The organism is Pseudomonas sp. LBUM1669 (genome assembly GCF_059695705.1).
This window is the reverse complement of sequence record NZ_CP166784.1, coordinates 3,343,302-3,399,939: the sequence shown is the minus strand read 5'-3', so window position 1 is coordinate 3,399,939 and position 56,638 is coordinate 3,343,302. Positions and strand designations below refer to the sequence as shown.

49 protein-coding genes and 4 pseudogenes (2 of these 53 only partly in view) are annotated in these 56,638 nt (G+C 57.6%); 20 read left to right on the top strand and 33 right to left on the bottom strand.

What is annotated here, in order from left to right:
- Together arnC and arnB are read right to left on the bottom strand one after the other, a co-directional pair.
- Positions 1 to 693 carry the 5' portion of an undecaprenyl-phosphate 4-deoxy-4-formamido-L-arabinose transferase gene (gene arnC / locus ACA051_RS15840; RefSeq protein WP_497302985.1) on the bottom strand. Its footprint begins 327 nt before the window's first position, so only the first 693 of its 1,020 coding nucleotides appear in the window; it begins with the start codon at positions 691 to 693; its stop codon lies off the left edge, out of view.
- On the bottom strand, positions 690 to 1,838 hold the full coding sequence (gene arnB, locus ACA051_RS15835; RefSeq protein WP_497370775.1) for a UDP-4-amino-4-deoxy-L-arabinose aminotransferase: 1,149 nt from the start codon (positions 1,836 to 1,838) through the stop codon (positions 690 to 692). Before arnB ends, arnC begins: the two co-directional genes overlap by 4 nt.
- A 403-nt stretch (positions 1,839 to 2,241) precedes the next feature.
- On the opposite strand from arnB, the gene ACA051_RS15830 reads away from it, so the two are divergent.
- The gene (locus ACA051_RS15830; RefSeq protein ID WP_497375577.1) at positions 2,242 to 3,132 is read left to right on the top strand and encodes a site-specific integrase; all 891 of its coding nucleotides are present in this window, start codon (positions 2,242 to 2,244) and stop codon (positions 3,130 to 3,132) included.
- A 10-nt stretch (positions 3,133 to 3,142) separates the two neighbouring features.
- On the opposite strand, the gene ACA051_RS15825 is transcribed toward ACA051_RS15830, so the two are convergent.
- The 10 genes from ACA051_RS15825 to ACA051_RS15780 form a co-directional block, all read right to left on the bottom strand.
- Positions 3,143 to 4,213, bottom strand: coding sequence for an ABC transporter ATP-binding protein (locus ACA051_RS15825; protein WP_497370773.1), 1,071 nt, complete (start codon positions 4,211 to 4,213; stop codon positions 3,143 to 3,145).
- Positions 4,210 to 5,808, bottom strand: coding sequence for an ABC transporter permease (locus ACA051_RS15820; RefSeq protein ID WP_497370771.1), 1,599 nt, complete (start codon positions 5,806 to 5,808; stop codon positions 4,210 to 4,212). Before ACA051_RS15820 ends, ACA051_RS15825 begins: the two co-directional genes overlap by 4 nt.
- Positions 5,809 to 5,811: 3 nt before the next feature.
- Complete coding sequence (locus tag ACA051_RS15815; RefSeq protein WP_497370769.1) at positions 5,812 to 6,825, bottom strand: iron ABC transporter substrate-binding protein; 1,014 nt, start codon at positions 6,823 to 6,825, stop codon at positions 5,812 to 5,814.
- Positions 6,826 to 7,032: 207 nt separating this feature from the next.
- Positions 7,033 to 7,593, bottom strand: coding sequence for a PqiC family protein (locus tag ACA051_RS15810; RefSeq protein ID WP_497302977.1), 561 nt, complete (start codon positions 7,591 to 7,593; stop codon positions 7,033 to 7,035).
- Positions 7,594 to 7,609: 16 nt separating this feature from the next.
- Positions 7,610 to 9,265 carry a PqiB family protein gene (locus ACA051_RS15805; protein ID WP_497302975.1) on the bottom strand — a complete coding sequence of 552 codons (1,656 nt, stop codon included), beginning with the start codon at positions 9,263 to 9,265 and terminating at the stop codon, positions 7,610 to 7,612.
- A complete protein-coding gene (locus ACA051_RS15800; RefSeq protein WP_497302973.1) occupies positions 9,246 to 9,905 on the bottom strand; it encodes a paraquat-inducible protein A in 660 nt (219 codons plus the stop codon). The genes ACA051_RS15805 and ACA051_RS15800 overlap by 20 nt, the downstream gene beginning before the upstream one ends.
- Positions 9,902 to 10,498 (bottom strand): paraquat-inducible protein A, encoded by a 597-nt coding sequence (locus ACA051_RS15795; RefSeq protein WP_497302972.1) that lies wholly within the window; start codon positions 10,496 to 10,498, stop codon positions 9,902 to 9,904. The genes ACA051_RS15800 and ACA051_RS15795 overlap by 4 nt, the downstream gene beginning before the upstream one ends.
- A gap of 226 nt (positions 10,499 to 10,724) precedes the next feature.
- The gene (locus ACA051_RS15790; protein WP_497370767.1) at positions 10,725 to 12,017 is read right to left on the bottom strand and encodes an NAD(P)/FAD-dependent oxidoreductase; all 1,293 of its coding nucleotides are present in this window, start codon (positions 12,015 to 12,017) and stop codon (positions 10,725 to 10,727) included.
- Positions 12,014 to 13,102: a polyamine ABC transporter substrate-binding protein gene (locus ACA051_RS15785; RefSeq protein WP_497370765.1), complete on the bottom strand. Its 1,089-nt coding sequence runs from the start codon at positions 13,100 to 13,102 to the stop codon at positions 12,014 to 12,016. Before ACA051_RS15785 ends, ACA051_RS15790 begins: the two co-directional genes overlap by 4 nt.
- A gap of 144 nt (positions 13,103 to 13,246) precedes the next feature.
- The gene (locus ACA051_RS15780) at positions 13,247 to 14,605 is read right to left on the bottom strand and encodes a glutamine synthetase family protein (protein ID WP_219097407.1); all 1,359 of its coding nucleotides are present in this window, start codon (positions 14,603 to 14,605) and stop codon (positions 13,247 to 13,249) included.
- A gap of 161 nt (positions 14,606 to 14,766) precedes the next feature.
- Here ACA051_RS15780 and ACA051_RS15775 point away from each other — a divergent pair, with 161 nt between their 5' ends.
- A complete protein-coding gene (locus ACA051_RS15775; protein WP_497302966.1) occupies positions 14,767 to 15,681 on the top strand; it encodes a helix-turn-helix domain-containing protein in 915 nt (304 codons plus the stop codon).
- Positions 15,682 to 15,745: 64 nt separating this feature from the next.
- On the opposite strand, the gene ACA051_RS15770 is transcribed toward ACA051_RS15775, so the two are convergent.
- Positions 15,746 to 18,133 carry a DUF3772 domain-containing protein gene (locus ACA051_RS15770; RefSeq protein WP_497302964.1) on the bottom strand — a complete coding sequence of 796 codons (2,388 nt, stop codon included), beginning with the start codon at positions 18,131 to 18,133 and terminating at the stop codon, positions 15,746 to 15,748.
- Between the two features lie 169 nt (positions 18,134 to 18,302).
- Between ACA051_RS15770 and ACA051_RS15765 the strand changes: the two genes are divergently transcribed.
- Both ACA051_RS15765 and ACA051_RS15760 read left to right on the top strand, forming a co-directional pair.
- Positions 18,303 to 18,599, top strand: a complete 297-nt coding sequence (locus ACA051_RS15765) for a hypothetical protein (RefSeq protein WP_497302963.1) — start codon at positions 18,303 to 18,305, stop codon at positions 18,597 to 18,599.
- A gap of 159 nt (positions 18,600 to 18,758) precedes the next feature.
- Positions 18,759 to 19,214 (top strand): hypothetical protein, encoded by a 456-nt coding sequence (locus ACA051_RS15760; protein ID WP_497302961.1) that lies wholly within the window; start codon positions 18,759 to 18,761, stop codon positions 19,212 to 19,214.
- On the opposite strand, the gene ACA051_RS15755 is transcribed toward ACA051_RS15760, so the two are convergent.
- Genes ACA051_RS15755 through ACA051_RS15745 form a run of 3 tightly spaced genes read right to left on the bottom strand, consistent with a single transcriptional unit; the run spans position 19,199 to position 22,887 of the window.
- On the bottom strand, positions 19,199 to 20,224 hold the full coding sequence (locus tag ACA051_RS15755; RefSeq protein WP_497302959.1) for a DUF2955 domain-containing protein: 1,026 nt from the start codon (positions 20,222 to 20,224) through the stop codon (positions 19,199 to 19,201). The genes ACA051_RS15760 and ACA051_RS15755 overlap by 16 nt on opposite strands.
- On the bottom strand, positions 20,214 to 21,353 hold the full coding sequence (locus ACA051_RS15750) for an HlyD family secretion protein (protein ID WP_497302958.1): 1,140 nt from the start codon (positions 21,351 to 21,353) through the stop codon (positions 20,214 to 20,216). Before ACA051_RS15750 ends, ACA051_RS15755 begins: the two co-directional genes overlap by 11 nt.
- Entirely contained in the window at positions 21,346 to 22,887 is a 1,542-nt protein-coding gene (locus tag ACA051_RS15745; RefSeq protein ID WP_497302956.1) for an efflux transporter outer membrane subunit, read from the bottom strand. The genes ACA051_RS15750 and ACA051_RS15745 overlap by 8 nt, the downstream gene beginning before the upstream one ends.
- Before the next feature lie 117 nt (positions 22,888 to 23,004).
- Here ACA051_RS15745 and ACA051_RS15740 point away from each other — a divergent pair, with 117 nt between their 5' ends.
- Positions 23,005 to 23,529, top strand: a complete 525-nt coding sequence (locus ACA051_RS15740; RefSeq protein WP_497370763.1) for a transporter suffix domain-containing protein — start codon at positions 23,005 to 23,007, stop codon at positions 23,527 to 23,529.
- A gap of 10 nt (positions 23,530 to 23,539) precedes the next feature.
- Here the strand turns inward: ACA051_RS15740 and ACA051_RS15735 are convergent, their stop codons facing one another.
- Both ACA051_RS15735 and ACA051_RS15730 read right to left on the bottom strand, forming a co-directional pair.
- The gene (locus ACA051_RS15735; protein WP_497302954.1) at positions 23,540 to 24,172 is read right to left on the bottom strand and encodes a response regulator; all 633 of its coding nucleotides are present in this window, start codon (positions 24,170 to 24,172) and stop codon (positions 23,540 to 23,542) included.
- Positions 24,173 to 24,205: 33 nt separating this feature from the next.
- Positions 24,206 to 25,573 (bottom strand): cache domain-containing protein, encoded by a 1,368-nt coding sequence (locus tag ACA051_RS15730; protein ID WP_497370761.1) that lies wholly within the window; start codon positions 25,571 to 25,573, stop codon positions 24,206 to 24,208.
- Positions 25,574 to 25,969: 396 nt separating this feature from the next.
- Here ACA051_RS15730 and ACA051_RS15725 point away from each other — a divergent pair, with 396 nt between their 5' ends.
- The 6 genes and pseudogenes from ACA051_RS15725 to ACA051_RS15700 form a co-directional block, all read left to right on the top strand.
- The gene (locus tag ACA051_RS15725; RefSeq protein ID WP_497302951.1) at positions 25,970 to 28,027 is read left to right on the top strand and encodes a carbon starvation CstA family protein; all 2,058 of its coding nucleotides are present in this window, start codon (positions 25,970 to 25,972) and stop codon (positions 28,025 to 28,027) included.
- 16 nt (positions 28,028 to 28,043) lie between these two features.
- Positions 28,044 to 28,241, top strand: a complete 198-nt coding sequence (locus ACA051_RS15720) for a YbdD/YjiX family protein (RefSeq protein WP_010460111.1) — start codon at positions 28,044 to 28,046, stop codon at positions 28,239 to 28,241.
- Positions 28,242 to 28,483: 242 nt separating this feature from the next.
- On the top strand, positions 28,484 to 30,265 hold the full coding sequence (locus ACA051_RS15715; RefSeq protein ID WP_497302949.1) for a SulP family inorganic anion transporter: 1,782 nt from the start codon (positions 28,484 to 28,486) through the stop codon (positions 30,263 to 30,265).
- 82 nt (positions 30,266 to 30,347) lie between these two features.
- Positions 30,348 to 31,163, top strand: coding sequence for a polyphosphate kinase 2 (gene ppk2, locus ACA051_RS15710; RefSeq protein ID WP_497302948.1), 816 nt, complete (start codon positions 30,348 to 30,350; stop codon positions 31,161 to 31,163).
- Positions 31,164 to 31,304: 141 nt separating this feature from the next.
- A complete protein-coding gene (locus tag ACA051_RS15705) occupies positions 31,305 to 33,914 on the top strand; it encodes a sensor domain-containing phosphodiesterase (RefSeq protein WP_497370759.1) in 2,610 nt (869 codons plus the stop codon).
- A 28-nt stretch (positions 33,915 to 33,942) separates the two neighbouring features.
- Positions 33,943 to 34,447 (top strand): annotated as a pseudogene (locus ACA051_RS15700) (type 1 glutamine amidotransferase family protein); the annotation flags it as partial.
- A gap of 395 nt (positions 34,448 to 34,842) precedes the next feature.
- On the opposite strand, the gene ACA051_RS15695 reads toward ACA051_RS15700, so the two are convergent.
- Positions 34,843 to 35,625: a CHAD domain-containing protein gene (locus ACA051_RS15695; protein WP_497370757.1), complete on the bottom strand. Its 783-nt coding sequence runs from the start codon at positions 35,623 to 35,625 to the stop codon at positions 34,843 to 34,845.
- Between the two features lie 158 nt (positions 35,626 to 35,783).
- On the opposite strand from ACA051_RS15695, the pseudogene ACA051_RS15690 reads away from it, so the two are divergent.
- Positions 35,784 to 36,565 (top strand): annotated as a pseudogene (locus ACA051_RS15690) (ParA family protein).
- Positions 36,566 to 36,689: 124 nt separating this feature from the next.
- Positions 36,690 to 37,103: an arsenate reductase ArsC gene (locus ACA051_RS15685; RefSeq protein WP_497370755.1), complete on the top strand. Its 414-nt coding sequence runs from the start codon at positions 36,690 to 36,692 to the stop codon at positions 37,101 to 37,103.
- Positions 37,104 to 37,114: 11 nt separating this feature from the next.
- Here the strand turns inward: ACA051_RS15685 and ACA051_RS15680 are convergent, their stop codons facing one another.
- The 6 genes from ACA051_RS15680 to pstS all read right to left on the bottom strand — a co-directional run bounded on the left by ACA051_RS15680 (position 37,115) and on the right by pstS (position 42,345).
- On the bottom strand, positions 37,115 to 37,750 hold the full coding sequence (locus ACA051_RS15680) for a hypothetical protein (RefSeq protein WP_407011561.1): 636 nt from the start codon (positions 37,748 to 37,750) through the stop codon (positions 37,115 to 37,117).
- On the bottom strand, positions 37,750 to 38,448 hold the full coding sequence (locus ACA051_RS15675) for a hypothetical protein (RefSeq protein ID WP_497302942.1): 699 nt from the start codon (positions 38,446 to 38,448) through the stop codon (positions 37,750 to 37,752). The genes ACA051_RS15680 and ACA051_RS15675 overlap by 1 nt, the downstream gene beginning before the upstream one ends.
- A gap of 98 nt (positions 38,449 to 38,546) precedes the next feature.
- Positions 38,547 to 39,308 carry a phosphate ABC transporter ATP-binding protein PstB gene (pstB, locus tag ACA051_RS15670; protein WP_218232072.1) on the bottom strand — a complete coding sequence of 254 codons (762 nt, stop codon included), beginning with the start codon at positions 39,306 to 39,308 and terminating at the stop codon, positions 38,547 to 38,549.
- A gap of 74 nt (positions 39,309 to 39,382) precedes the next feature.
- Positions 39,383 to 40,276 (bottom strand): phosphate ABC transporter permease PstA, encoded by an 894-nt coding sequence (gene pstA / locus ACA051_RS15665; RefSeq protein ID WP_497302940.1) that lies wholly within the window; start codon positions 40,274 to 40,276, stop codon positions 39,383 to 39,385.
- Complete coding sequence (pstC, locus tag ACA051_RS15660) at positions 40,276 to 41,241, bottom strand: phosphate ABC transporter permease subunit PstC (protein WP_497302938.1); 966 nt, start codon at positions 41,239 to 41,241, stop codon at positions 40,276 to 40,278. The genes pstA and pstC overlap by 1 nt, the downstream gene beginning before the upstream one ends.
- Before the next feature lie 72 nt (positions 41,242 to 41,313).
- Positions 41,314 to 42,345, bottom strand: coding sequence for a phosphate ABC transporter substrate-binding protein PstS (gene pstS, locus ACA051_RS15655; protein ID WP_497302937.1), 1,032 nt, complete (start codon positions 42,343 to 42,345; stop codon positions 41,314 to 41,316).
- A 234-nt stretch (positions 42,346 to 42,579) separates the two neighbouring features.
- Here pstS and ppk2 (ACA051_RS15650) point away from each other — a divergent pair, with 234 nt between their 5' ends.
- Together ppk2 (ACA051_RS15650) and ACA051_RS15645 are read left to right on the top strand one after the other, a co-directional pair.
- On the top strand, positions 42,580 to 43,497 hold the full coding sequence (gene ppk2 / locus ACA051_RS15650) for a polyphosphate kinase 2 (RefSeq protein WP_497302935.1): 918 nt from the start codon (positions 42,580 to 42,582) through the stop codon (positions 43,495 to 43,497).
- 2,944 nt (positions 43,498 to 46,441) lie between these two features.
- The gene (locus tag ACA051_RS15645) at positions 46,442 to 46,606 is read left to right on the top strand and encodes an antitoxin Xre/MbcA/ParS toxin-binding domain-containing protein (protein WP_497302929.1); all 165 of its coding nucleotides are present in this window, start codon (positions 46,442 to 46,444) and stop codon (positions 46,604 to 46,606) included.
- A gap of 365 nt (positions 46,607 to 46,971) precedes the next feature.
- Here the strand turns inward: ACA051_RS15645 and ACA051_RS15640 are convergent, their stop codons facing one another.
- Entirely contained in the window at positions 46,972 to 47,187 is a 216-nt protein-coding gene (locus tag ACA051_RS15640) for a hypothetical protein (protein WP_497302927.1), read from the bottom strand.
- A gap of 391 nt (positions 47,188 to 47,578) precedes the next feature.
- Between ACA051_RS15640 and ACA051_RS15635 the strand changes: the two genes are divergently transcribed.
- Both ACA051_RS15635 and ACA051_RS15630 read left to right on the top strand, forming a co-directional pair.
- Positions 47,579 to 47,860, top strand: a complete 282-nt coding sequence (locus ACA051_RS15635; protein ID WP_497302925.1) for a hypothetical protein — start codon at positions 47,579 to 47,581, stop codon at positions 47,858 to 47,860.
- A gap of 63 nt (positions 47,861 to 47,923) precedes the next feature.
- Positions 47,924 to 48,064 (top strand): annotated as a pseudogene (locus ACA051_RS15630) (AbrB/MazE/SpoVT family DNA-binding domain-containing protein); the annotation flags it as partial.
- A gap of 45 nt (positions 48,065 to 48,109) precedes the next feature.
- Here ACA051_RS15630 and tnpC read toward each other — a convergent pair.
- Together tnpC and tnpB are read right to left on the bottom strand one after the other, a co-directional pair.
- Complete coding sequence (gene tnpC / locus ACA051_RS15625; RefSeq protein ID WP_497370753.1) at positions 48,110 to 49,642, bottom strand: IS66 family transposase; 1,533 nt, start codon at positions 49,640 to 49,642, stop codon at positions 48,110 to 48,112.
- Positions 49,643 to 49,660: 18 nt separating this feature from the next.
- Positions 49,661 to 50,020, bottom strand: a complete 360-nt coding sequence (gene tnpB / locus ACA051_RS15620; RefSeq protein WP_024647222.1) for an IS66 family insertion sequence element accessory protein TnpB — start codon at positions 50,018 to 50,020, stop codon at positions 49,661 to 49,663.
- 75 nt (positions 50,021 to 50,095) lie between these two features.
- On the opposite strand from tnpB, the pseudogene ACA051_RS15615 reads away from it, so the two are divergent.
- Positions 50,096 to 50,215: pseudogene (locus ACA051_RS15615) on the top strand (AbrB/MazE/SpoVT family DNA-binding domain-containing protein); the annotation flags it as partial.
- Between the two features lie 250 nt (positions 50,216 to 50,465).
- Here the strand turns inward: ACA051_RS15615 and ACA051_RS15610 are convergent.
- Positions 50,466 to 51,785, bottom strand: coding sequence for an ABC1 kinase family protein (locus ACA051_RS15610; RefSeq protein ID WP_497302921.1), 1,320 nt, complete (start codon positions 51,783 to 51,785; stop codon positions 50,466 to 50,468).
- Positions 51,782 to 52,246, bottom strand: coding sequence for a DUF3429 domain-containing protein (locus ACA051_RS15605; RefSeq protein WP_497302919.1), 465 nt, complete (start codon positions 52,244 to 52,246; stop codon positions 51,782 to 51,784). Before ACA051_RS15605 ends, ACA051_RS15610 begins: the two co-directional genes overlap by 4 nt.
- 318 nt (positions 52,247 to 52,564) lie before the next feature.
- Between ACA051_RS15605 and ACA051_RS15600 the strand changes: the two genes are divergently transcribed.
- Complete coding sequence (locus ACA051_RS15600) at positions 52,565 to 53,344, top strand: SDR family NAD(P)-dependent oxidoreductase (RefSeq protein WP_497370751.1); 780 nt, start codon at positions 52,565 to 52,567, stop codon at positions 53,342 to 53,344.
- Positions 53,345 to 53,529: 185 nt separating this feature from the next.
- On the opposite strand, the gene ACA051_RS15595 is transcribed toward ACA051_RS15600, so the two are convergent.
- Positions 53,530 to 53,988, bottom strand: a complete 459-nt coding sequence (locus ACA051_RS15595; RefSeq protein WP_497302915.1) for a winged helix-turn-helix transcriptional regulator — start codon at positions 53,986 to 53,988, stop codon at positions 53,530 to 53,532.
- A 96-nt stretch (positions 53,989 to 54,084) separates the two neighbouring features.
- Here ACA051_RS15595 and ACA051_RS15590 point away from each other — a divergent pair, with 96 nt between their 5' ends.
- Entirely contained in the window at positions 54,085 to 55,026 is a 942-nt protein-coding gene (locus ACA051_RS15590) for an aromatic alcohol reductase (protein WP_497370749.1), read from the top strand.
- A gap of 398 nt (positions 55,027 to 55,424) precedes the next feature.
- On the opposite strand, the gene ACA051_RS15585 is transcribed toward ACA051_RS15590, so the two are convergent.
- Positions 55,425 to 56,186, bottom strand: coding sequence for a carboxymuconolactone decarboxylase family protein (locus ACA051_RS15585; RefSeq protein ID WP_497370747.1), 762 nt, complete (start codon positions 56,184 to 56,186; stop codon positions 55,425 to 55,427).
- Positions 56,164 to 56,638, bottom strand: partial view of a (R)-mandelonitrile lyase gene (locus ACA051_RS15580; protein WP_497302911.1) — the 3' portion only. 23 nt of this gene lie beyond the right edge of the window; 475 of the gene's 498 nt are visible here — the last part of the coding sequence; the start codon falls outside the window, past its right edge — the gene reads right to left on this strand; its stop codon occupies positions 56,164 to 56,166. The genes ACA051_RS15585 and ACA051_RS15580 overlap by 23 nt, the downstream gene beginning before the upstream one ends.

The following is a 56,638-nucleotide window of genomic DNA, read 5'->3' as shown; positions in this document are numbered from 1 at the left end:
CGGCGTGGTGGTCATGCAGGTGATCAGGTCGAACATCAGGTTGACCAGGCGCATGGGGCTGTATTTCGATTCGCCGTGCTCACGCTCGGCATGCATCACCAGGATTTCCGTGGTGTGCCGGGCAAAGCTGTTGGCCAGGATCGGAATGAAGGTGCTGCGTTCGCGGCAGGCGAGCATCGCGTCGACAATGCTGCGGCGATAGGCGCGGAGCATGCAGCCGTAATCGCTCATGGCCACGCCGGTTGAGCGCTGCACGGCAAGGTTGATCAGCTTCGACGGCCAGCGGCGCAGCGCCGAGTCCTGACGGTTGTTGCGTACCGTGGCGACCACGTCATAGCCCAGCTCGGCCTGCGCCACCAGCCGGGGGATTTCTTCCGGCGGGTTTTGCAGGTCGGCGTCGAGGGTGATCACCACATCGCCTTTGCACTGCTCGAAACCGGCCATGATTGCTGCGTGCTGGCCGTAGTTGCGGTTGAGAATGACCGCCACTACCGGGCTGCACTCGCGATGGGCGGCGTCCTCGAGGATTCGCGCGGAGTTGTCGCGGCTACCGTCATCGACCAGCACGATTTCATAGTCATGGTGCAACTGCTGGCATGCCGCTTCGGTGCGCCGCAGTAATTCGGACAGGCTGTCTTGCTCGTTATAGACCGGGATGACGATCGACACGCAACGGATCGGATAGGGTTTCACAGGCGTCTGTCCAGGGTGTGTTCGATGGCGTCGACCACACGATTGACGTCATCGGTGGTCATGTCGGGGAACAGCGGAATCGAGCACAGCCGCGCCGAGTTCCATTCGGTGTTGGGCAGGTAAATATTGGGGAAACGCTGGCGGTAATACGTGTGCAGGTGCGTGGCGATGAAATGAATGCCAGTGCCGATGTTCTGTTCCTGCAAAGCCTTCATGAACGCTTCGCGATCCAGTCCGCAGCACTCGGCGTCGATGCGCAGGATGAACAGGTGCCAGGCGTGCTGTTGCGGATACGTCGGGATGGTCAGCGGTTGCACCGGTAAACCTTCGAGGCGTTGCAGGTAGGTGCGCGCCAGCTCGGTGCGCTTGGCGTTGATGTCGTCCAGGCGCTCAAGTTGCACCAGGGCGATGGCAGCATTGATGTCGGCCAGGTTGTATTTGAAACCCGGCTCGATCACTTGGGCCTGGGGTTTGCGGCCGTGGGTCAGGCGATCGTAGGCATCAACGCCCAGACCATGAAACTTGAGCATGCGCACCCGGTTGGCCAGCGCGGTGTCGTCGCTGACGAACATTGCGCCCTCGGCGCAGGTCATGTTCTTGATCGCGTGAAACGAGAAGATCGCCGTGCCTTTCGCGCCGACATGCCGACCTTTATAGAAGGTGCCTGCCGCATGGGCGGCGTCTTCGATGATGGGGATGCCGTGTTGGTCGGCCAATGCGTAAAGCGGATCGAGGTCGAAGGCGGCACCGGCGTAATGCATCGGAATGATTGCCCGGGTGCGCGGCGTGATCGCCGCCTCAATGCTGGCCAGGTCACACATGAGCGTGTCACGGTCAACGTCGACGAAGACCGGTTTGGCACCCAGCAGGCAAATCATGTTGGCGGTGGACACCCACGTCTGGGACGGCGTAATGACTTCATCCCCCGGACCGATTCCCAAGGCCAGTAACGTGATGTGCATACCGCCGGTGGCCGAAGAAAGTGCAATGGCATGACGGCAGCCGACATAGTGGGCGAATTGCTCTTCCAGTTGCTGGGTTTTCGGCCCAGTAGTAATCCAGCCGGAGCGCAGTACTTGCTCTACGGCCTCGATTTCTTCATCGCCGATAGTGGGGCGAGAGAAGGGGAGAAACGCCTCATTCATAAGAATCTCCGGGCGAACGGCTTCCTTCAGCGAAATCGCCGAAAGAAGCGTGTTTTCAAGGGGTTGACTGCCGGAGCAGGAAGCCATCAATTGACTTTCCTGGCCGCGACCGGCAGCGTGACGACCCACAAGGGCTCGTCGGGTTGATTGAAGGTTATGCCCGATTTTGTGAAAGGAACATGAAAAACCGGTCTTCGAATCGTTTATCTGAAAGTCATACAGCCACTGTTCAGACTTCTGCCGTTCATCACGATTTTTGGAAGAAAAGTCCTGCCGAAGTGTTCCGCTTTATATGAACGATGTTTCAATCCTTAGTTGTTTTTTACTGAATTGTTTCCACTCAAGGCCGTTTCGTTTGATTGACTTAGCTAATACCGATCCTGTTGCTTCGAAGACCAACCCGATGACCGTCTACCTGGCCCGACTGGCGCCCTCCAGTCAGTTGACCATGCGTTACGTTTTGCAGGATGCGGCCGACCGTTTGGGTTTCGAAGACATGAGCGTCGAGGAGATTCCCTGGCATCAGCTTCAACCCGACAATGTGATTGCGCTGGTCGCGGCCCTGCGCGAAGACGGGTACGCACCGAATACCTCGTCGCTGTACGTCAATGCGGTGCGCGGGGTGATGAATGAAGCGTGGCGCATGAGTCTGATCAGCCAGGAACATTTACTGAAAATGCGCTCGGTGAAGGGCATTGCCGGCACGCGATTGTCCCAGGGCCGCAATCTCAGGCGCTCGTTGATTCAGGAGATGATGGCGGTGTGTGCCGCCGACCCGCGTCCTCAAGGGTTAAGAGACGCAGCAATCATCGGGATTTTGTACGGTTCGGGTATGCGCAAATCCGAGTCGGTGAACCTGGACCTGTCACAGGTGGATTTCAGCGAGCGCAGCTTGCGGGTCACCGCCAAGGGCAACAAACAGTTGATCAAATACGCACCGGCCTGGGCCTTTGAAAAACTGCAGGCCTGGCTCGAACTGCGCCGTTCGCACCTCAAGGAAGGCGAGGTGGACGACCCGTTCCTGTTCAACCGCATCCGTCGCGGCAGCCACATCACCCGCGAGCGCATCACCAAACACGCGATCTATTACATCGCCCGGCAGCGCGGCGCGCAGGTCGGGGTGAAGATCATGCCGCATGATTTTCGGCGCTCGTTCATTACCCGGGTGATCGAAGAGCACGACCTGTCGATCGCGCAAAAACTCGCTCATCACAGCAACATCCAGACGACGGCCAACTACGATGTGCGCGATGACAACGAGCGGCGTCGGGCGGTGGACCGCTTCGATCTCTGATGGACTTGATTCACGGTTCACTCAACACATGGGCATGGCCGATGGTCGATACGTGAACGGCGCTGCCAGCGGGCGGCGCGTACATGCCAGAGCTGCGCACCATCAATGATCGACCGTGAGGATCGCCGGCGACGGTAGGTTGCAACTCCACGGTCAAGGTGCAGGTGTTGCCGCTGAAATCCCGCTCGGTCACCACGGCGCGGCATCCGGCAACTTCGGTCGGACTGGGCTGGATGCTGACCAGTTGCAATTGCTCGGGGCGCAGCATGATCTGCGCCGATTTGTTGTTACGGTGATTGTTCACCGGAATACGGCCCAGGTCGCAATGGGCCCAACCGGCCTCGATCCGGGCGGGCATGACCACGGCATCCCCGAGAAACAGCGCGGTTTGTTCATCATCGGGATAACGGTAAAGGTCCAGCGGATGGCCCGACTGCACCAGCCGACCGTCGCGCATGACCGCCAGCTGATCGGCAAACGACAATGCTTCACTCTGGTCATGGGTGACCAGGATGGTGGTGACGCCGGCATCGCTCAGCAGTCGAGCGACCATTTTGCGCATGGCGCCCCGAAGGCCGGTATCGAGGGCCGAAAGCGGCTCGTCCAGCAACATCAAACGCGGTTGCTGTGCCAACGCTCGAGCCAGTGCCACTCGCTGTTGCTGGCCGCCGGAAAGCTCATGGGGCCAACGTTGGGCCATGCTCGAATCGAGGGCTACGCTGTCCATCAACTCGGCGATTCGCTGTTGCTTCGCGTCGCCTTTGGTTGAAAGCCCGAAACCGATATTGGCGGCCACGGTCATGTGCGGAAACAGGGCGCCGTCCTGGGGAACATAGCCAATCAGGCGCTGATGCGCCGGGACCTCGTGGGTGTCGTCGACGAGTGTCTGACCCTCGAGCGAAAGGCTGCCCGTGTCCGGAAATTCGAAACCGGCGATCATTCGCAGCAACGTGGTTTTGCCTGAGCCTGAGGGGCCGACGATGACTGTTCGGCTACCTTTCGGCACCGACAGGCTGACGCTCTCCAGCGCTCGCTGGGAACCGTAATATTTGCAGATCGAGTGGAGTTCCAGAGCGTTCATCGTCCAGCCGTTCGTTTGGATTGGTGATAAAGAATTCCGGTCAACGGAAGTGACAGCACAATCATCAGCAAGGCGTAGGGGGCCGCGGCGGCATAGTCGATTTCGCTGGTCAGTGCCCAGAAACCGGTGGCCAGGGTGCGTGTGCCGTTGGGGGCGAGTAGCAGGGTCGCGGTCAGCTCGTTGGTGATCGCCAGAAAGACCAATGCGGCGCCTGCGGCCGCACCCGGCGCGGCCAGGCGCAGGGTGATTAGCCACAAGGCCCGGGCGGGCGAGCGGCCGAGGCTGCGCGCCATGTTTTCCAGTTCGACCGGTGCCTGCGCGATGCCTGCACGCAAACTCACCAGGGCCCGGGGCAAAAACATCAGCAGATACGCCAGCAATACCGTGATCGTTGTCTGGTAGATCGGCCGGGCGAAATGGATGGTGATGGTCACCAACGCCAGGGCCACGACGATCCCGGGCAACGAGCTGGTGATGTAGTTGCAGCTTTCCAGCAATCGCTGCAGCCGCCCCGGTGAGCGGATCGACAGCCAGGCAATCGGGATGGCGGCGCAGGTGGTGAGGACTGCGCCGCAAATCCCGAACAGCAGGGTTTGTTCCAGCGCCGGCACAAGCTCCGCCCAGTCCCAGACTTGCGTGCCGCCCGCGATCAGCCATCGGCCCAAAGTGATCAGTGGCACACCCAGTGCCAGCGCACAGGTGGTGATTTGCAGCATCAAGCCAAGCACGGTGGCTTGCGCGTCCAGGCGCACCACCCTTTGCTCACGCGCGCTGCCGGAGCCGACCCGGGCGTAACGCGCCGTACCGCGAGCGGCCGATTCGGCGGTCAACATCACCAGGCAACACAGGGCCAGCACGCTGGCCAGCATGTGGGCGGCAGGGCCATTGAAGGTGGATTTGAACTGATCGAAGATCGCCGTGGTGAAGGTGTCGAAGCGAATCATCGCGTACAGGCCATATTCGGCCAGCAGGTGCAGCCCCACCAATAGAGCTCCGCCGCAGATGGCCAGGCGCAATTGCGGCAACACCACGCGGAAAAAGATTGCCCGGGGCTTGAGTCCCAAGGATTCGGCCACGTCTTCGATCGCCGGATCGAGCCGGCGCAACGTCGCTGCAATCGGCAAGTACAGGAACGGGAAGTAGGCGATGACTGAGACCAGCACCCCGGCAAACAGGCCGTGAATTGGTGGGGCCAGGCTGACCCACGCATAGCTGTGCACGAAGGCCGGCACTGCCAGCGGCGCGATCGCCAACAACGACCAGCCGCGTCGCCCCGGCAGGTTGGTGCGTTCCGTCAACCAGGCCAGGGCCAGACCCAGCACAACGCACAGGGGAATCGTGATCACCACCAGCAACACGGTGTTGGTCAGTAACTCGCCGACCCGTGGCCGGAAAACCAGGGGCACCAATGTTGCCCAACCGGTTTGTATCGACACGCCGATGACGAAGGCTATCGGCATCAGCGCGAGTAACGAAACCAGCACCGACAAACCGATCACCCACGCGCCACCGCTACCGGCGAAAACGCCACGGGCGCGGCGTCGCAGGTTGTCGGGTATCGCGGCGGGGATACCCGTTGGCAGGGTTTCAGGCATCAATTAAAGCAGTCCCGCCTGAGTCATCAGTTCCACGGCTTTTTTGCTGTCGAGTTTCGAAGCATCGACCACAGGGGCGTCGAGCTGCTGCAAAGGCACCAGTTTTGGATTGGATTGGGCGTTTTTGCCCACGGCGTATTCAAACGATTTGCCGGTCTTGAGAATCTCCTGGCCGTCCTTGCCGGTGATCCATTTCAGCAGCGCCTGGGCTTGCTCCTTGTGTTTGCTGGACGCGAGAACCCCGCCTCCCGAGACGCTGACAAAAGCGCCGGGGTCCTTGTGCTTGAAGTAGTGCAGGGCGGTGTTCTTGCTGTTTTCGCCGGTCTTGGCCTGGTCGCCGAAGCTGTAATAGTGATAAATCACGCCGCTGTCGATCTGTCCTGCATTGACCGCCTTGAGCACCGAGCTGTTGCCGCGATAGGCGGTGAAATTGGTTTTCATCCCTTTGAGCCACTCCAGCGTGGCCGCTTCGCCCTTGAGTTCCAGCACTGCGGCGACGATCGCCTGGAAATCGGCACCGGCCGGCGATGCACCCCAGCGACCTTTCCAGTCAGGACCGGCGAGGTCCATCAGCGACTTTGGCAAATCGGCTTCGGGCAGTTTGCTCGGGTTATAGACAAACACCGTGGAGCGCGCGGCGATCCCGACCCATTTGCCGTGGGCCGGACGATAAGCCGCATCGACTTGCTCCAGAGTGGTCGGCGCAACCGGTGCAAACAGCCCCGCGTTGTCCACCAGCACCATCGCCGGGGAGTTTTCAGTCAGGAATACGTCGGCGGGAGAGGCGGCGCCTTCCTGCACGATCTGGTTGCCCATCTCGGTATCGTCGCCGTTGCGCACAGTGACCTTGATGCCGGTTTCCTTGGTGAAGCCCTCGACCCAGGCTTTGGTCAGGCTTTCGTGCTGTGCGTTGTAGACCACGATGCCGTCGGTGTCCGCTGCAAACACCTGTCCGACACTGAGCAGAGCGGTGGCCAGCAAGGCTGTTTTGAGGAAGGAAGGAATAGGGGTGATCATTCTGTCGGCAGCTCCTGTTCTTTTTAGAAGTCATGCACGTCGATTCGCTGGCAAATCGATGCGAACCGTCTGCAGGGTGTGAGTCGCAGGGAATGTAGAGCGCAAAATGAGAAATCAACGTCAAAGAGACCGTTAATACATGTCATTTTCATTCAGATTAGCAGCACCTCGGCCCCTTGCCCGATGGATCTGAATCAAACGATGTCGTCACTGGGTCGAAGGGCAGCCTTTCGATGTTCCGCCGGCGGCCTGACTGATCGCTGCGGCCAGACGCTTGACGTTGTTCTGATGGGCCACCACCAATTCATCAATGCTGGGGCCTGAAGGGGTCTGCAACGTGCTGCGGCAGGTCACCAGCGTGGTATCGCTCTCGCCGAAGTTACGCAGGCGCCATTTGACGTCGATCAATGCGTATTGCCCTGGAACCGAGTCGAAGCGCTGCACATCCAGGCGCACGGACAGTTTGCGCTGAGGATTGTTGTTGAGCAGTTGATCGACCAAGGCGCTGCGCAATTCATCCACCAGGCTCGCGGCCCACCATTCGGTTTCGAGTATCGCCAGGCCGCTGTTGCCCTGGCGGATAACGATCTGCGGACGATCGACCTGGGGCGGCACGCTGAGGCTTTCAATCTGGATCTCCGCAACACCGCCTCTGGATTGATTACCCAACTGCGCCGGAATCAGGGTGTGAAACTGAATCGGATCACTGCGGCAAGCGGTGAGCAGTAACAGCGCGGTGACCACGGTGATCTTTAGCGGAAAAGCCATGGTGTTACTCCTGTGGTCAGTTGCGCGGTGGCGCCTGCAGATCCATCGGTGCGGCGTTGTTGGGGCGGCCGCGAATCAGCGATTCAGGATGCCGTCCCAGGTAGTCCGAGAGTTCACGCAAGGAGCGCGACATGCGTCCGAGTTCGTCCAGGGTCTGGGTCAGTTGTTCGCGCTGCGGCGAGTCTTCGGCCAGCGTCGAACTGGCTGATTGCAGCGTCTTGCTGACGTCGGCCAGGGTGGTTTGCACGCCCGGCAGGGTCTTGGCGTTGAACTGGGCGAGGCCTTTGCGCAGTTCGACGAGGTTACTGTCCAGATTGCCGGCAATCCGCTCGATCGGCAGTTTGTTGATCTTGTTGACCATGCCTTCGAGTTTTTCCTGCAACTGTTCGAGGCTGCCCGGAATAGTCGGAATACTGACCGGACGGGCGCTCGGATCGAACGCGACTTTCTCGGCATTGGGGTAGAAATCCAGCGCTATGTACAGCTGCCCAGTCAACAGATTGCCGCTGCGGGCCTGGGCGCGCAGACCGTTCTCGATAAAAGAGCCGATCAGGCGCACGCCTGCGGCTTCATCATTGGGATCATGATTCAGCACCTTGAGCATTTTGGTGTGGGCCAGACCCAGGCGCTGCGGGTAGATCACGACGCCGACGTTGACCGGGAAGCTGCGCTTTTTCGCATCGAAATCCAGATTGATCGACACCACTTTGCCGAACTCCACGCCGAGGAATTCCACCGGTGCATCGACTTTGAGGCCGCGCAGGGCCTGGTCGAAACGCAGGCTCAAGTATTGGCCCTTGCCACTGGGCGGGGCGAGGGCGGTTTGCTGGTCGGGGAACAGTTCATAGGCATACTCTTCTGCCGCCGGTTTATCGTTGGGGCTGTACTCCGGCGCGCGGAAGGCGATGCCGCCCACCAACAGCGATGACAACGACTCGGTCTTCACCGCAAACCCATTGGCGCCGACGCTGACATCAATACCGCTGGCATTCCAGAACCGGGTGTTTTCGGTGACATAGGCGTCATTGGGCGAGTGAATGAACAGGTCGATATTCACGCCTTTGCCGTCAGGGTCCAGCGCATAGCCCACCACTTGGCCGACCGGGATTTTTCGGTAATAGACCGGCGAGCCGATGTCCAGCGAACCGAGGTCCTGAGTGTGTAAGGTAAAGCGCTTGCCCGGCTCGCCATAGGTAATCGGTGGCGGGTTTTCCAGGCCTTTGAAGTTTTTCGCGCGATTGTTGGCCTGGCCGATGTCGGCGCCGATGTAGTCGCCGGAGAGCAGGGTGTCGATGCCCGAGACGCCACCGGCTCCGATACGCGGACGCACCACCCAGAACTGCGAGTCTGCGCGAGTGAAGCTTTCCGCCTGTTTGGCCAGTTTGATCGTGGCGTTGACACTCTTCTGGTCGCTGCTCAGTTCCACGTCCGAGACCTGCCCGATCACCACATTGCGGTATTTGACCTCGGTTTTGTTGGCAGTTAGGCCGCTGCCGGTATTGAACGTGACGGTGATGGTCGGGCCTTCCTGCATCATGCTGTGGACCACCAGGGAAATGCCCACCAGTACCGCGATGATTGGCACGATCCAGACCAGCGAAACGCTGAAACGACGAGTCTTGATTGGGGCCTGGCCAGGGGTGTGCGGCCCGTCAGTGGCTTGCGACTTCATCCATGTCCTCCTCGGTGTGTGAGTTTTTATCCTGCTCGTTATCCCAGATCAGGCGCGGGTCGAAACTCATCGCTGCCAGCATGGTGAACACGACCACCAGACCAAAAAACAGAATGCCCGGGCGCGGCTGGATATCGGCCAGGGCTTGAAACTTCACCAGTGAGGCCACCAGGGCTACCACGATTACATCGAGCATGGACCAGTAACCGATGACCTCGACAAATCGGTACAGCTTCGATCGCTCCTTGCGCGCCCACAGGCTGTCGCGATGCACCGTGATCAGCAACAGCATCAGGGCGACGAACTTGATGCCCGGCACCGCGATGCTGGCGATAAAGATGATCAGGGCGATGTCCCAGGCGCCGTGCTGCCAGAACTCCAGCACGCCACTCATGATCGTGCTGTCGGCGCCGTTGCCGACCATTTTGGTGTTCATCACCGGCAGCAGATTGGCCGGGACGTAAAACACCAGGGAGGTCAGCAGGTAGGCCCAGGTGCGGGTCAGCGAGTTGCTTTTGCGGTGATGCAACGGCGCGCCGCAGCGCTCGCATTCGTCGGGATTGAGGGTCATGTCACAGGCCAGTCCGCAGCTGTGGCACAGGCACAGGTTGAGTTCGCTGGCGACCGGAGGCCTTGTCATAAGGTATCCCACAGGTCGCGGACATCACGCCCGGCGATGCGGATCATCATCAGGCTGAGCACGGCCAGGGCAAACAGACCGATGCCGGGCAGCACATCCAGCAATCCGGCGAGTTTGATCACCGCGACCATCGCTCCCAGCAGACAGACTTCGAGCATGCTCCAGGGCCGCAAGGTTTCCAGCCAGCGCATGCAGAACTTGAAACCGGGCGAGCGCCGGGAGGCGAGGGCATAGCTCAGCACCCAAATCAGCAACAACAGCTGGAAAATCGGTGCGATGATCATCGCGATCGCCGCCACCATGGCAATGAACGTGATCGGCCCCAGGCTCAGGGCCAGCACCGAATCCCATAGGGTTGCGCTGTTTTTAAGGCCTTTTAGGCTGATGCTCATGACCGGGTAGAAATTGGCGAAAATCCACAGCATCAACGCGGTATAGGTCAACGCCAGACGTTGCTCCACCGTCAGGCTGTTATAGCGCTGGAGCACGCCGCCGCAGCGTGTGCACAGGGTTTTTTGATGTTTGGCGAGCGTGACTTTTTCATACACGCAGTCGCAGTGCTCGCAGATGATCAGTTGGTCAGTCGTTGCCATAAGCCGCACTCGCCAGGACGCAGGAAAGTCAGAGCACCCCCTCAATATAGAAGTGCCTTGCGATTGAGCAAATCGAAAGGCTTAAACAACTGATTTACCGCGTTATCGTTCATCGCGAGCAGGCTCGTTCCCACAGGGATCGTCGTCGTTCACAAATATTGTGTTCGCTGAAGATCCTGTGGGAGCGAGCCTGCTCGCGATAGCGGTGGGTCAGCCAAGTTGATTTCTAGCCGAGCATCTCGCGTAGGCGATACCAGAACATGCCTAAGGCCAGCAACGGCGAACGCAGCATCGGCCCGCCGGGAAAGGTCATGTGCGGCACGGCGCTGAACACGTCGAGCCCTCGACTGTGCCCGGCATGAATCGCTTCGCCCAACAGCTTTGCGCACCAATGCGTGACGTTCAGTCCATGCCCGGAATACCCCTGCGCGTAGAACACGTTCGGGTGCTGACTCAAGCGCCCGACCTGCGGAAAACGATTGGCCGAGATGCCAATCCGCCCACCCCATTGATAGTCGATGCGCACATCGCGCAGTTGCGGGAAGACTTTGAGCATCTGCGGGCGCATATAAGCCGTGATGTCAGCCGGATCACGCCCGGAATAATGACAGGCCCCGCCGAACAGCAAGCGCCGGTCTGCCGAGAGCCGGTAGTAATCCAGGCCGACTTTCTGGTCGCACAACGCCAGATTCTGCGGGATCAATTGCGCGGCAACCTCAGCTGCCAAAGGCTCGGTAGCGATGATGTAGCTGCCGGCCGGGAGCACCTTGCCGCTGAGTTTCGGTTCGAGTTCTTCCAGATGCGCGTTGCAGGCCAGCACCAGGCTACCGGCGCGTACCGTGCCCCCGGCACACCGAACCTGCACCGTGCTGCCATGGATCAATTCGAGTACCGGGCTATGCTCGAAGATCTGCACGCCAAGGGAGTGCGCCAGCTTTGCTTCGCCCAGCACCAGATTGAGCGGATGCAAATGACCCGAACCCATGTCGACCAGGCCACCGGCGTAGACGCCTGAATCCACTACTTGCTGACGGATCTGCTCCGGCCCTACCAGACGGGTTTCATGGGCGTAACCTGATTCGGCCAGACTTTGCTGCTCCGCCTTAAACGCAGCGAACTGCGCCTTGGTGTTGGCCAGTTCGCAGAACCCCCAGTGCAGGTCGCACTCAATCCCGTGTTCACGGATGCGATTGCCCACCAGTTCCACCGACTCGATCCCCGCACGCTCCAGATAGCGCACGCCGTCCTCACCGACGTAACGGGTGAAACCGCTGACGTCATGGCCGATGCCGCGGATCAGTTGCCCGCCATTGCGCCCGCTGGCGCCCCAGCCGATCCGCCGTCCCTCCAGCAGAATCACCGAGAGGCCACGCTGAGCCAGTTCGATGGCGGTGTTGACCCCGGTGAAACCGCCGCCAATCACGCAGACGTCGGCCACAAGGTCCGAGGTCAGCGAGGGGTAGGGCGTCAGGCCATTGGCCGTGGCCGCGTAATAGGAATGTGCGTGTTCGTTATTCATTTGTTGGACTTCACTTTGCTCCAGGAACGGGTCATCAAACGCATGATCGCCTGGGGCTGGGTGGTCGAAACGTAGAGTTTGTCGAGGACTGCCTGCGGCGGATAAACCTCAGGGTTGTTCACCAGCTCCGCGTCCATGTAGGCCTTGGCGGCCGGGTTCGGGTTGGCGTAGCCGACCGAGACGCTGACCTTGGCAATCACTTGCGGGTCCAGCAGGTAGTTGATGAAGGCATGGGCTTCTTTCGGGTTGCCGGCATCAGCAGGAATCGCCAGCAGGTCAAACCACAAGTTACTGCCTTCCTTCGGAATGGCGTAGGCGATGTTCACGCCGTTTTTGGCTTCCTTGGCCCGGTTTGCGGCCTGGAACACGTCACCCGAATAGCCGAAGGCCACGCAGATGTCGCCGTTGGCCAGGTCCGACACGTATTTGGAGGAGTGGAAATAGGTGATGTAAGGCCGGATGCTCAATAGCTTGGCTTCGGCCTTTTTAAAGTCCTCGGGGTTCTCGCTGCGCGGGTCCATGCCCATGTAGTTGAGGATCGCCGGGAACACTTCATCGGCCGAGTCCATCATCGACACGCCGCACTGGCTGAGTTTCTTGATGTTTTCCGGTTCGAACAGCACTTCCCAGGAATCGATGCGGTCGATGCCGAGCACTTGCTTGACCTTGTCGACGTTGTAGCCGATGCCGTTGGTGCCCCACAGGTACGGCACGGAATGCTCGTTACCCGGATCGTTTTTCTCCAGCAGCGCCAACAGCTTCGGGTCCAGGTTCTTGAAGTTGGGCAACTGCGCACGGTCCAGCTTGAGGAAAGCGCCGGCCTTCACCTGACGGGCGAGGAAGTGGTTGGACGGCACGACCACGTCATACCCGGAGCGGCCGGCGAGCAATTTGCCCTCCAGGGTTTCATTGGAATCGAAGACGTCGTAGATCACCTTGATCCCGGAGGTGGCCTGGAAGTCGGCGAGGGTGGTTTCGCCGATGTAATCGGTCCAGTTGTAGACGCTGACGGTGGGCTGAGCCTGGGCAACGGCACTGAACAGCACGGCCAGCGCGGCCGGAGCGATGGATTTCAATAGACGCATTCGACACCTCTTTAGTTATTAGACTGTGTAGGAGCGAGGCTTGCCCGCGAAGGCGGACTGACTGTCAACGATGATGTTGAATGGACCGGCCTCTTCGCGGGCAAGCCTCGCTCCTACAGGGGAACGCGTGATCTCGCGTGGTTTTCAGACACTGAGCATCAAGAACTCACGCTCCCAGGAGCTGATCACGCGCTTGAAGTTCTCGTGTTCGGCACGCTTGACCGCGACGTACCCGCGCACGAATTTGTCGCCCAGATACCGCCCGATGGTTTCGCATTCTTCCATCTGCGTCAGCGCATCTTCGATGGTGATCGGCAGGCGCAGGTTGCGGCGCTCGTAGGCTCGACCTTGCACCGCTGCACTCGGCTCGATGCGTTCAACCATGCCCAGGTAACCGCACAACAAACTGGCCGCAATCGCCAGGTACGGGTTGGCGTCGGCCCCCGGCAAGCGGTTCTCCACGCGCATCGAATCCGGCGTCGAGGTCGGCACCCGCAGGCCGACGGTGCGGTTTTCTTCGCCCCATTCGACGTTGACCGGGGCCGAGGTGTCCGGCAAGAAGCGACGGAACGAGTTGACGTTGGGCGCGAACATCGGCAGCACTTTGGGGATGTACTTTTGCAGGCCGCCGATGTGGTGCAGGAACAGTTCGCTCATCGTGCCGTCGGCATTGGCGAAGATCGGCTGACCGGTGGCAATGTCGACGACGCTCTGGTGGATGTGCATGGCGCTGCCGGGCTCGTCGCCAATCGGCTTGGCCATGAAGGTCGCGGCAACGTTGTGCTTGAGTGCCGCCTCACGCATGGTGCGCTTGAACACGGTGATCTGGTCGGCCAGGTCCAGCGCGTCGCCATGACGGAAGTTGATCTCCATCTGCGCCGGGCCGTCTTCGTGGATCAGTGTGTCGAGGTCCAGGCCTTGCAGTTCGCACCAGTCGTAGACGTCTTCGAACAGCGGGTCGAATTCGTTAGCGGCATCGATGGAAAACGACTGACGACCACTTTCCGCACGGCCCGAACGACCCAGCGGCGCCTTGAGCGGCAAGTCCGGGTCTTCGCAACGTTGGGTCAGGTAGAACTCCATTTCCGGCGCGACAATCGGCCGCCAGCCTTTGTCGGTATACAGCTGCAGCACTTTCTTCAGCACGTTGCGCGGTGACAGTTCGATCGGGTTGCCGAACTTGTCGAAGGTGTCGTGGATCACGATGGCGGTCGGCTCGATCGCCCATGGAATCACATACACCGCGTCGGCGACGGGCTTGCAGACCATGTCGATGTCGGCCGGGTCGAGCAGGTCGTAGTAGATGTCGTCATCGACAAAGTCCCCGGTTACCGTTTGCAAAAGCACACTTTCCGGCAGGCGCATGCCTCGCTCATGCAGGAACTTGTTGGTAGGTGCAATTTTGCCGCGTGCAATGCCGGTCAAGTCACTGACCACACACTCGACTTCGGTAATCTTGTGATCTTTCAGCCACGTGAGGAGCTGATCGAAAGGGGCATTCATAAAGACCTCGTTATTGGTTTTTTTAACGCCGGGGAGGATGGTTTCATCCACCACACACTTCCCCTGAGACGCGTTGACGACTATCTTGGGCGAGCCTTGCGGTTCCATCTATCCACTTTCAGCAGCACCAAAACGCACCAAACGAGTGCGTAAGGTCATTCATGTCAGCGTCCAGTCCAATACAGGTTCAAGCGTTCAACACCGACGATGTCGCCGCGCAGATCCGCGCCACGCCGGGTTGGGTCCAGCATTATCAGCAGATGTCGCCGGGGCATTTCGCCGGGCGCGTGCGCTACCTGGACCTGCAAGGCGTGGAGATTTACGAAGAGCAGATGAACACCCGGGTCGAACAGAATTTCAGCGCGCCCGAGGGTTCGCTGGCGTTCTGTTTCGACCGCAGCGACAACGCGCTGTACGTGTTGAATGGTGAAAGCCGCAACATCTGGATCACCCCGGAGAACTACCAGGAAGTCGCCGTGGTGTTCGGTCCTGAGTTCGTGCAACGTCACGGTTTGAATGTCGCGCGGCTGGAAGGCTTGTTCATGTCTCCGCTGAATTCGGGGCAGAACGCATTGTTCAGCCGCTGGTTGAGCGGCACCTTGACCCGGCTCGCCGAAACGCTCGACCCACCCAGCAAAGAAGCGCTGACCCAGCAACTGCTCGAAGACTGCCTGTACATCCTCGACAACGCCTGCGTGTGCCTCGATCGCGGCGGTCTGCAACGCCGCACCGAAGAACGTGCGGTGATGAAGCGCATTGGTGAATGGGCCGCCGATTCACCGGAAGAAACCCTCAACCTGCTGGAGCTTTCCCAAGTGGCCGGGGTTTCACTGCGTCAGTTGCAGCACGCGTTCAAGGCCTTCACCGGGATGACGCCGACCCATTGGCTGCGCCTGCGCCGCCTCAACAGCGCACACCGCGAATTGCTCGCGCGAACACCGAATGACACGACTGTTGCCGAAGTGGCGATGAATTGGTCGTTCTGGCATTTGGGACGGTTTTCCAGCAGTTATCGGGCGTTGTTCAAGGAGCTGCCGAGTGAAACGCTAAAACGCCATCACCCGTGCAGGAAGTGATTCGCGAGTTCCTCCTCGCCGACAGGGCGCAACACCTTCCTGAAAGCCCGGCTGCTCTCGTTGTTCAAGCCGTGGGCGCGGGTTTCGCCAGTTCAATACCCGCCGCACCCAATCGTTTGAGGATTTCAAACAACAGATCGCTTTTGGTCGTGCCGACGATTCTCGGGCTGCTGACGTAACCGGTGACCGTCAACGTGATGCCTTCGGGGCTCAGTTTGCTGAATCGAACGAAGGGCGCCGGTTTATCGAGGATGGTTTCGTGCTCCTGGTAAGTGTCGAACAGCAGGTTTTGCACTTGCTCGGGGTCGATGTCCAGCGGGAACATCAGCTCCAGTGTCGCCACCCCTTGGGCGCTGCCGCCGAGGGTGACGTTGCGCAGGTTCTGCGAAATCAGTTGTGAGTTGGGCACGATGACGATCGAGCGGTCACTGAGTTGTATTTCGGTGGCCCTGACGTTGATACGGCGGATGTCGCCTTCGACGCCGCTGATGCTGATCAGGTCGCCGACCTTGACCGGGCGTTCGGTCAGGAGAATCAGGCCGGAGACGAAATTCTTGACGATTTCCTGCAAACCGAAACCGATCCCCACCGACAGGGCACTGACAATCCACGCCAGGTTGGTCCACTGGATGCCAAGGGAAGACAACGTCAGCAGAATGACCAGGGCGTAGCCGATGTTGGCGAACAGTGTGCTGAGCGAGGCACACATGCCGGGGTCCATGTCGGTCTTGGGCAGGAACTCGTTATCCAGCCATCGGCGCAGTGAGCGAATCAGGTAGATGCCGATGAACAGGGCCAGCAACGCATTGAGCAAGTGGCCCGGAATGATGTTCAGTTTGCGCAGGCCGTCGCCCCCGAGAATGGCGAACGTCTGGGTGAACAATTGCCCGAGCGTGGTGCCGACGCCACCGACAAACAGTGAAATGACCGCCAGCAGCAATAACCCGGCGCGACTGACACCGGACAGAATGATCGACACTTGCTCAAGGCGTACATCACCGATTCCGAGCAATTGTTTGAGCGCCTTGCCGCTGGGGCTCTTGGATGAAAACAGGTACTCACAGCTGTCTTTGAACAATTGCATCAGCAAGTAGAAGCCCGACAGGATGATAAAACCCCAGACCAGTTGGTACGTGATGAACCGTGCCAGGGAGACGTAGCCGATCAGCAGCGCAAGCAGCGATACAATCGTCGCAATACCGGCCAACGAATAAATCAGGCCAGCGAGGGTAGTACTCGATTCGGGTGCTTCCCCGGTGGCCGCGACGGCTCTGCGGACTTTGCTGGCACGGCGGAACAACGTGCCGATAATCAGCGTGACCACCAGCGCGACCAAACCGCGACCAAAGAGAATGGCGGGCGGGCTCATGCCCGTGACGTTGGTGATTTGTGCCAGCCCCACCAGAATCAGTAGCGTGACGGCCAGTATTCTGGGGAAGGGCTGGATCGCCAGCGCCACTGGATCGGAGATGGCCGGCAGTCGCCAGGAAGGATGGCGGGTCGACAGCAGCGCCCGGCTCAGACCGGTAATCAGGATGCAAACGTAGATGACTTTTTCGAATTCATCGGCGAAGTTCTGAATCAACGGCGACAACGGTAATTGCCGGGTGAGCGCATAAAACAGCAGTTGCATTGCAATAGCAGTGGTCAGCACCGTGGCCACGACAGAGGCCAGTGCGAGCGAACTCCGACGCAAACGTCCTTCCGGCATTCGATGAATACACACCCAGGTCAGCCCCCGCTCGGCGATTCTTCGGCCCCAGGACCAAATCCCCAGGGCCAGTACGATCAATGCGGCGGCAAACAGGCGTTCGCCAGGTTGCCAGGCGGCCTTGATTGCGCTGATGGCTTGCTGGATAAAATCACTCAGCCGCTGGCGGTCCTCCTTCAGCGGATTAAATAACGGCGCCCAGAACCCCGGCCCCAGAATACTGCCGCTGCGCAGCGTGACCTCGGTTTCCAGCAGGCTGCGGCGAATGCCGGCGATTTGAATGATGAGACCGGCGGCGTTGTTTCTAAGCGCCGTCAGGGTTTTCAGATTGGAGTCGACCTTGGTCTTTTGCTCGAACAGATAGGCTCTTTGCGTCGCAATATCGGTTTTCTCGGACGCGACATCCTCTTGCGATACCGGCCCCAACACATCCAGTTGCGCTTGCAGTTGCTTCTGCTCGGGCAGCAGGGATGACTGCAGGCTATCTACATCATTGATAAACAACTGAACGGAATCTTGCAGGCCGACCATCTGGGTCAGGTTATTGGCCAGCGAAATCTGTTGTTTGATTCGGTCAAGGCGGATTTGCAGGTCTTGCAGATCACTCTGAGAGATTGCGAACGACGAAGTGCCCGATACAGCGGTTGGAGTCGCCGGCATGTCGGCGGCCGACAGCGCTCCGCTACTGGTTCCAAGCAGCGTAAGCACGACGAAAATCATTAACTTCAATGCATTACGCATAAGAGTGCTCGACTCTGTTGTTGGTCGCTCAACTTATGAGGGTAGGCCATCACGCCAAAACGATCGAAAAAAATCCGGTTCATCGTCCGGATCCGGCAATACTGCGCTGGGAGTGGATGCCGCGTGATCTACACTCTTGGTTGCTCAACAAGGCCCCGGGGAAGTCAACATGAACAAGCTTTCGTCTATTGGCCTGTGTGTTCTATTGTCGGTTTCATGCACCCAGGCCTGGGCTGAAACAGTCGTGCCGATGCACGGACAGACCTCGCAACAAATCCAACTCGATATTGACGACTGCCATGACGTAGCGCTCAGCCAGGGCTCTGCACCGGTGCCTGCTGCAGGTACAACCGTGGCGGAACAGCCCGGGCGTCAGCATGACGAGTTTTATGAGGGGGGCGATGACGCCGCGAAGCTGGCGTATACAAACTGCTTGCAAGGGAAGGGTTATCAGGTGAACCCTTAAAGGGGGGGCGCGCCTGCACCGGTCTGATGAATTGCATCCACAGAGAGCAGGTGTTGGTTGAACTACACTTCATGTTGCTGAATCAAGCCCGGAATCAGTCATCAGCGTTTTACCCACGCGGTGTTCTTGCAGAGTGACGGGCTGAGCCTGGAGGTGGTTATGAGCAAGGTATCGCCCATCTGCTTGAGCATCGCATTGGCGGTTACATGCACCCAGGGTTGGGCTGCATCGGTCGTTCCGATGAAAGGGCAGAGTTCGCAACAGACCCAGTTGGACATCAATGAATGCAACAGCATCGCGGCCAGCCAGGCCGCGTCGACGGCGCCGCCTCCCTCCGGAGGGCGCCTGAAAGGTGCTGCCGTGGGGGCCGCCGCCGGAGCGGCCGGGGCCCAGGTGCGTGGTAATCAGCATGACGAGGTTTATGATCGCGTCGATGACGACGTGAAGCAGGACTATCGGCAGAATCGCGCCAAGGAGACGGCCGCCGCCGGCGCGGTGGTCGGCGGTTCGCGTCAGCGTCAGGAGCGCCGGGCGCAGCAGAAAACCAGCGCCGCGAACACCTCGACGGCGTACACCAGTTGCCTGCAAGGCAAGGGCTATCAGGTCAATCCCTGAGCTTTTTGCGGCCGTTGCTCGAGCAGATACACCATCAGGCAGGCATACAACGTCACGGCGAGGAACAAGCCCATGCGCACCGCAAACGCGGTGTATACGTCCTTGCCGGCGATGCTGTCCTGAACCGACTGGCCCAACAGGATAATCAGCGTGATCAGGGTGTTGAGCCAGAACCCCGGGCTGAACCGGGTCGGGCTCAGGGCATAGAGTTTGCGCGCCAGTACCAGGCCGAACAGCAGCATCCACAGATAGAACATCCACAGGTGCACAAACAGGCTGAGGGCGCTCCAGAACAGGATCGCCAGCAGGCCTGCGAGCAAGGTCGACCCGACGAGTTCACGGCCGGCGTTGTGGGCGTTGGTCGTAGAGCTTTGCTGACCCAGGCTGACAGCCTTGAGGATGATCGGCAGGTAACCGGCCGGGTCAATCAATGCCAGCAGGAACGTCGGCAACACGATCAGGGTTGCCCGTAGCGCCACCCGACTGACTTCTTCGGCGGGCAGGGTGGGGGCGGGTGGCGGCAAAGGGGCATTTGGCGGATCCGGGAATAACCCGTGACTGAGCGCCACGACCACAACGGCGAGCAGCAAGCCCTTGACCAGGGCACCGATGACCATCGCCGCCAGATCGAATTCGGCGACGCCGGCCGAGGAAATCATCGTCAGGCCAATCACCAGAAAGGTCACGATCAGGGCATTGCCGCCGCGCAGACCAAAGCGGAACACCAGGAACAGACTCAAGCCGACCAGCAGCACGCCGCTGACGGGGTAATAACGCAGGATCGGAATCAACAACAGGCCAAGGCCCGTGGTCAACATCGCGGCCAGTGCGAGCACCACCCCCGCCTTGAGCGGCAACGGGCGATTGAGCGAGGCCAGCAGGATCAGGCACAGCACAGGCGCGATAAAGGGAATCGGCAAGCCCAGGCCGAAGCTCGTGGCAAGGCACAGCGCCGTGCCAGTGGCGAGACGCAATGCGCGCTGTTCCCGGGGCGTGCGTTTAGTAGGCATAGCTCAGCCAGCTCATGAAACCCACAAACAGCCGGCCCAACGGGTTCAGTGGGTTGCCTTGAGTAGGGAAAGCCATGACTTCGGCCTGCCCGCCGGCACGGATGGCGCGGCTGTCACGCAAGATTTTTCGGGCGTCTTCGGAGAGCTCGATAATCACCGGAAAACGCTGGGCCGGTCGCAGCCAGTCACGGCTGTTCTGCACACTGGGCAAGGTGCCAGGCGCGGGTGTCTGTCCGACACTGACCCCATAACCGACACTGCGCACGCGTCCGTCAAACACTTCGCCCGGGAATGCATCCAGGACGATCGCCACGGGCGTATCGACTTTCACCAGACCGAGGTTGTTTTCAGTCATGTCCGCGCTGATCCAGACATCGTGGATGGCAATCAGGGTCATGACCGCACCACCGGCCGCGGCGAACTGTCCGGCGTCGGTGCGCAGGTCGGTGACCAGACCCGCCGAACGGGCGCGAATCTGCGTATTGGACAGATCCAGCTCGGCTTTCGACAGCGCCGTGGCGGCGCTACGCAGCAGGGCGTTATCTTCCTCGCTGCCGCCTTCTTGCTCGCGCGCTCGTTGCACTTCGGCGCGGGCGGCAGCGACCTGGCTGACCGCCTGTTCACGATTGGCGCGAGACACTTCGAGCAAACGCACGGAAATGGTTCCGGGGTCTTCGCGGTACAAACCTTCCAAGCGTTGATTGTCCTGTTTCGCCTTGAGTTCGTTGGCCTGGGCAGCGCGCAAGTTGGCTTGCGCCGAGGCGATGCCGGCAGTGCTGGCGCCGATCTGCCGACGGGTCGATTCAAGGTCTGCGCGGGCGCGGTCGACGGCGATCTGGTACGGCTGCGGGTCGACCTCGAACAGCACGTCGCCGGCCTTGACGTCCTGGTTGTTGCGCACGTTGACGCGGATGACCCGTCCGGCAACTTCCGAGGCGACCGGAATGACAAAAGCACCCACCCGGGCTTGTTGCGTATAGGGCGTGAAACGGTCGGCCGCCAGGTACCACGCCAGGCTCAGGAGGATCAGGAGCAGCACCCATTTGATACCTTTTTTCGCTGGGTCGGCGGCAGGCTCAGGTGGTTTGGGGGAGGGCGCCTCGGGGACAGGCTGCGCGGCTTCACTCATGGCTGTTTACCTTGTGGGGCAGAGGGGCGGCGGGCTCGCTCAGCAGGTCGCCCCAGTCGGTGCGTTTTTCCATCTGCTGGCGGGTGGCTTCATCGACTTTGGGCTGGGCGCTGTACCAACCGCCACCGAGGGATTTGTAAAGGGCAATCAGATTGCTCACGGCGTTACTGCGGGCGACCAGGTAGTTGTCCTGTTGGTCGAGCAATGCGCGCTGGGCATCGAGCACGCGCTGAAAGTCCGAGTACCCTTCGCGGTACTGCGCGCTGGCCAGCACCAGCGAGCGTTTGGCCGCCACTTCAGCCTCGCTCAGGATGCGTTCGCGCTCCAGCGATTTGATCAAGCCAGTGGCGGCATCATCCGCCTCGCGCGCTGCTTGGCGGACTTTGTCACGGTAGGTCTCGATCAGTTGCTGCAACCGCGCATCCTGAACGCGCACGTTGTTGCTGATCTGACCATGGTCGAACACGTTCCAACGCAGGCTGGGGCCACCGATAAGGTCCAGGCTTCTGGACGTACCGTTGAGCGTGTCGGCCGACCAGACGATGCTGCCGAGCAAGGTCAGCGACGGATAGAAATCACTTTCGGCCACGCCGATCAATGCGGACTGGGCGGCGACATTCAGCTCGGCGGCGCGCACATCGGGCCGACGCAGCAGCAGATTGGCCGGTACATCCTGGAGTACGGCGCGATCGACCAGCGGGATCAAACCTTCGTTTTCCACTCGCTGCGGTAACGCGCCGGGCGGTTGCCCGATCAGCACGGCCAGGGCATTGCGCGTTCGTTGCAGCTGGTCTTCGAGGCTGGGGATAGTGCTCAGGGTGCCGAGGTATTGGGTTTTGGCCTGTTGGAGGTCGAGTTCCGCTTGCTGGCCGCTGTTGAACAGCTTTTCGGTGATCTCGAAATTACGCTTTTGCTGCTTGGCGTTCTCCTGGGCGACGCGTAACCGCGCCTCGGTGGTGCGCAACGAAAAGTAGGTGTCCGCGACCTGGGCGCGCAGCAATACCAGCACGTCTTCATAGTTGGCCTGGGCCGCAAAATAACTGGCGTCGGACGATTCGATGGCTCGGCTGAAACGTCCCCAGAAGTCCAGCTCCCAGCCAATGTCGAACCCGGCGCTGTATTGCCAGAAATGGCTGTCCTGGGGATTGGTACCACCCGATTGCCGGCGATTGAAGTACAAGCTGTCGGCGCTGGCCTGCTGCAGTTGCGGGTACAAACCGCTTTGCGCAATGCCCAACTGGGCACGGGCTTCCATCACGCGCAGGCCGGCGATTTTCAGGCTGGAATTATGAGCATCCGACTCGGCGATCAGCTGATTGAGCAGCGGATCGTTGAAGACCTGCCACCATTGGCGGATATCCGGATTCGTTCCGCGTTGACTGGCGTGTTCTAAGGCCGCGGTGTTCCAGTGTTCGACCCACGTTTCGCCCGGCGGCTGAAAGTCCGGGCCCAGCCGCACGCAGCCACTCAGGCCAAGTACGCCGAGCAAGAGGAGGTGGGCTGGCAGTCTCGGCAAGGAACGGCCTCGATGCATCGCATATCGTCCAACCAGGAAAGGTCACTGGAGCATAGCCGTCCAAATGAACAACCGGCTGCTAAGCTTCTCAAGCACCCTAAAATCTTCTGCGATCACTTATAAGGCAGGACACTCATGAGTAGCCCCCAAGGTCATGCTGAACCCCTTTCCGCTGGTTGGCGCTTCAAAGTGGGCATCGCCATTATCTGCGTCATGCTGGGTTCGTGGCTGATGGTGCCGATCGCCGCGGCACTCGACATCCCAGGCTCAAGAATCGCCGCGCTGACCGGCGTGTTATTCATCAGCAATAAAGTCCTGCTGATTCTCGTCATCGCGGTCATGGGCAAGGCCGGGTTCCAGCAGTTGAAAAGTAAGTTGTTCGGTTACGTGTCCGGGCTTGCGCCGTCTGTAGATGCCGAAGTGGGTCCGATTCGTCATCGAATCGGTATCGTGATGTTTTGTCTGCCGCTGATCTCGGCTTTTCTTGAACCCTACGTCGACACGTTTTGGCCGGGGTTCAGACCGAACTTGTGGCAGCTTCAATTGCTGGGCGATGCCATGCTGGTCGGCAGCTTTTTTGTGCTGGGGGGCAATTTCTGGGAGAAGGTGCGGGCGTTGTTTATCCGCACTGCAAAGGTCGTGAATCCCGGGACGGTGTAAAGCTTGCCTGCTAGCGCGAAATGATCCCGTGATCGATCGCGTATTTGACCAGGGCCGCGGGTTTGTCGATGTTCAGTTTGCGGCGGATGCTCAGGCGATGGGTTTCCACCGTGCGCACACTGATGTCGAGCTCGCGGGCCATTTCCTTGTTGTTCAAGCCCTGAGCCATTTTGTACAACACCTGGCTCTCGCGGGGTGTCAGCTCGTTGTCGGTGCTTTTGTCGGCAATCAGCCGCTGGGCGATTTCGGCGCTGTAGAACGTGCCGCCACTGGCGATGGCTTCGATGGCCGCAATGATTTCCCGCGACGGTGAGTTCTTCAGCACATAGCCGCTGGCGCCGGCGCGAACAGATTCACTGACGTATTCATAATTGTCGTACATGCTCAGCATCAGCACCTTCAGCGACGGGTACTGGCTGCGCAGCACGCGAGTCAGCTCAAGACCGTTCATGTCGCGCAGGCTGATGTCGACCAGCAACAAGTCTGGCTGGCAGCGCCCGACCATCTCGATCGCCTGCGCGCCACTCTCGGCTTCGCCCACCACTTCCAGGGGCGCCATGACCGCGAGCAGCGCTTTGATCCCGTCGCGGACCAGGGAGTGATCGTCGACCAGGGCGACGCGGATCGGGTAGGGCAGGTTCATCGCGGGTATTCACTCTTGTTGTATTGGGGTGGGTCAGCGTTTTGCGCCGGGTATTTTCATCGGCAGCAGCACGTCCAGCTCACTTCTTCCGGGCACCGATATCAGGTCGAAACGTCCGCCAAAATGTTCGACACGCTCACGGATATTACGCAGGCCGATGCCCGCGTGGCGACGTTCGACCTGGGCGACGTTGAAGCCGACACCGTCGTCGACCACCGTCAGCCGCACGGACTCTTGTGACCCATGCAGGGTAATCGAAACGTTTTTAGCTTGTGCGTGGCGTTCGATGTTGGTCAGGCCTTCTTGCACAATCCGGAACAGCGAGACCGCTGCGCCGTCGACCAGGTCACAGTCGAATTCATTGTCGTCATAAGTCACGGTGAGACCGCTGCGCTGCTCGAATTCCGCGGCGAGCTGGCCGATCGCCGCCGGCAGGCCCAGGGTGTCGAGCAACGATGAGCGCAGGTCGTGGGAGAGGCTGCGAACCTCGCCAATCGCGTCGCCGAGGCGCGCCGTGGCGTCTTTTAGTGTGTTTAAACCCTTGTCTTGTCCCTGGCCATTCTCCAGCAGCAGACTGGCCAGTTCGAACTGAAACTTGATGGAGACGAGCACCTGACTGATGCCGTCGTGCAGCTCCCGGGAAACCCGTGAGCGCTCTTCTTCCTGGAGGCTGACGATCCGCTGGGTCAGGCGCTGGAGCTTTTTGTCCGCCAGGCGATGCTCGCTGACGTTGAGCGTCATGCCGCTGGCGAAGACAAACAGCACGGCCACGAGGGCCACTGCGGCAATTGCCAGCATGGTCTTGCGGATGCCTTGGGCCACCTCGTCACGCGCCTGCTGGGTGGCGCGCTCAACGTCTTCAAGGTAGATGCCGGTGCCGAGCATCCAGCCCCAACGGTCCAGCATCACCACGTAAGCGAGCTTGTCGGTCACCTGGCCAGAGGAGGGCTTGTTCCAGGCGTAACGCTGGAAACCTTCACCGGATTGCGCACTTTTGAGCAGTGCCTGAATCACCGGCAAACCGTGGGGATCCTTCATGTCCCACAGGTATTTGCCCACCAGTTCCGACTGGCGCGCGTGCATCAGGCTGCGACCCTCGCGGTCGTAGACGAAGAAGTAGCCATTGATGCCAAAGCTGAGCTTGCGCAGTTCTTCCAGCACTTGTTGCTGGGCGTGCTCGTCACCGTGGCCGTCGTCGTACAGCGGTGCGATCAGGCTCTGCGCCATTTCCACGTAGTTTTTAAGCTCGGCGCGTTTGCTCGCCAGAATGCTGTCTTCGATCAGCTGCGCCTGTTGATCGCCGAGTTGGCGATTCAGGGAAATCACCAACGCGCAGATCACAGCGATCGCCAACACCAGCGGCAGAATCCCGAGCGCGACGATTTTGTGTTTGAGCTGCATCTTGGCTCCTGACCGGACCGAGGGATGGCGATGGCCCGGCATCATATGCCAAAGATACGCGGCTCCAGTAGCGGCGCTGGACGGAATGACCTGTGGCTGTGACGTCTGTCAGCTGAAATGCAAAACCCTGTGGGAGCGGGCTTGCTCGCGAAGGCGGTGTGCCTGCCAACATTGATGTTGGATGTGATGGCCTCTTCGCGAGCAAGCCCGCTCCCACAGGGGCTGGTGATTTAATTGACGGATCAGTACATCTACGTAGAACTACGTAGATGGCATGTACGTAGTAACGCGGATTTATTTGTAGACGGCATGCGGGGATATTGGGCCAGCTCCGCACCGCGGACACAATTATAAAAATTACCGCCGCAGTCACTGGCTGTCGGCAGGAGACACGCTATGCCCCGTCTGGCTAAACACCTCGCCTGGTTTGCCGTGGCTGTCCTGGGAGCGTTTGCGCTAAGTGTCGTGGCCCTGCGCCGCGGCGAAGCGATCAACGCCCTTTGGATCGTAGTCGCAGCAGTCGCTATCTACCTCGTCGCATACCGCTACTACAGCCTGTTCATCGCCACCAAGGTGATGCAACTCGACCCCAATCGTGCCACGCCCGCCGTCATCAACAATGATGGCCTGGACTACGTGCCGACCAACAAACACGTACTTTTCGGACACCACTTTGCCGCCATCGCCGGCGCAGGGCCGCTGGTCGGTCCGGTTCTGGCGGCGCAGATGGGCTATCTGCCCGGTACGCTCTGGCTGATTGCCGGTGTAGTGCTGGCCGGTGCGGTTCAGGATTTCATGGTCCTGTTCATGTCCACCCGCCGCAACGGCCGTTCCCTGGGTGATATGGTCCGTGAAGAAATGGGCCGCATCCCCGGTACCATTGCGCTGTTTGGCTGCTTCCTGATCATGATCATCATCCTTGCGGTGCTGGCATTGATCGTCGTGAAAGCCCTGGCCGAGAGCCCGTGGGGGATTTTCACGGTGATGGCGACCATCCCGATCGCGATGTTCATGGGCATTTACATGCGCTACATCCGCCCGGGTCGCATTGGCGAAATCTCCATCGTCGGTGTGCTGTTGCTGCTGGGTTCGATCTGGCTCGGTGGGCTGATTGCCGCTGACCCGGTCTGGGCCAAAGCGTTTACCTTCACTGGCATTCAGATCACCTGGATGTTGATCGGCTATGGTTTTGTCGCTGCGGTATTGCCGGTTTGGCTGATTCTGGCCCCGCGTGATTACCTGTCGACCTTCCTCAAGATCGGCACCATCGTGGCGCTGGCGATCGGCATCCTGATCACCATGCCCGACTTGAAAATGCCGGCACTGACTCAGTTTATCGACGGCACCGGGCCGGTATGGAAAGGCGGGTTGTTCCCGTTCCTGTTCATCACCATTGCCTGTGGCGCGGTCTCGGGTTTCCATGCGCTGATTGCTTCGGGCACCACGCCCAAACTGTTGGCCAGCGAAGGCCATGCGCGTTACATCGGTTACGGCGGCATGCTGATGGAATCCTTCGTCGCCATCATGGCGATGGTGGCGGCTTCGGTGATCGAACCGGGCGTGTACTTCGCCATGAACAGCCCGGCGGCGCTGGTTGGTTCTGATGCTGTTTCGGTGGCTCAGACCGTCAGCAGCTGGGGCTTTGCGATTACCCCGGAAGCGCTGCAAGCGGTGGCCAAGGACATCGGTGAAACCACCATTCTGGCCCGTGCCGGTGGTGCACCAACGTTGGCGGTCGGTATCGCGCAGATCCTGCACCACGTGCTGCCAGGTGAAAACACCATGGCGTTCTGGTACCACTTCGCGATCCTGTTTGAAGCGTTGTTCATCTTGACGGCCGTCGATGCGGGCACCCGTGCCGGACGGTTCATGCTGCAGGATTTGCTCGGCTCGTTCGTACCATCGCTTAAACGCACTGAATCCTGGACCGCCAACCTGATCGCAACGGCCGGTTGCGTGGCGATGTGGGGTTATCTGCTGTACCAGGGCGTGATCGACCCACTGGGCGGCATCAACACCTTGTGGCCGCTGTTCGGTATCTCCAACCAGATGTTGGCGGGTATTGCGCTGATGTTGGCGACCGTCGTGCTGATCAAAATGAAACGTCAGCGCTACGTCTGGGTGACCATGTTGCCAGCCGTGTGGCTGCTGATCTGCACCACCACCGCAGGCTTCATCAAGCTGTTCGATGCCAACCCGGCGATCGGTTTCCTGGCCTTGGCCAAGAAATACAGCGACGCCTTGGCCAACGGCCAGATCCTCGCCCCGGCGAAGAGCATCGACCAGATGCACCACGTGATCTACAACGCCTACACCAACGCAACGCTGACGGCGCTGTTCCTGCTGGTGGTCTTCAGCATCCTGTTCTTTGCGCTCAAGGTCGGCATTGCCGCCTGGGGCAGCAAGGAACGCACGGATAAAGAAGCACCGTACCAGGCACTGCCGCAAGCGTGAGGGAGGAGGGCGCCAAATGTTCAATGACCTGAGTCGCCTCGGTAAATACCTCGGTCAGGCTGCGCGTCTGATGGTGGGCATGCCGGACTACGACACCTACGTCGAACATATGCAGGGCAAACACCCTGACAAGCCGGTGATGAGCTACGAAGTGTTCTTTCGGGAACGCCAGGAAGCGCGTTATGGGAGTAAGGCCGGGCCGAAGTGTTGTTGAACAATGACACTTAGGTAACTGGTCGCTCTCATGGAGCCCGGATGACCAGCGATAGCGATCTCAAGATCGTAATCGCTGGTCATCCGGGCTTTTTTCTTTGCCTTTGCCGTCGTCGCACTACCTGATTGCTCCCCGGCGAGGCATTCGCATTCGCCAGCGGCTATGCTTTTTTTTCAGCCATTCAGCGCGCAGTTGCCGTGCCTTCAATTCATCGGGCTGCCCAACAAGGGGGCCACCAAGTTATGAGCGACTCCAATGTTTCGCCCCCAGTCCCGGAGCCGGGACGTATTGCATCGCGGGTGAAGGCGGGCGATCAGACCGGTTGGGGTCGTTGGATGCCGGGACTGCAGACACTGCGCGGATACCCGATTGCAGGATTGCGCCACGACATCATGGCCGGGCTGGTGCTGACCACGATGCTGGTGCCGGTCGGCATCGCCTATGCGCAAGCTTCAGGCCTGCCCGGCATTTATGGTCTTTACGCGACCATCGTCCCGTTACTCGCTTATGCGTTGTTCGGGCCTAGTCGGATTCTCGTATTGGGCCCGGACTCCTCATTGGTTGCGGTCATCCTCGCCGTCGTCCTGCCACTCTCCGGCGGCGATCCGCAGCGCGCAGTCGCCCTGGCGGGCATGATGGCCATCGTGTCAGGGACGGTCTGCGTCCTGGCGGGGATCGCGCGTCTTGGTTTTGTCACCGAGTTGCTGTCCAAACCGATCCGCTACGGGTACATGAACGGGATAGCCCTGACCGTACTGATCAGCCAACTGCCGAAACTCTTCGGATTTTCGATCGAAGCGGACGGACCGCTGAGAAACCTGTGGGCCATCGCCACGGCGGTCATGGAGGGCAAGACCAACTGGACCGTGTTCACGGTCGGCCTGTCCACCCTGGCAGTCATCTTGCTGCTCAAGGGCCAGAAACGCGTGCCGGGCATTCTGATTGCCGTGGTCGGGGCGACCGTCGCCGTCGGTGTGCTGGACCTCGCCGAGCGGGCAAATGTGTCGATCCTCGGTTCCCTCCCGCAGGGCTTGCCTTCTTTTGCCATCCCCTGGATCACGACCGCCGATATCGTCCCCGTGCTGATCGGTGGCTGCGCCGTGGCCCTCATCTCGTTCGCCGACACCAGCGTGCTTTCCCGTGTCTATGCCGCGAGGACTCGCACCTATGTCGACCCGAACCAGGAAATGGTCGGGCTTGGCATCGCCAACCTGGCCGCCGGGTTCTTTCAGGGGTTTCCCGTGTCCAGCAGTTCGTCGCGCACTCCTGTGGCCGAGGCCGCCGGTGCCAGAACCCAGCTGACCGGCGTGGTCGGCGCGCTGTGTGTCGCCTTGCTGCTGATGGTGGCGCCGAACTTGCTGCAGCATTTACCCACCAGTGCACTGGCGGCTGTCGTCATTGCATCGGCCATCGGCTTGATCGAGGTCAGCGACTTGCGGCGAATTTATCGCATGCAACGCTGGGAGTTCTGGCTGTCGATCGCCTGTACGGTGGGTGTGGCCGTGTTCGGAGCAATTGAGGGCATTGGCCTAGCAATCGTGATTGCCGTCATCGAATTCCTGTGGGATGGCTGGCGTCCGTATTCCGCCGTGCTCGGTCGCGTGGACGGTCTCAAGGGCTACCATGATATCCAGCGCTATCCCGAGGCGCGGCTTATCCCCGGCTTGGTCCTGTTTCGCTGGGATGCGCCGCTGTTTTTCGCCAATGCCGAACAGTTCCAGGACCGAGTGCTGAATGCCTTAGCTGCATCGCCGACGCCCGTGCGTTGGCTGGTCGTGACGGCGGAACCGGTGACCAGCGTGGACGTGACTTCTGCTGACATGCTGGTTGAACTGACCGAAACGTTGCATGCCGCTGGCATCGAGTTGTGTATTGCCGAAATGAAAGACCCGGTCAAGGACAAGCTCAAGCGGTTCGGACTCTTCGCGCAGCTGGGCGAACAGGCGTTTTTTCCAACAATAGGGGCCGCCGTCGACAGTTATCTGCTGACCCACCAGTTGGATCGGCAAGAAGAGGCTCGATGAAGGTAGACAGTTGCGCCATGGACTAGACTGGCGCGGTTGGTTCACGGTGATAAACGTAATAGGCACGCGTGAGGTCTGGGTCATGGCAAAGGACAAGAAACGCACCAAAAAAAGCGACGACAGGGTGAAGTTGTCAAACAAGGACTACCTGAGTGAACTACGCCGATTGCACGTCGAAGTAGTGAAGTTGCAGGAATGGGTGCAGCAAAAGGGCATCAAGATCTGCATTGTCTTCGAAGGCCGCGACGGGGCGGGCAAGGGCGGAACAATCAAGGCGCTGACCGAACGGGTGAGCCCACGTATCTTTCGCGTTGTGGCGTTACCTGCGCCGACCGATCGAGAAAAAAGCCAGATGTACATACAGCGCTACCTGCCACATCTGCCAGCGGCTGGCGAAGTGGTGATCTTCGATCGCAGTTGGTACAACCGAGCGGGGGTCGAACGCGTGATGGGGTTTTGCACCCAGGAGCAGGCGGTCAGTTTCCTGAAAGCTGTCCCCTTGGTCGAGCGCGCAATCGTCGACTCGGGCGTCATGTTGTTCAAGTATTGGCTGGAGGTCAGCCCGCAGGAGCAGACCCGTCGGCTTGAAGCGCGCATCAAGGACGGTCGCAAAATCTGGAAGCTCACGTCAATGGATCTGAAGTCGTACGGCCGCTGGTATGACTACTCGCGAGCACGTGATGACATGTTCAAGGCGACGGATACCGAACATGCCCCATGGCTGGTGGCCAACTCGAACGATAAGCGACGGGCCCGCCTGAACATCATCACCGATTTGCTCAGCCGCATTCCTTATGAAGAGGTGCCGCGAGAGAAAGTGAAGTTGCCCAAGCGTCAGCGGCCAGGCGGTTATCACGAGCCGGATTACCCGCTCAGACGGATTCCCGAAAAGTTCTGAGCGCGTCGCCTCCTCTTTGATTGGCACTAAAGTGAATAAAACGATTGATAAAAACGTATATAAGCTTTAAACGGGAAGATCACTGGCGTACTGCTAGCAACTTATAAGTGGATATCGCCAGTTTTGGCACAGGGAGCGCTGATGAGTTTTCGTCCATTGACCGACTCCCCGCGGCAATCCGGGATCGCCACGCCACTGAAAAGTCGGACGGATGCTGTCGGCATGGCCTGCAAGGGCGATGAAGAAACGGTAGAGCAATTACTGGCCTCGGCGCGCCACTGGGCTCACACCACCGCATGGGTGGTATACCGTGCCGGCGAACAAATGCATCTGGTCGGGCAGGGTGACCCGCAGGTGAAGTGGCCGTCCAGCGTTGCCAATGAAGAGTTTGAAGCCTTTTGCCAGACCCGCCGCTTGCACCGATGGCCGACCGGTCGAGGCGAAAGTGTGCTGGGTTGGCTACTCGCGCCCATCAAGGAAGCCGCCGAACCGGCGCTTGCCGAGTTTGCCCGGTGCCTGGGGATTCAGGTACAGACTGATACCCTTGCCCGTGCGCAAATTACTCAGCGTGTGCTGTATGAGATCACCTACCTGGCCAGTTCCACCCGCGATCGGTCAGTGTTTCTGGTGGGGGTCCACCGGTTGCTGGCCAGCCTGATCGACGCCGAGAACTTCTATCTCGCGCTGTATGACCCGCATACCGGCAAGATTGACTACCCGTATTACGTCGACATCATCGACGTTGATGCCGTGGAGGCCGAACACTACGAATACCTTGATGTTTCGCACCTGTCGTTGACCGGCCAGGTGTTGACCACTGGCCAGCCGCTGCTGATCGACGCCGCCGGCATTCGCGCGGCTGAAGCCGAGGGCCGCTTCTACTGCGTGGGGGATCGTCCCGAGTTCTGGATGGGCGCGCCGTTGAAAAATGCCTCGGATGATGTGTTTGGCATGCTGGCCATGCAGGTCTACGACGTTTCCCGTACCTACAGCGCTGAAGACCGTGCGCTGTTTCTGGTGGTAGCCCGTCACGTGGCCATGGCGCTGGACCGGATCCTGCACCGCGAGAACCTGGAAGGGATCGTCATGCGTCGCACCCTGGAACTTTCGGCACTTAACGACGCCTTGAGGCAGGAAGTGGCAGAACGTGAGCGCGCCGAACATCTGCAGAGCGCGCTGTTCCAGATTGCCGAATTGTCGAGCCAGCCTGGCGATATGGCTGAGCTGTTTCAAACCCTGCATGGCATCGTCGGTGATCTGCTGTTCGCGCAGAACTTCTACATTGCACTGTTCGACGACGCGACCAGTGAAGTGACCTTTCCGTATTACGTTGATGAACGGCAGACGACCTGCCCGTTGGCACGACGTGGACGCAGGGGCCTGACTGAGTACGTTATCCGTCAGCGTCGACCTTGCTTGATTGACGCCGGCGAGGCTGACCGATTGCATGCACACGGTGAAATCGAAATTGCCGAAGAGTGTTACCGGTCATACTCCTGGCTGGGCATTCCCTTGTTCGATGGCGATGTGGTGCGTGGTGTGCTGGCGGTACAAAGCTATACCTCGCAAGTGCGGTATACCCTGCGTGACCAGGAACTGCTGACGTTTGTGTCGCGGCACATCGACACAGCGTTGTCGCGACGCACGGCCGCCGAAGCCATCCATTCCGCCAATCTCAAGCTCGAAGCCCGGGTGCAGAGCCGCACCCGCGAACTCGATCACGCCAATGCCAAGTTGCAACACGAAAACTCCCATGATGCGCTGACCGGGTTGCCGAACCGCACGTTCCTGCAACAGCACCTGAATCAGGCCTGGTCGCGATTCGGCAGCGAAGGCGGGCACTTGGCGGTGATGTTCATCGACCTTGATCGTTTCAAGATGGTCAACGACAGCCTCGGCCACCATTTCGGCGATCTGCTGTTGATGCAGACCGCCCACCGTTTGCGCAGCTGCCTGCGTGACACCGACATGCTCGCGCGACTGGGAGGCGATGAGTTTTCGGTGCTCGCTCCCGAGGCGCCGCTGGACGTGGTGATCGAAATCGCCGAACGGATCCTGGTGGCGTTTGACCTGCCGTTTTTTATCAATGGCCATGAGGTTTTCTCGTCCTGCAGTATCGGCATTGTCAGCGCCGACAAGCAGTTCCATCAGGAACCCGCCGACTTGCTGCGCGACGCCGATGCCGCGATGTACCGGGTCAAGAGTGCCGGACGCGACAGCTACGCGGTGTTCAATCAGGAAGTGCGCCGTGAAGTTTCGGACCAGGTCGAGCGAGAAGGGGCCTTGCGCAATGCGCTCAAACGTACCGACGAACTGCGGCCGTATTTCCAGCCGATTGTCAGCGTCGAAAGTGGCGAACTGTTGGCTCTTGAAGCGCTGATCCGCTGGCATCAGCCGGGCGGCCGAGTGATCGCGCCTGGGGAGTTTTTGCCGAATGTCGAGGGTTTGCGTCTGATCGGTCGACTGGACCTGTACATGCTCACCAGCGTCGCAGTGATCCTGGCACAACCCGAGCACGCCAATTGGCCTGCGGTGCACGTGAACTGCTCCAGCTACAGCATGACGCGCCCGGACTTCGCCAGTGATGTGCTTGCCCTGTTGGCGCAGCACCGGGTCGCACCGTCGCGGATCTGTCTCGAGTTGACCGAAGGTGCATTGGTGGCTGAGCCGGCCATTGCCCGGCAGAACATGCAGCAATTGGCCGACAATGGCATGTCGGAGGCCAAATGGCTGCGAAGCCGCTACAGATAACCGAAATGTATCCATTACAATTTTTTATTGGCGAGTGTCTATCGCTAGCCCCACAGATAAAGTGCTATCGATGAACGGCCTGAAGATTGAGGCGCAGGCGTCGTTGGCGCAAGCCTGCGGCGCGGATGCAGTGCTGGTGGATAGTGGGAGATTGACTCGGGACGTCGTCGCGGACGAGGCGCTGATGTCTCGACTGAAACTCGACCCAGCTCGCCAACTCTTGGGCGCCCAGTGCTCGGGCACGCTCATACTTGCAAAGCTCGGCCTGCTAGACGACGTTCCGGCTTGCACGGATCTGATCACCAAGCCATGGGTTAAAGAGGCCGGCGTCGCGGTGCTCACAGCCGTTTGTGGCAAAGGACAATGTCGCAGCCGCTGGCGGCTGCCTATCGTCGCAGTATCTGGCCGCCTGGTTCATCTCTCGTCTAGTTGGTGTAGAGGCTGCACGCAGTGCTCTTCACTATGTTGCCCCCGTGGGGGAGAAGGACGTTTACATAACGCGTGCAATGGCAAATATTTCGCGGTTCCTTTAAGCCGAGCATTGGCTGCTAGTGGTTGTTAGAAACGGTGATGGTTAATGCTCAGTCTTGTCGGTAAATCAGTTCGCGTATGCAGACTGGCCTCATAGGCGACCTCTTGCGAGGTGCTTAATTAACTTCCGGCGCTCCATCATCATGGCCAAATGCATGAGAGACCGCCTCTATCCGCTGTTCAAGCTGGGCAATGTAGGTTTTAGCATCCTCTAGGCTGGGGAACGAAACCGCCGTTTCGCCAAGCTAAACTTTGCAACCGCTTCCTTGCTCATTCGTTTCACTAGTGATTTTCATCTGCAAACCGTTTGCTGTTGAGGCGGCGGAGCGTAACTCATTTTTTGATGATTCAAAATGTATCAGAAGCTCTATATCAGGCCTTTCAAGGTGATTAAATATCAGTTTTTAGACTTCGCGAGGTCTTTCTCCAAGTGATCGAGCAACGACGCCAATTTCAGCTCGGCATCAGCCAGTGCCTGTTCTGACGCGACTTTCCAATAGGGTGCGATTTCAAGCAAATCAAGCTCCGCCTCGGCCCGTAGACACCATTGATGATGATCGTGCCACGAGCCGAGCGACGTTTGTACCGACTTCAATTGAGCCTTGGATTCTGCCTTGAGCGGTGAAAGTGTTGGAAACGCATCAGAGAGGTACCTTGCGTTTTTCACGATGATCCTCAGCTCGTGCCGATCAAAATGTTTGTCCCGAAGTCCGGCGATCAGTTGAGCGACTCTTTTCTTCAGGGCTTTCTCAATTTGTCTTTTGACATCAACCAGCTCGCCGGCTCTCTCGGCTGTCCTGAACATCTCTGGCCATCGATCCAGTTCGGCAAATAGTTTGTCGAGCACTGAGCTGGCAACGATCTTCCGATACTGCACTGTCAGGGTAGCGCTTCGGCTCGTCGCCTGGCGCGGATAGCCCATTTTCTGCAGCTCACCAATGATGACCTCCAGATCCCTCGTGGCAGTCGTCGCTCTGCCGACCTCAGAGGCTGCTTGATTCAATTCGATAACCTGCGGCATGTTGCGCACCGGTCGCAAAAGGCTTCGTATTTTCCGAACTGCAATCCTCAAATCATGCAGCGCTTCGCTGTCACTGTTGGCTTGCAGTCGAGCGCGGGAGTGAAAAAGGGACACTTCCAAGGCAATGATCTGAACCACAAAATCGTCGACAAAAGACATCAACTTCCTCGCTTGTGAGTGGGTCCGCAGAGCGTAGCAGAGCTACTGTTCGTTGCAGCCGTTGCGCACAGGCATTGCAATATAAAATTCATCAAGTTGCCGCTGTGGGTTCGCAGGAAGTCGATAGACTGGAAACTTTTGCCGCAGGAATGGTGTTGATGCGTCGCGTTGTTTTCAATCAAAAAGGTGGGGTAGGAAAGTCGAGTATTGTGTGCAACCTGGCTGCTGCAAGCGCAATGGAAGGCTACCGGACACTCGTTGTCGATCTGGACGCCCAGGCCAACTCCACTTATTACCTCACCGGCCTGACCGGGGATGATATTCCGGTGGGTATTGCGGACTTTTTCAAGCAAACCTTGTCTCTGGGGCCAGCAGCCAAAAAAAACCGCGCTAAGATTGTTGAGACACCCTACGACAATCTTCACCTCATCACTGCCAGCAGCGAGCTTGCGGATTTGCGGATTTGCAGCCCAAGCTGGAAGCGAAGTTCAAGATAAACAAGCTGCGCCGGCTGTTGGACGACATTTCCCCGGATTACGAGCGGATTTACATCGATACGCCACCGGCGATGAACTTTTATGCGTTCAGTGCGCTCATCGCAGCGGACGCTGTTTTGATTCCATTTGATTGCGATAGCTTCGCTCGCCATGCGTTGTACCAGGTGCTGGCACAGGTCGCAGAACTTCAGGCTGACCATAATGAATCATTGGTCGTTGAAGGAATTGTCATCAATCACTACGTCAGCACCACTGGTTTTCACCGCAGTTTGGTCGAGGAACTCATCGCGGAAGGGCTGCCGATTCTTCCGGTGTATCTTGGCAGCTCGGTGAAGATGCGTGAATCACATGAGCGCTGCCAACCTTTGATTCACCTCGACCGGCATCACAAGCTAACAAGCCAGTTTGTTGATCTCCTGCACCTGCTGGAGGAGGCAGGCTGAATCGGCACAGGCACTGAAAAATTTGGAAATAATGCATTTCATCGACTTGATATTGGGCGATCAAAAAGACTGCTTAACTCAGCATTGTTGATTTTCAGTTCACTGTATGAGCGGGGCGAAAGGTATGGCTGACAAATTCCGGGTGCTGTTTGTCTGCGCTAAAAACGATGTCCGTTCCTTGCTGGCCGAAGCGCTGCTTCGCCACACCGGCTCATCAAATTTCGAAGCTTTTAGTGCTGGCCTTGAACCCGGTGAGGTTGATTCTCGAACCCTGGAGTCTCTGGAGCACATAGGCATAGAGACTAATGGCTTGCGTAGCAAATCGATCGATGAATTTGAAGGGCTAGAGTTTCATTATGTGATCACATTGTGTGATAAGTCTTCCGAGGAGGCTTCACGGATGCCGTCTTCCGATGAAGTGATCATGTGGAGTTTTGAAGACCCGACGACCAGTGAGAAACGTGAGCCTTTCCGTCATGCACTCCAGGAGATTCACGACCGCATCAAAATGTTCGTCACAGTAAAAACAAGGTCGTGATGTTTCGATATTCAGGAGGAAAAAGCTTCTGAGCGTTGTTGCGCAGGCTCCGTGTTTCTGTGCGGTTGCTGCCAAGCTAACTGTGCCTGGACTTCAGCTGCTGCATTTAAAACGCTCTGAGCCCAGTTCTCATCATCCGGACGCACGACCACGACGCGAAAACCGTGATCATAGCCTTCAATCTGCACGCCCTCGGAATCATCGACATGCAAGTCGATATCGAATGCGGGTGGAAACTTCGAAGGGGAGTTCGAAAGCCCATGCGCTGTCAGGGCATGGTTATGCCGAACACTGTTGACCACACCGTCAACGTGGATACCGTGCAGTAATAACCAGCGCCTGATGTAAGACGGTGTCCGACCGGACGACGTGTAGACCCAGATGCTGCATCCCTGTCGGCGTAACTCTCGGGTCAGATCGCGTGTTCCCCTACGCAATGGCTCGCCCAGCCAACGATGAACAAAAGCCGGCAGCCTGCTGTGCTCGACAGCGCAGTGATGGGCCTGACAGGCCAACGTGTCATCGATATCAAACGAAATACGGATGCGTTGGCGGCTGAACGCGTCCATCGGAATGGAACGCTTGATTGCTTGCCACGCTCGACCGCTGGAAACCCGGCATCTGTCGAGCATCGGATACCTGCTCATCATTCGCCCCCCAGATAGACGGGCACTGGTTTGTCGCTCACAAAAAATTCCTTTGGATCAGGCGCTTGTTCTTCCAGGAAGGCTGCATATTTTTTCTTGATCTTGGGCAATTCGTACAAGGCCTTGACGCCATGTTTGGCGGAGTTGCGGATGACGGATGACGGGTTGAAGTAACCCTCGGCGTTGTCCAGTGTCAGTACGAACGGCGGCAGCCCTGCACGCATGAGCAAGTAACTGACGATCAGCGACCCAGTGCGGTTATTGCCCTCAATGAACAATTGCGGCTTGCTGAGGATCCGTACATAGACACCGGCCGCACGCTTCCAGACAGATTCGCTGCGATACGCACAGTACCAGTTGTACAAGTCCTTTATCCCGCCTTCAACGTTGTTGAAGAAGTGTTCTTCGGTAGCCGCGAGGTGCTGAGCGTACTCCAGACGACGTGCCGGGTCTCGGCCGCAGAGAACGGTGGCATTGATCTCCAGCATCAGGTTCAGTTGCTGAAGATCGAACAGATCGACACCACGGGCGACATAGTCGTCAATCAGCGCATAGCCATCAACCACATTGCGCAGCACTTCGTCAGTCAAGGGATCACGCGGCTCGGTGAAGTGCCTGCTGAGCTCGGCAAAGCGACCCTGCACCTTACGGAGTGCACGCTCGATTGCTGGCAAGTCAAGACGACGCTTTGCGGACATTGGCAATCCTGATTAGAAGTGTTAGAGGTAAAAAGACCGAAGGCATGCCAATGTCGTTTGCCATTGGCTGCTTTCGGTCTTGACCGGACGTTTGTCGATTAGCTGAATTTGCCGCTGATGTAATCGCTCGTCATTTGCTCGCGGGGATTGTCGAATATCTGGGCCGTGGGGCCCATCTCAACCAGATAGCCGGTACGCGTGCCTTGGGAAATATCCACCGAGAAAAATGCCGTCGTGTCAGCGACACGGATCGCCTGCTGCATATTGTGGGTGACCAGCGCGATGGTGTAATCCTTCTTCAACTCGACCATCAATTCCTCGACACGGCGGGTGGCAATCGGGTCGAGTGCCGAGCACGGCTCATCCAGCAACAGGACTTCCGGCTCGGTCGCGATGGCGCGGGCGATACACAGCCGTTGCTGCTGGCCCCCCGAAAGGGACAGGCCGCTGACCTTGAGCTTGTCTTTTACTTCATCCCACAACGCCGCGCCCTGCAGGGCGTGCTTGACGCGATCACCCAGATCGCCCTGGTAGCGATTGAGGCGCAGGCCAAAAGCGACGTTATCGAAAATGCTCATGGAGAAAGGGTTTGGTTGTTGAAACACCATCCCGATGTAGCGGCGCACAACCACGGGATCAACACCCTTTCCATAGACATCTTGCCCGAGGAAATGCACATGGCCCTCGAAACGAAAGCCTTTTACCAGATCATTCATTCGATTGAGGCTGCGCAGCACCGTACTTTTGCCGCAGCCGGAGGGGCCGATGAATCCGGTGATCTTGTTTTTTTCGATTGGCACATGGCTGTCACGTACCGCCATGAAGTTGCCGTAGAAAATCTTGTCCAGCTTGCAGTCCATGACCACAGGTACCTGGGCCTCAAGCGGAGCGACTTTTTGCGCAGATAATACATTCACACTATTTGCTCCCATTCTCAAAACTTTGGCTTGCCGAAAATACGGCTGACGATATTCACGATCAGCACGATCATCACCAACACCAGTGATGCCGCCCAGGCGAGCTCAAGCTGATTGTCGAACGGCATGCCGGAGAAGTTGTAAATCAGTACGGCCAGCGACGCGGTCGGATTCATCACCGCCAGGTTGCCGTCGTGGTAGATCCAGTAGTTGCTGAACAGGGCCGTAAACAACAACGGCGCGGTTTCGCCAGCTGCACGGGCCACCGCCAGCATTACGCCGGTCAGGATCGCCGGCAGGCCGGTAGGCAATACGATTTTCCAGATCACCTGCGATCGGGTGCAGCCCATGCCGTAGGCGGCATCCTTCATGATCTTGGGCACCATCCGCATCGACTCTTCAGCGGTGAGCACGACGATAGGCAGCATCAGTACGGCCAGTGCCACGCCGCCCGCCGGTGCCGAATAGGTACCGGTGGTCATCACCACCAGGGCGTAGGCGAAAACCCCGGCCAGAATCGATGGCAGACCGGTGAGCATCTTGGCGGCGAAGCGCGCGGCGTTGGCAAGCTTGCTGTCCGGTCCCAGTTCAGCCAGAAAGATGGCCGCCATGATGCCGACCGGCACCGCGATTGCAGCCGCGATACCGACCATGACAAAGGTGCCCGCCATCGCGTTGCCGAATCCGCCGCCCGTCTCGAACCCGGTCGGAGGTAGCTCGGTGAACACCTCAAGGCTGAGGCGGGCACCACCCCGCGTGATCAGCATGTAAAGCACGGAAATCAGGGGTACGCTGGCCAGCAGGGCGCCAGCCCAGACCAGCGTGGTAAGCACCAGACTGCGCAGGGCGCGGCCTTCGAATTTGCGCTGCAAGCTTGGCAGCGCGCTGGAGGTGGACGTGAGGTCAGTCATCATTTAGTACCACGCTGGGCATAGACCATGATCATGGAACCGATGATGTTCACGATCAGGGTGATCAACATCAGGACCAGTGCGGCATACATCAACACCTCGATCTCGGTCGGTCCTGCCTCGGGGAAATTCAGCGCCAACAAGGCGGCCAGCGTATTGGCGGGTGCAAACAGAGAAAGGGAAATATTGTTCGAGTTGCCGACCAACATGGCGAGAGCCATCGTTTCACCCAAGGCCCGGCCCAGACCCAGCACCAGCGAGCCAAAAATGCCGGTGGCAGCGGAGGGCACCATGACCTTGAGAATCGCTTCCCAATGGGTGGTCCCCATGCCATAGGCCGCCTGTTTGGTTTTCATCGGAACGCCCGTGAGGGCATCCTGCGAAACGGCGGCAATGGTCGGCAGAATCATGATGGCAAGTACCAACGCGGCAGGTAGCAGTCCTGGTCCACTCAAAGTCGTACCAAAAAAGGGTATCCAGCCAAGCTCGCTGTTCAGCCAATCCGTGAGAGGTCGAATGGCCGGGATCACCACGTAGATTCCCCACAGTCCGTAAACGACGCTGGGAATGGCCGCGAGCAATTCAACAATGGTGCGAAAAACGGCCGCAAGTTTCGCGGGCAGGAAATCCTGGGTCAGGAAAATCGCCATGCTGACGCCGAAAAAGCCCGCGATCACCAATGCGATGAAGGCGCTGTAGAGCGTGCCCCAGATGGCCGGCAGAATGCCGTACTTGCCCTGGTTCACGTCCCACACGGTCCCCAAAAGGACGTCCAGACCGTGTTTCTCCATGCCTGGAACGGCCTTGCGTCCTACCTCGAACACCAAGGCAAAGACCAGCGCCAGAACGAGAACCACACCTATGCGCGCAAGCGCGCGGAAGGTGCGATCAACCAGGAAATCCTTTGCAGACGGTGGGCGGCAGGCAGAGTCCGGGTTAACCGGTACGACAAATGGCTTGTTCATGGGCTATTCCGGCGTAGGGGAGAACTCTCCGGCGAGGCTAGAAAGCACACGCCGAGAGAGGCCTCGCGAGCGTCACTGGATGTTGGCGGAAGCTTTGCGAACCTGATCGACGACCGATTGCGGCAGGGGGATGTAGCCCATGGAATCGGCAATCTTCTGACCCTCAGTCAGGCTGTACTCGACCATTTCACGCATGGCTTTGGCCTTGGCCGGGTTCTCGTTTTGCTTGCGGAAGATCATCCAGGTGTAGGAAGTGATCGGGTAGGACTTGGCACCATCCGGATCAGGCAGCCAGGCCACCAGGCTTTCAGGCATCTTCACCGCAGCCAGAGCTTCGGCACCGCTTTCCGCGTTCGGCACAACGTAATTGCCGGCCTTGTTCTGCAACTGGGCAAAGTCGACCTTGGCCAGCTTGGCGAAGCCGTATTCGATGTAGCCAATCGCACCTGGGGTCTGGCGTACGGTGGCCGTCACACCATCATTCTTGGGCGATTTGATGAATTTGTCGCTGGCCGGCCAGTTGACGGTGTTGCCTTCACCCAGCGCCTGCTTGAATTCCGGATTGATAGCCGCCAAGTGCTTGGTGAATACCGCGGTAGTACCGCTGGAGTCTGCACGCACGACAACGGTGATCGGCGTAGCAGGCAATTTCAGCTCCGGATTGGCCGCGACGATCTGCGGGTCGTTCCATTGGGTGATCTTGCCCAGGAAGATGTTGGAGTAAACGTCGCGTGGCAATTTCAGCGCTTTAGGACTGCCCGGCAGGTTATAGGCCAGGACGATTTCACCCGCGGTCATCGGCAACAACTGCGCCCCTTCGGCAACCTTGGCGATGTCCTCGTCTTTCATCGCCGAGTCGCTGGCGGCGAAATCAACGGTTTTGTTCAGAAAGTCCTGCACACCTGCACCGCTGCCCTTGGATTGATAATCCACGGTGACGCCAGCGGTTTTCTTGCTGAAATCCTTGAACCAAGTGAGGTAAATCGGAGCCGGAAAACTGGCGCCGGAACCTGTGAGGCGAACGCTTTCTGCAGCGAAAGACACTGAGGTTGCACAAAGAGAAACCGTAATGGCGAGCGCAGCAGACTTCATCAAATTTTTCATCGAAGGAACTCCTTGTGATAGGGGGCTCCGGAACTCTGCAACAATCTTGTTACGCTTTTATGAAAGTCGGATGGCACAAGATCCCGCTGACTGAATTGTCTGCCAGCTCGATATCGCCTTGCACCCGTAGCCGCCGTTGATACGAGCCTGCTTTGAAGCAAAAGTTTTTGTAATTACTTCGTAACAAAGTACGACTAACACTGACTCAGGCCCTTCCCGACGCGAGTTGCTCCCATGCTATCAACCGAAGACACCCTGATACAGCGCATCCACCGTGAGCTGCTTGATCACAGTGACGAAGAGCTGGAACTGGAATTATCCGAAGACGGCACTGACCTGAATGCTCTGTTCGATGAGCAGGTAGAGGAAGGAAGTGAGAAGGAAGCTCGAAGAGTTTATTTCAGCGAACTATTCCGCCTGCAAGGCGAATTGGTGAAGCTGCAAAGCTGGGTGGTAAAGACAGGCCACAAAGTAGTCATTCTGTTCGAAGGTCGTGATGCCGCGGGCAAAGGTGGTGTCATCAAACGCATTACCCAACGGCTCAATCCTCGCGTGTGTCGGGTTGCCGCGTTGCCTGCACCCAATGACCGCGAACGTACTCAGTGGTACTTCCAGCGCTACGTCTCACACCTGCCGGCAGCGGGTGAGATCGTGCTCTTCGACCGTAGTTGGTACAATCGCGCAGGCGTCGAACAGGTGATGGGTTTTTGCAACGCCGATCAGTACGAAGAGTTCTTCCGCACCGTGCCAGAATTCGAAAGAATGCTTGCACGCTCCGGCATTCAGCTAATCAAATATTGGTTCTCCATTTCCGACCAGGAACAGCACCTGCGCTTTCTCAGTCGCATTCACGACCCGCTCAAACAGTGGAAACTCAGCCCCATGGATCTGGAGTCCCGTCGGCGCTGGGAAGCCTATACCAAGGCCAAGGAAGTGATGCTGGAACGCACCCACATCGCCGAAGCGCCATGGTGGGTGGTGCAAGCCGATGATAAGAAGAAAGCAAGACTTAACTGCATCCACCACCTGCTCGGGCAGATGCCCTATGAAGAAGTAGAGCTACCGGTGATCGAACTACCGCAACGCGTAAGACAGGAGGATTACTCCCGCAGTCCGACGCCACCGGAACTCATCGTTCCTCAAGTCTATTAAAGAGAGGCTGGAGCGGGGCGCCCTTCGATTGGAGAGCAGCATTCGAAGCCGGATAGCCTGAACGACCGCCTCGCAAGCCTTCTAATTGCGGTGAAGTCGGGGCACAGTGCCCCGGCATTTATAAGTCAGAAGCGAACGTGGCGTCCCCCTGTAACCCTGAGGTTTTCAAGCGGTATACGTCGACGGTTTTGGACACGCATAAAGCTCGGCCGCCCTATAAAACCTTGATGATGCTGGCTGCGGAGGTGTTGGTCGTTATCAGTGGCAGTGCTTATGCGTATTGGCGGATGAAAACGATGACGCAGAAGGAGCCGGCGCCGATCGTTCACCAGGAACAAATCCCAGCATCGCAGCAAGCGGCCATCTCGTTGGGATCGTCAGTCGAGGATTCCAGACCGGTTTGGACTGAACAGACGATTCAGCCGCTCAGAGCAGCGAAGCTTCTGCAGTAGCGTCTTCGACGCCACAGCAGTTATAACTGAACTAAACAGTCATTTAGTTGAGTTATAGGGGTTTGTCATATCGTATGCATGTGTACTAATTAGGAAATAAAGCGTGTTGCCATGACAGACACTAGTCGCAGAGTGTTCGGTGCTGTTCAAAATATCCATCCGCCCAGTACACCGAACGAGCATAATGAGGTTTCTCTGATGGTGGATAAGAGTCAACCGACTATGAGCGAGCCCAAGCGTTGGACTGTCAAATGTCAAGATACCGCAGATGGAACTGGCGACGTCATTGTCGATTTACCACCGGAACTGCTTGCTACATTAGGCTTAAGTTTGAGGGACGAATTGACCATCGAGGTGCTAGATGGAGCAATAGTCCTGAAGCCAAAGCGTAATACGCAGCATGGGCTACCGTTTTCGAGCAGTCCCTAGAGAAATGTGTGTCTGAGCCCCAAGCTGAGCGCCGCAGATTTCACACAGCAAAGCATTTTTGGACAGACCAGTTTACTCATGAATCAGCCTGATCATGAGGCTTGATGATAAGCCGATGGACCAACGCAATTCGAGTTCTAGCATTTAAGTGTTTTTTTTCTCGCTCTACTTTTTCAATGTGGCAGATTTTAAATTCTATTTAAATCATGATCTACGAAAAAGAGTATGTAGCTCAACCTGTTGCAGCTGGGCAACATCAGCATGTGCGCGAAGGGCCTGATGTCGCCACACTCAAGAGAGCACGTGAGTAGACTGCTCAAAGGGAAGATTAACCGCCTGATTTTTATGGGTTTATAGCGTTCAAGTATGCCGATTACAGTTTTTCAACGACGCCCACAGTCTGCCTTCAAATCTGACCAAGAGCCCCCCAGACCTGTATAGTACGCTTCGCATAATGTATATTATGTTAAATAGTGTGTCGGTATGGAACTTCTACCAAGGGTTCTTTCAAGCGACCTCGCGATGGTGCGCCAATCGCGGTTTAAGTGGAAAGCCCCTTGCTATTCCCCTCAAACCCTTGATTCCCGAGGGCTTGAGCGCATTCAGCATGCCAATGCGACAGGTTTTTTTAACGAAATCAGTGGAAAAATCTGTTAGGTAAAAATTCGTAAACTACTGATTAACAACAATATTTATTAATTAAGCTCAAATGTAATAGCTCCCTAGCCCAAGGAGAAATTAATGGACTGAGATCCGAAGGTGCGAATCCATGGCTGCCCTGAAACCCACGAAAGACAGGGGTTCCAGCGATTTTTGAGGAAATGAGTGGACATTCCCACCCTCCGTTTCCTGAGACGAAACAAGTGGACATTCCATGCCAACAGAGCGCTGCCAAGGTCTTTCCGTAGACCTGCTGAAACTCAGCGTCCGCTTGCACACCAGCCCCTAAACCGAAGCCTCTCAAAGCCGCTGCAACTTCCTCAAAGCCCCGTAATACCGGGCCAGCGCCATATCCACCATCGTTCGTGTTGCAATCACGCACTGATGCATGCCTGCTCGCCGCCGCTCCTGAACGACATGATCAACAACACGTAGCTGGATCGTGGCCTCCCTCGATGACGCCGTTGTTTATTAAAACAATAAGTGGAAATGCCATGTGCTAATCGTACTTAAAACCCGTGAAACCCACAAAAACAGGGCTCTCTCAGGTATTCAACGAAATAAGTGGATGTTCCAGAGGGCGTTTCCATTTAAAGATTTAAATGGAAAAACCATTCGTGCTTTTCCACTCATTTATTGAGATCTGCCTGGACTACGTTGCAGCGCATATCATTCGGTCAATGCAGAGCCTGAAGCATGAATTACACAACAATTGCCACTGACCGTGTGCCGAGAAAAGCCGCTCCAACAAGCCTAACTCCGCTTTAAGCCCACAAACCCCAAAGAAGCAAAAACAGAATTCAGCGTGTAGCACTACCCTCCCCTTGGGGCCACTTGGTTACTCATTATGCGGGCTGGTGAGAGGCCATGGTTTTGGGCGTGCCTCTGGTCGGGGATGGCTGTCGTAAACCAAGCCTACGCGCAAGGCGCTGGTCTTGGCCCTAGCGGGCTTCCATCCGCACGCCTGCGCGCTATGCTTGCCTGCCCGCCCCTCGACTTCTGGGTTCTGTAACGTAGCTTTGTGCGCTGCAACGTAAGCAGTGTTACAAAGCACGAAATCACTTTACAGACCATTGATTGCATGGCTACTGGAGCTGTTCACGTACGGAGTAATTCAGAATGTTCCATTCAGAACATTGACGGATCAATTTAGTCGCAGATCAGCGGCTGCCTTACTGGTCGCTGGAGATGGATTGATAAATTCGGTCATCACAGACCAAATGGTGGAGCATGAAATCAGTCACATCGAACGCGGATAACGCTGTACTTGGCAAAGCATTTTTCCGGGCTGGCGAATGGCTGTCGCTTGATGATACTGAGCTATCAGCTGTCTTGGACGAGCAGGTTTCCACGGTGCGGCTTCTACGCCAAGCACAATAACTGCTTGAACCTAGCACCGAGGCGTGGGGCGGGCCTTGCTTTTGGTTGAGTTGCATCAGTCATTGCTCGCGCTCGTAGGAAACGAGCAAAATGCAAAGATCTGGCTAAGCAGCGAGAATCTTGGTCTGAGTGGTCGACCACGTGATCTCATCGTATGCCGGACGGGACTGGAGCGAGTTGTCCAATAGCTGCCACGGCTTAGAGCGTGTGAGGAGTCGTCCTAACCAAGATGGCTTCCATTGCGTTGTCATGCTGGTGATCACGGTCTAAAAGAAGCCAGCTTACCAGTGCCCAAAACCTTGCAATGACCCGCTACCAATTCGTCCTCTAGCTCAAGCAAAAAAAGCTCCGGTTAAGAGGACTTGATCTCCGCATAGGGTCGATGACAGTTTCTGTCTGGCCACTGAAGATTTAACACCTCTGCGACATGGCTGAGATACTACAACTCCCGCGTGGGATTGCCGCATGCCGGTTTTCTGCTGCGCCAGAAAACAAGGTTTTAGCCGGGCCGCGTTGGCCCGAAGGAGCGAACACAGAAATCCTACGAGACCGATCACGCGAGCTTTATGGCACCACCTTGGATATCGTCCCTCGCCATTCGCAATTCATTGGCGTCTTGGTTGAGCCGATGAATCAGATTGAACAATCGTTGGCGCAGCACCTCATCTTCGAGCTGCTCAGCAGCACGCATCACATCAAGCGCCGCAACCTCATTATTGGTGGCTACGGAGTCGAGCAATTTGCGCATGCTTCTTGATGGCCGATTCATCTCCAACCCTCCTAGATTTCGGTGGGCGAATCATATGGCCGGAATGTTTCGTCAGTGTTTCAGTCGTACGAACTGGTTTTAATTACCGGCTCGGGCTGATTTTAGGCTAGCTGGAGGGTGCCCCATGAGGTGTCAATTACCCTATACGTTCATGATGCAGTACACGTCGTTGAACTGCGACGCAATCGGCCACGCGGCACAACCCTCAGTCTATCGTGGGCCGACTTGGCAAACCGAGGCCGGCACCGACAAAGACTGAGGCATGCGTCCTGTTTTTGCTATTTTCAAACTTTATAAAGTCATTTACCGCAGGCGGTTACAGTTAGGGCTTGGACTCCCGTCTTTCACCATCCAATGAGCCAATCACTGACCGCCAACTAGGAGTAACAAATTGCTCACCCGTCCTGACAAAGACGCCCTCCGTGCGATGCTGGAATCGCAAGTCCAAGAAAAACTGCAGCACGATCCAGACGCAGTCACCACTTATGCTGCCAAGCCTGTACCTGATCGAAAGCCATACATCAGCAAACCAACGGTTCAGGACGAAGCATTTCAGAAGGAGATTGAACAGATGCGTGCGGACGCCGAAGCTGGAGTGATATATACGCCTAAGCGCGAACCGGAGGACGGAGGCGCTCCTAGCCTTAAGCTTGATGATTATCCGGATCTGTAAACGTGCCACTGAAAAATCTACAGGCGGGAACGGCTTGCCGGCTCATAGCAACGGAGATCAAATGTGAAAAAGCCACCGATGAAAATCGTCATCGAAGAATGGGATGGTGACGGTGCGATTCGAATTCCGGATGAAGCGTTGCAGGAGCTCGAACTGGATGTCGGCGACTCTGTGTTTCTGATCGAGGAGTTTGTCGGCAACACGGTAAGCGCTCCATAAAACCCACCTAGTCAAAGGTGGGCGGTGCGGTTAGCTATGAGATTGGGGTGCGCATTTCCAAGGTAGCAGGGCTTCGTAATCTTCCACCGAAGCCGCCATTGGCAGGCGCTCAAGTGCGTGGCGCAGCCACGCATAGGGCTCTTGGCCGTTGGCTTTAGCAGTCTCGACCAAGCTGTAAAGTTGAGCGCTAGCCGTCGCCCCTTTTGGCGTGTCGCTAAACAACCAGTTTTTTCTTCCGATAACGAACGGCCGTATTGCACGTTCTGCGGCGTTGTTGTCGATGGGCAAGTAACCTTCCTCGACGTACCGCTCGAGTTTGTTCCAGTTGTTTGCCAAGTAGCTGACGGCTTTGCCCAATGCGTTCTGTGTAGTCACGTACGGCAGCGTCTTTAGCATCCAGTCTTTCAGTTGACTCAGCACGCTGGCGCTCAACTCCTGGCGGCCTCTTTTCCGCGCCTCATCACCACTCCGTTTGTAGGCGATCTCGATGCCATATAGTTTACTGATCAACTTCAATGCGATGTCGGCCCGTCCTGTCTTGCCCTTGGGCTGTACTTTTTGCGCTTCGACAAATTTACGCCGTGCGTGAGCCCAACACCCTAAACGTTCAACTCCGGCCTGTGCTCCCAGCGCGTTGTAACCCGCGTAATCGTCAGTCATGACGTAGCCGCGATAACCTTCGAGCAGGCGCGACGGTACCTCCTGCGCTCGGCTGGTGGAGTAGTCGAAAAGGATCACCGGTTTGTCTGGCGGGCCGCCGGTTTGCACCCACATCCAGGACTGACTGCTCGGCTCTCGGTCAGGCTCTTTCAACACCTGTACGCGTGTTTCATCGCAGTGGATGACACGGCTGGCCAACAGGCTATCGCGCATTAAATTCAGCAGCGGCTGGAAGTGCTCGCCGCACTGGATAACCCAGCGAGCCAGGGTCTGGCGCGGAATATCGATGCCGTGGCGGCCTAGTACTTTTTCAAAACGGTGAAGCGGCAGACCGTCCACGTACTTGGTGGTCAGCAGCATCGCCAGAACACTTGGGCTGGCCATGCTTTTTTCAATCAGTTGAGCCGGCTTATCCGCAGTGACCGGTGCGGTCTCACAATCGCGGCAGCCATAAACTTTGCGCACATGTTTGATAACGCGAATCTGCATCGGCACGATTTCAAGCTGCTCGCTGACTTCTTCGCCAATGGCGTGTTTGCGGCAGCCGCAAACGCAAGTCAGTTCATCCTCGGGAAGTTCGTGGATGACTTCGATACGTGGCAGGTCGGCGGGCAGCGGCTTTCGTTTACCGCGACGCCTGGCTGGACCGACGACCTCTTCTTCAGCGTCTTCGCCGACGGGTTCGGCGATGCTTTCAGTTTCGTTGAAAAGAGCTAACTGCGGCGTGGCCGGATCGGCTGTTTGTTCGGACTTGCGTCCGAACAGGCGCTGACGCAGCAGCGCGTTTTCTTCTTCAAGATGAACAATACGGCCCTTGTTAGACTCGCGCTCAAGCAGCATTTGCTCTAGCAATTGCTTGAGCAGCGCAGGATCGTCAGGAAGATCTTTGGGCATTGAAATCATGCCCTGGATTATAACGAATCAGGCCACGAATCGCGGCGTCAAAACCTGATGAGGACGGTTACGCCAGAGGTCGAAACCGTCGAGCATCCAGTTGAGTTCCTGAACAGTTAGGACAATCGCCTCGTCGGTGGCATCGGGCGATGTTTTGAATCGCTCAGATTCAAGGCGCTTGAGCCAAAGGCAGAAGCCGTTGCGCTCCCAGTACAAAATCTTCACGCGGTTGCGCGGTTTGTTGAGGAAGACGAAGAGCACCGGGTCAAACACGGCGACCTTGATGTCCAGCTCGACCAGCGCAGCCAGGCCATCAATTGATTTTCGGAAGTCGACGGGCTTGGGGTACAGATACACTTTTTCGACTTTTGCGTCGGGTCGCATCATGGCGGATGGGCTCCAGAAAGGAATCGGGAGCACAGCATCCGGGATCAATTGGCGGCTTTGAATGTGGGGTTCATGGAGCGGTTACGCAACACGCGATGCCTAGTCCTATCAAAAAAACCTCAAATCACGGATCGGATAGACGAACTCGCTGAAGCCTGGGATAGCGGACGGCTTGGTGACGCCCCGGAAAAATGAGGCAGCTGCAATGCGCCTCTCGAATCAATCGTGGCAGGCCAACTGCGGAGTGAATCGCTCAGGGCATATGAAGACTTTGGGTCGAGCCTGGCTTAAGCCCGAATGAGCTATAGCCGATGTAGCTATAGCTCCGCAGCCCAAAAAATCGCCAATTGAATCAGAGATCAGATACTTGCGGGCCGAGAATTGTGTAAAGGCCTGGTTAAGCAACAGTGGTACCCAAGGCGAGCATTTATCGTCCATAAAGCGCTCAAATCACGTAAGGCTCGAACAGCCCCCGGACATTCACCCGCGCCTCCAGCTTCGCGGCCAACAGGTACAAACCTACCACCTTGCGATGCAGAAACAGTACATCCACAGGTGGCGTGTGCCAGAAGTCGCGGTCGGCACCTAGTTCCCAACCGGTATCACGCAGGCGTATGGCCAGGTCAGACGTCGCAAAGTCATAGGCACCTTGATGCCTAAGTGGCTCGCAGGCCTGTGTAATAAGATCAGTGAGCACCGCTCGGTGTTTGGGCAGCGTTTCAGGCTGAAAGTAGCCGACGTCCAGCGCGGCATTGGTGATGGCGGCACGGTCTTCATGCAGGCCTGCAATCAGCAAGCGGCGATAAGCCTCGGTAGTGTTGCGGTCATAAAGTCGCGTGGCGCCGAAGTCCAACAACACCATCCGGCCGGAGCCTTGCTGATAACGGTAATTGGCAAAGTTAGGGTCGGTCTGCACGCACTGGAACTCGAACACCTCGCGAAGAAACAGGCCGAATAGCAACATGATGATCCGGTCGCGCTCTGCCTGGGGCGCGTGCTCTATTGACTCCACCGCTACTCCGTCAACGAAGGACATCACCAAAATATTCGGCGTGCTGAACTGGGCATACGCACGAGGAACCAGAAAGTCAGGACTGTCCGCCAACAGTTGATCAAAGCGCTGTAAGTGCGCGGTTTCTTTCATGTAGTCCGCTTCATCCTGTAGCTGACGCTTGGCCTCTTGGAGCAATGGGCCGATGTCCATGCCCTTAGGCAGCATCCCGGACATGCGCAGCAAGGTAGCAACGTTATCCACATCGCTGGAAATACTCTCGCGCACGCCAGGGTATTGCACCTTGATCGCCAGGCGTTGGCCGTCCCTATCTTTCGCAGCATGAACCTGGCCGATGGACGCTGCCGCCAATGGCGTGAAGGAAAACCGTTCGAAGCGCCCTTCCCACCCCTTGCCCCAGCTTTCGTTGAGGACTGCCACCAACTGGCTCATAGGCATAGGGTGAGCGTCGCAACGCAGACGAGAAAGGATTTCGCTGAACTCGCGCGGCAACAAATCACCTACATCCATCGATAACAACTGCCCAACCTTCATGGCGGCGCCACGCAGTTGCGACAGTTGCTCGACCACCCGATGCACATTGCCCGACGTCAACAGCAGTTCGCTGAGCGCCGGACGTTTGCCCTGAACCCACTGCCGAGCGCCTTCGGCTAGCATGCCGCCCGCGACGCCCGAAGCCAAACTGCCAAAACGCATCAACCGCGATAAGCGGCTGCCAGGCACGGGCAACGAACCGGGCTCACGAGGCTTCATGAATGAAGCGCCTCAACGATCGCGGCAAGCAGCAAGCAGACGCTCGCCACGAGGGTAAGCCGTAATCGCATCGGCAGGTACCAAGCGGGCAAGCTCGTAACCCGCAACAGCTGCCTGTCCTGCCGGAGGTGGACAACTAAGCCGATGACCAACAGCAAGCAACCCAATGGCATTGGCAGTAACGTGGCAATCCAAGCAATAAGCGCAGGAATGACACTCCAGATGAACCGGTCTCTGCCCTGCTCAGCGCTCATGTCTTGCACGGTCATGGCGAAGCCCCAGTGTAAGGCGCCGACAAAGCTCAGGATGACTGCGCCATAGTTAACAAGCGCAATCGCAAACAACGGCCGATAGTCGAGAGAGAACGGGATCAGCAGCGCCAGAAAAATAAACGGCAACAGACCGCCATAACCCAGCAGGCTGACGTGCTTTGGCAGAGAGGTTGAAGGCAACGCGTTCATTTGTATTCCTTGCAGTGAGCGACACTCAAGACTGTAGGCCCAAACGCCCCGCCTGGCCGAGATATTGATGGCGATCCGAAGCTGGGTTCAGCGTAATGAGTCGCTTTGTAGAACTAGGTCATTGCCCCATTCCTTTTAGGGCAAGCAGGCGACGGCATCTGAGGAGCTTCGCATCCTTGAGATCATGCTCAGTGCCTGCATTTCAAGATGGCTGCTCATCACAAACTGTGGCCAATTCAAGAACTGCCATCTGTCTATCCAATGGCTTACTCTGGACTGTCAAACAGTACTTCCTGTGTAACCCTGTGGAGCAGTGCAATGTTCAAAAGTTGGAGTGGTCAGGTCGCATTAGTCAGTGGCGCTGGCAGCGAACATGGGATTGGTCTAGCTATCGCGCGGCGGCTTGGGGACTCGGGCGCAAAGTTGATCATCACCGGCAGCAGTGCCCGTATCCATGATCGCGTCGCGGAACTGAGCGAGGCAGGTTATGAGGCGCAAGGACGCGCTGCAGATCTCACTCAGCCAGCTCAGGTCGTCGAACTGGTGACTTGGGCTGAGTCACTATGGGGGCGAATCGATGTACTCGTGAACAACGCCGGTATGGCGATTCAGGGTGAAGCCGAAACGTTCTCTGAAGTTGCCGATATGAGCATCGATATGTGGAACACTTCGATTGCCCGTAATCTGACCACTGCATTTTTGCTTACCCGCGCTGTGTTGCCGGGGATGAAGAACCGTCGTTACGGTCGCATCGTCCATATAAGCTCTACGACCGGCACCCGCGTTAGCAACCCTGGCGAGGCCGCGTATGCGGCGGCGAAAGCGGGGATTGTGGGCATGAACATGAGCTTGGCGCTGGAAGTCGCGTCATACGGGATCACCGTGAACTCTGTCGCCCCTGGGTGGATCGCAACGCAGTCCAGCACTGCAGATGAAATCACCGCAGCGCAGTATGTTCCCGTAGGGCGTGCCGGTAGACCAGACGAGGTCGCTGCGGCGGTAGCTTTTCTTGCTTCTCCAGAGTCCAGCTACATTATAGGCGAGCTTCTCGTGGTCGACGGGGGAAACTGCCTCTCTGAGAACAAAAGCCCCCGTTGAGGGACTGGAAGCTTAAGTCTTTGAATTTTTGAGGAAGCGACATTTAAGTACGGGCGCCGCCAAGTAAAGAGACGTGACCGGCAAGTGACATCCTTGGGCATTCAAGGGCGCGGCGACACCTCAAAGAAGTGAGGTTGAGCAACTACTCTCGCATCAATGGATGCCGGCCTGTGTAACGATAACGATTATTCAGGCGCTTCTGGATTTACTGGAATCTGTGTGGGGATTTGCCATGAAGGTTTTTTGCCACCCTGACTGTCGAAAGTACGGCGTGCCTTGCGGAAGTCGTCAACGTTTTCAACTACCCAAGTCCAAATAGGGGACATACGGATCAATAGCCCCATTCCCAGCGGGGTCAACTCATACTCAACATGGGGCGGAATTTCACCAAATTCCCGCCGAATCACTAGACCATCACGCTCCATGGTGCGTAGCGTCTTCGTCAACATTCGCTGAGTCACACCAGCCATCTGCCTTTTTATCTCGGCATGGCGCATTTTACCGTACACACCTAATGCATGCAGGATGCCCAATGACCAGCGACTACCTGCGTGAGTGAGGACTTCCCGTCTGACTCCATCATCATCTTCTCTAAGCGTTCGGCAGATAGCTTCTGCTTGGCTAAGAGTTTCATGATCGGTCATTTCTCCCCCTGGTATCACGCGTGTGCCTTCTTACGAGCGTTGCTGAATCGTGCAAGCATTCGCTAATCTTACAGGCAACAGGTCTCAGGAGAAATCATGACCGAAGTGACCCAGCTTTCCCCCCAATCAATTTTAGTTCTAGGCGCCGGTGAACTTGGCCTTCCGGTTTTGCGCAATCTTGCGCGGGTAGCTAAGCGTACGCCCGGCTCCAAAATCAGCGTCCTGCTCAGGGATTCGACCATCAACACTCAGGTGCCGGAGAAAAAGGTAGAAATCGATGAGCTTCGTAGTCTGGGCATCCGAATGGTCGCCGCAGACCTAGTGAATGATTCAATCGATCAGCTTGCTGAAGTGTTCGCACGGTTCGATACCGTAATAGGCTGCGCAGGCATGGTTGCGGGTCGAGAAACCCCGATGAAGTTGGCTACAGCAGCTCTCAAGTCCGGAGTGAAGCGCTACTTCCCATGGCAGTTTGGCGTCGATTTTGAGGTGATCGGTCGGGGCAGTCCCCAGGATCTATTCGATGCTCAGCTCGATGTGCGCGATTTGCTTCGCGCCCAAAACAAAACTGAATGGGTAATCATCTCGACGGGTATGTTCACCAGTTTCCTTTTCGAGCCTGTATTTGAGGTCGTGGACTTCGAAAACGACACAGTGAACGCCCTAGGCAGTCTTGAGAACAGCGTGACGCTCACGACACCAGAGGACATCGGTACTCTGACAGCGGAAATCGTTTTCTTTGAACCTCGCTTCCGCAATCAAATCGTCTACCTTTCTGGCGACACTGTGACATATGGGCAGGTTGCGAGCATCCTTGAACGTGTTCTGGGACGTCCATTCAAACGTAACGTGTGGACTGTTCCGTACTTAACCCAGGAATTGGAGAAAGATCCCACTCATCACATCAAAAAGTACCGCGCTGTGTTCGCACAAGGCAGAGGCGTGGCGTGGCCCAAAGCTGCCACTTTCAACGAGCAGCAGTCGATTCAAGTCACCACCGCTGAGCAGTGGGCTCGGATAAACCTTGTAGACAATTGAACCCAAAGCAGGTAGCCGAACGTTCACGCGCCCGGGATTTACCTGCTGCCCGATAGTGGGTGTTGATGACCGAGGTTGAAAGGTGGAGCACGGTATTAGTAATCCGATGACAAGCCGTTTATTTATCGTATCCATACGGTCTGCCGACGCTTGAGGCGCTCTAAAACGACGAGCTGTTGAGATTTTAGAGCGCACAGCCCGAATCAAGTGTCTTCACCGAACGCTTACGCCGGATGAAGCCTGCCGCTTGAATTTAGCGATTGCTAGAGTCCTGAGCCATCGATACTCCCATTACCACTGAGCGGCTAGCGTTGTCATCCGAGCTCAGTCGTCTTCGTGACTGCCAAGAATGGGTAGGCACCGCTATGCCCCTTCAGCATATCGATCTCGCGAAGCGTTCAGCCGCTGATTTTTTCCAAAGCCACTAAAATACGCGTAGCTCCATTCGGCTCACCGCCTGCCTTCAGTTCGCTAGCCACCTGATGCAGCTGCTGTACTGTCAGGCCAACATTCATGCTGATCTTCAGATGCGACTCCAGCTGCGGCTCTAACCCTGGCATCGCGGCGATGGCCCCGACGGTGGCCAGTTCCCGGTCAGCCCATTCAAGGTTGTCGCGGGCAAAGATGTCGCCAAACAGGTGGCCCTTCAAAAACTGATCGATGGCGGGGGCGAATTCAAACAGCGTCCCTGACACCGGCGAGCCCAACAGCCGGGTTTGATTGTCGGTGCCCAGGTCGAGCAAAGTGCGCCCCGAGGGAACAGGGCCTGGATCGCGTCCCGGCGCATCATGAATACCCCGTGCGGCACGTTCTTGTAGGACTTTCATCAGCAGCGACAGGGCATTGAGACTGCGCGGGAACCCAGCATAGGCATAAAGTTGAACCAGGATCTCTTTGCTCTCGCTAATCGTCAGCCCGGCATCGAGACCGTGATTGAGCGCGTCGTGCAAACGGGGCATATCGCCGACCGCCATGCTGGCGCCGATAGGGGCGATGGCCTGTTGCCTCGCGGTTAAAGTCTGCTCACTCACTATGTGTGTCTCCAGTTTGGGCAAAGTACTGGCGCTGGATATCTGAGCCCAGGCGAAACTGGTCAGGAGTACGAAGCCCAACGTCCTTAACCGGACATGGCAGCGCTTACTTGGCTGGGTACTGTTCATCGCTTACCTTCTCCATCCAACTGACGTTGTTGCCGTTTTTCGTGCCGGTAATAGCCATGTGTGTCATGGCAGTCGAAGGCGCGGCGCCATGCCAGTGCTTAACCCCCGGCGGGCACCACACCACATCACCAGGACGTAATTCTTGCACGGGCTTCCCCCATTCCTGAGTACGCCCTACCCCCGCTGTCACCACCAGATATTGCCCGGCAGGGTGCGTGTGCCAGGCCGAACGCGCGCCAGGCTCAAAGGTGACGTAGAGCGTTGAGGTATTGAGGTCGGCCGTTGCAGAAGTCAATGGGTCGAGCCTTACGCGACCAGTGAAATATTCGGGAGGCCCCGTCACCGAGGCCTGCTCTCCCGCACGAGTGATTTGCTGGCTAGCCGGGTTCTGCTCGGCCGCGACGACTGGCGCGAAGTACGTGGCAGAGAGCAGCGCCAGTGCGGCCAGGGGT

What these genes read in the sequence shown, in the direction of transcription:
- arnB (WP_497370775.1), bottom strand. Translation starts at nt 1,838, where the DNA reads ATGAATGAGGCGTTTCTCCCCTTCTCTCGCCCCACTATCGGCGATGAA.
- ACA051_RS15830 (WP_497375577.1), top strand. Translation starts at nt 2,242, where the DNA reads ATGACCGTCTACCTGGCCCGACTGGCGCCCTCCAGTCAGTTGACCATG.
- ACA051_RS15825 (WP_497370773.1), bottom strand. Translation starts at nt 4,213, where the DNA reads ATGAACGCTCTGGAACTCCACTCGATCTGCAAATATTACGGTTCCCAG.
- ACA051_RS15820 (WP_497370771.1), bottom strand. Translation starts at nt 5,808, where the DNA reads ATGCCTGAAACCCTGCCAACGGGTATCCCCGCCGCGATACCCGACAAC.
- ACA051_RS15815 (WP_497370769.1), bottom strand. Translation starts at nt 6,825, where the DNA reads ATGATCACCCCTATTCCTTCCTTCCTCAAAACAGCCTTGCTGGCCACC.
- ACA051_RS15810 (WP_497302977.1), bottom strand. Translation starts at nt 7,593, where the DNA reads ATGGCTTTTCCGCTAAAGATCACCGTGGTCACCGCGCTGTTACTGCTC.
- ACA051_RS15805 (WP_497302975.1), bottom strand. Translation starts at nt 9,265, where the DNA reads ATGAAGTCGCAAGCCACTGACGGGCCGCACACCCCTGGCCAGGCCCCA.
- ACA051_RS15800 (WP_497302973.1), bottom strand. Translation starts at nt 9,905, where the DNA reads ATGACAAGGCCTCCGGTCGCCAGCGAACTCAACCTGTGCCTGTGCCAC.
- ACA051_RS15795 (WP_497302972.1), bottom strand. Translation starts at nt 10,498, where the DNA reads ATGGCAACGACTGACCAACTGATCATCTGCGAGCACTGCGACTGCGTG.
- ACA051_RS15790 (WP_497370767.1), bottom strand. Translation starts at nt 12,017, where the DNA reads ATGAATAACGAACACGCACATTCCTATTACGCGGCCACGGCCAATGGC.
- ACA051_RS15785 (WP_497370765.1), bottom strand. Translation starts at nt 13,102, where the DNA reads ATGCGTCTATTGAAATCCATCGCTCCGGCCGCGCTGGCCGTGCTGTTC.
- ACA051_RS15780 (WP_219097407.1), bottom strand. Translation starts at nt 14,605, where the DNA reads ATGAATGCCCCTTTCGATCAGCTCCTCACGTGGCTGAAAGATCACAAG.
- ACA051_RS15775 (WP_497302966.1), top strand. Translation starts at nt 14,767, where the DNA reads ATGTCAGCGTCCAGTCCAATACAGGTTCAAGCGTTCAACACCGACGAT.
- ACA051_RS15770 (WP_497302964.1), bottom strand. Translation starts at nt 18,133, where the DNA reads ATGCGTAATGCATTGAAGTTAATGATTTTCGTCGTGCTTACGCTGCTT.
- ACA051_RS15765 (WP_497302963.1), top strand. Translation starts at nt 18,303, where the DNA reads ATGAACAAGCTTTCGTCTATTGGCCTGTGTGTTCTATTGTCGGTTTCA.
- ACA051_RS15760 (WP_497302961.1), top strand. Translation starts at nt 18,759, where the DNA reads ATGAGCAAGGTATCGCCCATCTGCTTGAGCATCGCATTGGCGGTTACA.
- ACA051_RS15755 (WP_497302959.1), bottom strand. Translation starts at nt 20,224, where the DNA reads ATGCCTACTAAACGCACGCCCCGGGAACAGCGCGCATTGCGTCTCGCC.
- ACA051_RS15750 (WP_497302958.1), bottom strand. Translation starts at nt 21,353, where the DNA reads ATGAGTGAAGCCGCGCAGCCTGTCCCCGAGGCGCCCTCCCCCAAACCA.
- ACA051_RS15745 (WP_497302956.1), bottom strand. Translation starts at nt 22,887, where the DNA reads ATGCATCGAGGCCGTTCCTTGCCGAGACTGCCAGCCCACCTCCTCTTG.
- ACA051_RS15740 (WP_497370763.1), top strand. Translation starts at nt 23,005, where the DNA reads ATGAGTAGCCCCCAAGGTCATGCTGAACCCCTTTCCGCTGGTTGGCGC.
- ACA051_RS15735 (WP_497302954.1), bottom strand. Translation starts at nt 24,172, where the DNA reads ATGAACCTGCCCTACCCGATCCGCGTCGCCCTGGTCGACGATCACTCC.
- ACA051_RS15730 (WP_497370761.1), bottom strand. Translation starts at nt 25,573, where the DNA reads ATGCAGCTCAAACACAAAATCGTCGCGCTCGGGATTCTGCCGCTGGTG.
- ACA051_RS15725 (WP_497302951.1), top strand. Translation starts at nt 25,970, where the DNA reads ATGCCCCGTCTGGCTAAACACCTCGCCTGGTTTGCCGTGGCTGTCCTG.
- ACA051_RS15720 (WP_010460111.1), top strand. Translation starts at nt 28,044, where the DNA reads ATGTTCAATGACCTGAGTCGCCTCGGTAAATACCTCGGTCAGGCTGCG.
- ACA051_RS15715 (WP_497302949.1), top strand. Translation starts at nt 28,484, where the DNA reads ATGAGCGACTCCAATGTTTCGCCCCCAGTCCCGGAGCCGGGACGTATT.
- ppk2 (WP_497302948.1), top strand. Translation starts at nt 30,348, where the DNA reads ATGGCAAAGGACAAGAAACGCACCAAAAAAAGCGACGACAGGGTGAAG.
- ACA051_RS15705 (WP_497370759.1), top strand. Translation starts at nt 31,305, where the DNA reads ATGAGTTTTCGTCCATTGACCGACTCCCCGCGGCAATCCGGGATCGCC.
- ACA051_RS15695 (WP_497370757.1), bottom strand. Translation starts at nt 35,625, where the DNA reads ATGTCTTTTGTCGACGATTTTGTGGTTCAGATCATTGCCTTGGAAGTG.
- ACA051_RS15685 (WP_497370755.1), top strand. Translation starts at nt 36,690, where the DNA reads ATGGCTGACAAATTCCGGGTGCTGTTTGTCTGCGCTAAAAACGATGTC.
- ACA051_RS15680 (WP_407011561.1), bottom strand. Translation starts at nt 37,750, where the DNA reads ATGAGCAGGTATCCGATGCTCGACAGATGCCGGGTTTCCAGCGGTCGA.
- ACA051_RS15675 (WP_497302942.1), bottom strand. Translation starts at nt 38,448, where the DNA reads ATGTCCGCAAAGCGTCGTCTTGACTTGCCAGCAATCGAGCGTGCACTC.
- pstB (WP_218232072.1), bottom strand. Translation starts at nt 39,308, where the DNA reads ATGGACTGCAAGCTGGACAAGATTTTCTACGGCAACTTCATGGCGGTA.
- pstA (WP_497302940.1), bottom strand. Translation starts at nt 40,276, where the DNA reads ATGACTGACCTCACGTCCACCTCCAGCGCGCTGCCAAGCTTGCAGCGC.
- pstC (WP_497302938.1), bottom strand. Translation starts at nt 41,241, where the DNA reads ATGAACAAGCCATTTGTCGTACCGGTTAACCCGGACTCTGCCTGCCGC.
- pstS (WP_497302937.1), bottom strand. Translation starts at nt 42,345, where the DNA reads ATGAAAAATTTGATGAAGTCTGCTGCGCTCGCCATTACGGTTTCTCTT.
- ppk2 (WP_497302935.1), top strand. Translation starts at nt 42,580, where the DNA reads ATGCTATCAACCGAAGACACCCTGATACAGCGCATCCACCGTGAGCTG.
- ACA051_RS15640 (WP_497302927.1), bottom strand. Translation starts at nt 47,187, where the DNA reads ATGAATCGGCCATCAAGAAGCATGCGCAAATTGCTCGACTCCGTAGCC.
- tnpC (WP_497370753.1), bottom strand. Translation starts at nt 49,642, where the DNA reads ATGATTTCAATGCCCAAAGATCTTCCTGACGATCCTGCGCTGCTCAAG.
- tnpB (WP_024647222.1), bottom strand. Translation starts at nt 50,020, where the DNA reads ATGATGCGACCCGACGCAAAAGTCGAAAAAGTGTATCTGTACCCCAAG.
- ACA051_RS15610 (WP_497302921.1), bottom strand. Translation starts at nt 51,785, where the DNA reads ATGAAGCCTCGTGAGCCCGGTTCGTTGCCCGTGCCTGGCAGCCGCTTA.
- ACA051_RS15605 (WP_497302919.1), bottom strand. Translation starts at nt 52,246, where the DNA reads ATGAACGCGTTGCCTTCAACCTCTCTGCCAAAGCACGTCAGCCTGCTG.
- ACA051_RS15600 (WP_497370751.1), top strand. Translation starts at nt 52,565, where the DNA reads ATGTTCAAAAGTTGGAGTGGTCAGGTCGCATTAGTCAGTGGCGCTGGC.
- ACA051_RS15595 (WP_497302915.1), bottom strand. Translation starts at nt 53,988, where the DNA reads ATGACCGATCATGAAACTCTTAGCCAAGCAGAAGCTATCTGCCGAACG.
- ACA051_RS15590 (WP_497370749.1), top strand. Translation starts at nt 54,085, where the DNA reads ATGACCGAAGTGACCCAGCTTTCCCCCCAATCAATTTTAGTTCTAGGC.
- ACA051_RS15585 (WP_497370747.1), bottom strand. Translation starts at nt 56,186, where the DNA reads ATGAACAGTACCCAGCCAAGTAAGCGCTGCCATGTCCGGTTAAGGACG.